At 50.1% G+C, this 56,624-nt stretch carries 58 protein-coding genes (2 of these 58 cut by a window edge); 48 read left to right on the top strand and 10 right to left on the bottom strand.

Features of this window, described 5'->3' with window-relative positions; all coding sequences use genetic code 11:
* From ACJAYR_RS02900 to ACJAYR_RS02840, 13 genes are all read left to right on the top strand, one after another.
* On the top strand, positions 1–1,132 hold the 3' portion of the coding sequence (locus tag ACJAYR_RS02900; protein ID WP_415235206.1) for a phenylacetate--CoA ligase family protein. 116 nt of this gene lie to the left of the window's left edge; 1,132 of the gene's 1,248 nt are visible here — the last part of the coding sequence; its start codon lies off the left edge, out of view; its stop codon occupies positions 1,130–1,132.
* 116 nt (positions 1,133–1,248) lie between these two features.
* The gene (ccmA, locus tag ACJAYR_RS02895; RefSeq protein ID WP_415235205.1) at positions 1,249–1,875 is read left to right on the top strand and encodes a heme ABC exporter ATP-binding protein CcmA; all 627 of its coding nucleotides are present in this window, start codon (positions 1,249–1,251) and stop codon (positions 1,873–1,875) included.
* Positions 1,872–2,537: a heme exporter protein CcmB gene (gene ccmB, locus ACJAYR_RS02890; protein WP_169544130.1), complete on the top strand. Its 666-nt coding sequence runs from the start codon at positions 1,872–1,874 to the stop codon at positions 2,535–2,537. The genes ccmA and ccmB overlap by 4 nt, the downstream gene beginning before the upstream one ends.
* A 41-nt stretch (positions 2,538–2,578) precedes the next feature.
* The gene (locus tag ACJAYR_RS02885; RefSeq protein WP_169544131.1) at positions 2,579–3,310 is read left to right on the top strand and encodes a heme ABC transporter permease; all 732 of its coding nucleotides are present in this window, start codon (positions 2,579–2,581) and stop codon (positions 3,308–3,310) included.
* 117 nt (positions 3,311–3,427) lie between these two features.
* Entirely contained in the window at positions 3,428–3,625 is a 198-nt protein-coding gene (gene ccmD, locus ACJAYR_RS02880; protein ID WP_415235204.1) for a heme exporter protein CcmD, read from the top strand.
* Complete coding sequence (gene ccmE / locus ACJAYR_RS02875) at positions 3,622–4,074, top strand: cytochrome c maturation protein CcmE (protein WP_415235203.1); 453 nt, start codon at positions 3,622–3,624, stop codon at positions 4,072–4,074. The genes ccmD and ccmE overlap by 4 nt, the downstream gene beginning before the upstream one ends.
* On the top strand, positions 4,074–6,068 hold the full coding sequence (locus ACJAYR_RS02870; RefSeq protein WP_415235202.1) for a heme lyase CcmF/NrfE family subunit: 1,995 nt from the start codon (positions 4,074–4,076) through the stop codon (positions 6,066–6,068). The genes ccmE and ACJAYR_RS02870 overlap by 1 nt, the downstream gene beginning before the upstream one ends.
* Before the next feature lies 1 nt (position 6,069).
* Complete coding sequence (locus tag ACJAYR_RS02865) at positions 6,070–6,606, top strand: DsbE family thiol:disulfide interchange protein (protein WP_415235201.1); 537 nt, start codon at positions 6,070–6,072, stop codon at positions 6,604–6,606.
* Positions 6,603–7,094 carry a cytochrome c-type biogenesis protein CcmH gene (locus ACJAYR_RS02860; protein ID WP_415235200.1) on the top strand — a complete coding sequence of 164 codons (492 nt, stop codon included), beginning with the start codon at positions 6,603–6,605 and terminating at the stop codon, positions 7,092–7,094. The genes ACJAYR_RS02865 and ACJAYR_RS02860 overlap by 4 nt, the downstream gene beginning before the upstream one ends.
* Positions 7,091–8,479: a c-type cytochrome biogenesis protein CcmI gene (gene ccmI / locus ACJAYR_RS02855; protein WP_415235199.1), complete on the top strand. Its 1,389-nt coding sequence runs from the start codon at positions 7,091–7,093 to the stop codon at positions 8,477–8,479. The genes ACJAYR_RS02860 and ccmI overlap by 4 nt, the downstream gene beginning before the upstream one ends.
* Before the next feature lie 55 nt (positions 8,480–8,534).
* Positions 8,535–8,723, top strand: a complete 189-nt coding sequence (locus ACJAYR_RS02850) for a hypothetical protein (RefSeq protein ID WP_169544138.1) — start codon at positions 8,535–8,537, stop codon at positions 8,721–8,723.
* A gap of 45 nt (positions 8,724–8,768) precedes the next feature.
* The gene (locus tag ACJAYR_RS02845; protein ID WP_415235198.1) at positions 8,769–9,332 is read left to right on the top strand and encodes an NUDIX domain-containing protein; all 564 of its coding nucleotides are present in this window, start codon (positions 8,769–8,771) and stop codon (positions 9,330–9,332) included.
* An 8-nt stretch (positions 9,333–9,340) separates the two neighbouring features.
* Complete coding sequence (locus tag ACJAYR_RS02840; protein ID WP_415235197.1) at positions 9,341–10,111, top strand: DUF4197 domain-containing protein; 771 nt, start codon at positions 9,341–9,343, stop codon at positions 10,109–10,111.
* A gap of 11 nt (positions 10,112–10,122) precedes the next feature.
* Here ACJAYR_RS02840 and ACJAYR_RS02835 read toward each other — a convergent pair whose 3' ends face one another.
* Genes ACJAYR_RS02835 through dapF form a run of 5 tightly spaced genes read right to left on the bottom strand, consistent with a single transcriptional unit; the run spans position 10,123 to position 14,624 of the window.
* Positions 10,123–10,965: a heme-dependent oxidative N-demethylase family protein gene (locus ACJAYR_RS02835; protein WP_415235196.1), complete on the bottom strand. Its 843-nt coding sequence runs from the start codon at positions 10,963–10,965 to the stop codon at positions 10,123–10,125.
* Positions 10,962–11,546: a septation protein A gene (locus ACJAYR_RS02830; RefSeq protein WP_415235195.1), complete on the bottom strand. Its 585-nt coding sequence runs from the start codon at positions 11,544–11,546 to the stop codon at positions 10,962–10,964. Before ACJAYR_RS02830 ends, ACJAYR_RS02835 begins: the two co-directional genes overlap by 4 nt.
* 20 nt (positions 11,547–11,566) lie before the next feature.
* The gene (ftsY, locus tag ACJAYR_RS02825; protein WP_415235194.1) at positions 11,567–12,514 is read right to left on the bottom strand and encodes a signal recognition particle-docking protein FtsY; all 948 of its coding nucleotides are present in this window, start codon (positions 12,512–12,514) and stop codon (positions 11,567–11,569) included.
* Positions 12,515–12,522: 8 nt separating this feature from the next.
* Complete coding sequence (gene mtaB, locus ACJAYR_RS02820; RefSeq protein WP_415235193.1) at positions 12,523–13,788, bottom strand: tRNA (N(6)-L-threonylcarbamoyladenosine(37)-C(2))-methylthiotransferase MtaB; 1,266 nt, start codon at positions 13,786–13,788, stop codon at positions 12,523–12,525.
* Positions 13,788–14,624 carry a diaminopimelate epimerase gene (gene dapF / locus ACJAYR_RS02815; protein WP_415235192.1) on the bottom strand — a complete coding sequence of 279 codons (837 nt, stop codon included), beginning with the start codon at positions 14,622–14,624 and terminating at the stop codon, positions 13,788–13,790. Before dapF ends, mtaB begins: the two co-directional genes overlap by 1 nt.
* 245 nt (positions 14,625–14,869) lie before the next feature.
* Here dapF and ffh point away from each other — a divergent pair, with 245 nt between their 5' ends.
* The 19 genes from ffh (at position 14,870) to ACJAYR_RS02720 (ending at position 31,669) form a co-directional block, all read left to right on the top strand.
* Positions 14,870–16,231, top strand: a complete 1,362-nt coding sequence (gene ffh, locus ACJAYR_RS02810; RefSeq protein ID WP_415235234.1) for a signal recognition particle protein — start codon at positions 14,870–14,872, stop codon at positions 16,229–16,231.
* Between the two features lie 35 nt (positions 16,232–16,266).
* Positions 16,267–16,668, top strand: coding sequence for a 30S ribosomal protein S16 (gene rpsP / locus ACJAYR_RS02805; RefSeq protein WP_169544146.1), 402 nt, complete (start codon positions 16,267–16,269; stop codon positions 16,666–16,668).
* 11 nt (positions 16,669–16,679) lie between these two features.
* Positions 16,680–17,249: a ribosome maturation factor RimM gene (gene rimM, locus ACJAYR_RS02800; RefSeq protein WP_415235191.1), complete on the top strand. Its 570-nt coding sequence runs from the start codon at positions 16,680–16,682 to the stop codon at positions 17,247–17,249.
* 23 nt (positions 17,250–17,272) lie between these two features.
* Positions 17,273–18,016: a tRNA (guanosine(37)-N1)-methyltransferase TrmD gene (trmD, locus tag ACJAYR_RS02795; RefSeq protein WP_415235233.1), complete on the top strand. Its 744-nt coding sequence runs from the start codon at positions 17,273–17,275 to the stop codon at positions 18,014–18,016.
* Between the two features lie 11 nt (positions 18,017–18,027).
* Positions 18,028–18,414 carry a 50S ribosomal protein L19 gene (gene rplS, locus ACJAYR_RS02790; protein ID WP_415235190.1) on the top strand — a complete coding sequence of 129 codons (387 nt, stop codon included), beginning with the start codon at positions 18,028–18,030 and terminating at the stop codon, positions 18,412–18,414.
* 103 nt (positions 18,415–18,517) lie between these two features.
* Positions 18,518–19,924: a 3-isopropylmalate dehydratase large subunit gene (gene leuC, locus ACJAYR_RS02785; protein WP_415235189.1), complete on the top strand. Its 1,407-nt coding sequence runs from the start codon at positions 18,518–18,520 to the stop codon at positions 19,922–19,924.
* A gap of 11 nt (positions 19,925–19,935) precedes the next feature.
* Positions 19,936–20,547, top strand: coding sequence for a 3-isopropylmalate dehydratase small subunit (leuD, locus tag ACJAYR_RS02780; RefSeq protein ID WP_169544150.1), 612 nt, complete (start codon positions 19,936–19,938; stop codon positions 20,545–20,547).
* 95 nt (positions 20,548–20,642) lie between these two features.
* Complete coding sequence (gene leuB / locus ACJAYR_RS02775) at positions 20,643–21,755, top strand: 3-isopropylmalate dehydrogenase (RefSeq protein WP_415235188.1); 1,113 nt, start codon at positions 20,643–20,645, stop codon at positions 21,753–21,755.
* Between the two features lie 83 nt (positions 21,756–21,838).
* On the top strand, positions 21,839–22,861 hold the full coding sequence (locus tag ACJAYR_RS02770; protein WP_169544152.1) for an aspartate-semialdehyde dehydrogenase: 1,023 nt from the start codon (positions 21,839–21,841) through the stop codon (positions 22,859–22,861).
* Between the two features lie 157 nt (positions 22,862–23,018).
* Complete coding sequence (locus tag ACJAYR_RS02765; RefSeq protein WP_415235187.1) at positions 23,019–23,894, top strand: HpcH/HpaI aldolase/citrate lyase family protein; 876 nt, start codon at positions 23,019–23,021, stop codon at positions 23,892–23,894.
* An 11-nt stretch (positions 23,895–23,905) separates the two neighbouring features.
* Positions 23,906–24,976: a MaoC family dehydratase gene (locus tag ACJAYR_RS02760; protein WP_415235186.1), complete on the top strand. Its 1,071-nt coding sequence runs from the start codon at positions 23,906–23,908 to the stop codon at positions 24,974–24,976.
* Between the two features lie 111 nt (positions 24,977–25,087).
* A complete protein-coding gene (gene sdhC, locus ACJAYR_RS02755; protein WP_415235185.1) occupies positions 25,088–25,477 on the top strand; it encodes a succinate dehydrogenase, cytochrome b556 subunit in 390 nt (129 codons plus the stop codon).
* Between the two features lie 2 nt (positions 25,478–25,479).
* A complete protein-coding gene (sdhD, locus tag ACJAYR_RS02750) occupies positions 25,480–25,860 on the top strand; it encodes a succinate dehydrogenase, hydrophobic membrane anchor protein (RefSeq protein WP_415235184.1) in 381 nt (126 codons plus the stop codon).
* A gap of 5 nt (positions 25,861–25,865) precedes the next feature.
* On the top strand, positions 25,866–27,659 hold the full coding sequence (gene sdhA, locus ACJAYR_RS02745) for a succinate dehydrogenase flavoprotein subunit (RefSeq protein ID WP_415235183.1): 1,794 nt from the start codon (positions 25,866–25,868) through the stop codon (positions 27,657–27,659).
* 18 nt (positions 27,660–27,677) lie between these two features.
* On the top strand, positions 27,678–28,460 hold the full coding sequence (locus tag ACJAYR_RS02740; protein ID WP_415235182.1) for a succinate dehydrogenase iron-sulfur subunit: 783 nt from the start codon (positions 27,678–27,680) through the stop codon (positions 28,458–28,460).
* 101 nt (positions 28,461–28,561) lie between these two features.
* Positions 28,562–29,338: a YdcF family protein gene (locus tag ACJAYR_RS02735; RefSeq protein ID WP_415235181.1), complete on the top strand. Its 777-nt coding sequence runs from the start codon at positions 28,562–28,564 to the stop codon at positions 29,336–29,338.
* A gap of 76 nt (positions 29,339–29,414) precedes the next feature.
* On the top strand, positions 29,415–29,987 hold the full coding sequence (locus ACJAYR_RS02730) for a TetR/AcrR family transcriptional regulator (protein WP_415235180.1): 573 nt from the start codon (positions 29,415–29,417) through the stop codon (positions 29,985–29,987).
* A 9-nt stretch (positions 29,988–29,996) separates the two neighbouring features.
* Positions 29,997–30,965 (top strand): MBL fold metallo-hydrolase, encoded by a 969-nt coding sequence (locus ACJAYR_RS02725; protein ID WP_415235179.1) that lies wholly within the window; start codon positions 29,997–29,999, stop codon positions 30,963–30,965.
* 98 nt (positions 30,966–31,063) lie between these two features.
* A complete protein-coding gene (locus ACJAYR_RS02720; RefSeq protein ID WP_415235178.1) occupies positions 31,064–31,669 on the top strand; it encodes an FMN-binding negative transcriptional regulator in 606 nt (201 codons plus the stop codon).
* Positions 31,670–31,716: 47 nt separating this feature from the next.
* On the opposite strand, the gene zapE is transcribed toward ACJAYR_RS02720, so the two are convergent.
* Together zapE and ACJAYR_RS02710 are read right to left on the bottom strand one after the other, a co-directional pair.
* Entirely contained in the window at positions 31,717–32,838 is a 1,122-nt protein-coding gene (zapE, locus tag ACJAYR_RS02715; protein ID WP_415235177.1) for a cell division protein ZapE, read from the bottom strand.
* A gap of 56 nt (positions 32,839–32,894) precedes the next feature.
* Positions 32,895–33,482 (bottom strand): hypothetical protein, encoded by a 588-nt coding sequence (locus ACJAYR_RS02710; protein ID WP_415235176.1) that lies wholly within the window; start codon positions 33,480–33,482, stop codon positions 32,895–32,897.
* 300 nt (positions 33,483–33,782) lie between these two features.
* On the opposite strand from ACJAYR_RS02710, the gene mdh reads away from it, so the two are divergent.
* The 8 genes from mdh (at position 33,783) to ACJAYR_RS02670 (ending at position 44,509) form a co-directional block, all read left to right on the top strand.
* Positions 33,783–34,745: a malate dehydrogenase gene (gene mdh, locus ACJAYR_RS02705; protein ID WP_169544165.1), complete on the top strand. Its 963-nt coding sequence runs from the start codon at positions 33,783–33,785 to the stop codon at positions 34,743–34,745.
* 121 nt (positions 34,746–34,866) lie between these two features.
* Entirely contained in the window at positions 34,867–36,036 is a 1,170-nt protein-coding gene (gene sucC / locus ACJAYR_RS02700) for an ADP-forming succinate--CoA ligase subunit beta (protein ID WP_415235175.1), read from the top strand.
* On the top strand, positions 36,036–36,911 hold the full coding sequence (gene sucD, locus ACJAYR_RS02695; RefSeq protein WP_415235174.1) for a succinate--CoA ligase subunit alpha: 876 nt from the start codon (positions 36,036–36,038) through the stop codon (positions 36,909–36,911). Before sucC ends, sucD begins: the two co-directional genes overlap by 1 nt.
* 76 nt (positions 36,912–36,987) lie before the next feature.
* Entirely contained in the window at positions 36,988–39,876 is a 2,889-nt protein-coding gene (locus tag ACJAYR_RS02690) for a 2-oxoglutarate dehydrogenase E1 component (RefSeq protein WP_415235173.1), read from the top strand.
* 12 nt (positions 39,877–39,888) lie between these two features.
* Positions 39,889–41,181: a 2-oxoglutarate dehydrogenase complex dihydrolipoyllysine-residue succinyltransferase gene (odhB, locus tag ACJAYR_RS02685; protein ID WP_415235172.1), complete on the top strand. Its 1,293-nt coding sequence runs from the start codon at positions 39,889–39,891 to the stop codon at positions 41,179–41,181.
* A 28-nt stretch (positions 41,182–41,209) separates the two neighbouring features.
* Positions 41,210–42,613 (top strand): dihydrolipoyl dehydrogenase, encoded by a 1,404-nt coding sequence (lpdA, locus tag ACJAYR_RS02680; RefSeq protein ID WP_415235171.1) that lies wholly within the window; start codon positions 41,210–41,212, stop codon positions 42,611–42,613.
* Positions 42,614–42,703: 90 nt separating this feature from the next.
* Entirely contained in the window at positions 42,704–43,312 is a 609-nt protein-coding gene (locus ACJAYR_RS02675) for a glutathione S-transferase N-terminal domain-containing protein (protein WP_415235170.1), read from the top strand.
* A 12-nt stretch (positions 43,313–43,324) separates the two neighbouring features.
* Positions 43,325–44,509, top strand: a complete 1,185-nt coding sequence (locus tag ACJAYR_RS02670; protein WP_415235169.1) for an MFS transporter — start codon at positions 43,325–43,327, stop codon at positions 44,507–44,509.
* On the opposite strand, the gene ACJAYR_RS02665 is transcribed toward ACJAYR_RS02670, so the two are convergent.
* Genes ACJAYR_RS02665 through fsa form a run of 3 tightly spaced genes read right to left on the bottom strand, consistent with a single transcriptional unit; the run spans position 44,506 to position 46,851 of the window.
* Positions 44,506–45,432: a tyrosine recombinase XerC gene (locus ACJAYR_RS02665; protein ID WP_415235168.1), complete on the bottom strand. Its 927-nt coding sequence runs from the start codon at positions 45,430–45,432 to the stop codon at positions 44,506–44,508. The genes ACJAYR_RS02670 and ACJAYR_RS02665 overlap by 4 nt on opposite strands.
* A gap of 5 nt (positions 45,433–45,437) precedes the next feature.
* Positions 45,438–46,160, bottom strand: coding sequence for a DUF484 family protein (locus tag ACJAYR_RS02660; RefSeq protein ID WP_415235167.1), 723 nt, complete (start codon positions 46,158–46,160; stop codon positions 45,438–45,440).
* Between the two features lie 31 nt (positions 46,161–46,191).
* On the bottom strand, positions 46,192–46,851 hold the full coding sequence (fsa, locus tag ACJAYR_RS02655; RefSeq protein WP_169544175.1) for a fructose-6-phosphate aldolase: 660 nt from the start codon (positions 46,849–46,851) through the stop codon (positions 46,192–46,194).
* A 185-nt stretch (positions 46,852–47,036) separates the two neighbouring features.
* Here fsa and ACJAYR_RS02650 point away from each other — a divergent pair, with 185 nt between their 5' ends.
* From ACJAYR_RS02650 to ACJAYR_RS02615, 8 genes are all read left to right on the top strand, one after another.
* On the top strand, positions 47,037–49,217 hold the full coding sequence (locus ACJAYR_RS02650; RefSeq protein WP_415235166.1) for a primosomal protein N': 2,181 nt from the start codon (positions 47,037–47,039) through the stop codon (positions 49,215–49,217).
* A gap of 205 nt (positions 49,218–49,422) precedes the next feature.
* A complete protein-coding gene (locus ACJAYR_RS02645; RefSeq protein ID WP_415235165.1) occupies positions 49,423–49,983 on the top strand; it encodes a F0F1 ATP synthase subunit delta in 561 nt (186 codons plus the stop codon).
* On the top strand, positions 49,983–51,512 hold the full coding sequence (atpA, locus tag ACJAYR_RS02640) for a F0F1 ATP synthase subunit alpha (protein ID WP_415235164.1): 1,530 nt from the start codon (positions 49,983–49,985) through the stop codon (positions 51,510–51,512). Before ACJAYR_RS02645 ends, atpA begins: the two co-directional genes overlap by 1 nt.
* A gap of 30 nt (positions 51,513–51,542) precedes the next feature.
* Positions 51,543–52,418, top strand: coding sequence for a F0F1 ATP synthase subunit gamma (locus ACJAYR_RS02635; RefSeq protein WP_415235163.1), 876 nt, complete (start codon positions 51,543–51,545; stop codon positions 52,416–52,418).
* Between the two features lie 54 nt (positions 52,419–52,472).
* Positions 52,473–53,897: a F0F1 ATP synthase subunit beta gene (atpD, locus tag ACJAYR_RS02630; RefSeq protein ID WP_415235162.1), complete on the top strand. Its 1,425-nt coding sequence runs from the start codon at positions 52,473–52,475 to the stop codon at positions 53,895–53,897.
* 25 nt (positions 53,898–53,922) lie between these two features.
* A complete protein-coding gene (locus ACJAYR_RS02625; protein WP_415235161.1) occupies positions 53,923–54,324 on the top strand; it encodes a F0F1 ATP synthase subunit epsilon in 402 nt (133 codons plus the stop codon).
* Positions 54,325–54,458: 134 nt separating this feature from the next.
* Positions 54,459–55,787, top strand: a complete 1,329-nt coding sequence (locus tag ACJAYR_RS02620) for an NAD(P)/FAD-dependent oxidoreductase (protein ID WP_415235160.1) — start codon at positions 54,459–54,461, stop codon at positions 55,785–55,787.
* Between the two features lie 152 nt (positions 55,788–55,939).
* Positions 55,940–56,624, top strand: the beginning of a protein-coding gene (locus ACJAYR_RS02615; RefSeq protein ID WP_415235159.1) for a sensor histidine kinase. The gene runs 752 nt beyond the window's last position; 685 of the gene's 1,437 nt are visible here — the first part of the coding sequence; it begins with the start codon at positions 55,940–55,942; its stop codon lies off the right edge, out of view.

Below are 56,624 nucleotides of genomic sequence, written 5' to 3'. Positions count from 1 at the left end.
TTATTTTGGTGAGATCCTGAAAGATGTCGACCCTTCGTCGATCACCTCTCGGGATGCGTTAGCCAAATTGCCAGTGACCCGGAAAGCGGACCTGATCGGATATCAGACATCCAATCCGCCTTTGGGTGGTTTGAACGCTGAGCCGATCCGAGAAGTGGCGAATGTGTTCATGTCGCCCGGCCCGATTTTTGAGCCTGGGCAGCGGACAAAGGATTACTTTCGGATGGGGCGTGCCATGTGGGCCGCCGGCTTCCGCCCGGGAGATCTGGTTTACAATACGTTTTCCTACCACATGACCCCAGCCGGTCACATGATGGAAAGCGGAGCCCATGCTGTTGGCTGCCCTGTTTTCCCCGCCGGAATTGGGAATACGGAGATGCAAATTCAGGCAGTGGCAACCCTGAAACCACGGGCCTATGTCGGGACACCGTCCTTCTTGAAGATCCTGCTTGAAAAAGGCAGGGAAGCTGGCGCCGACATGTCGTCCATCAAGGTTGCCAGTGTTGGTGGGGAGGCGTTACCACCTTCGTTACGAACGGCACTGCAGGATCTGGGGATTGACCTGGTGATCCAGTCATATGGGACAGCCGATCTTGGTCTGATTGCATATGAAACAGAAGCCATGGAAGGCATGACAATCGATGAAGGCGTTTTTGTCGAGATTGTCCGGCCCGGTACAGGCGATCCTGTTGATCCGGGTGAAGTTGGTGAGGTTGTTGTCACCAGCTTTAATAAAACTTATCCGCTGATCCGTTTTGGTACGGGCGATATGTCTGCGTTTTTGCCGGATGGCAGCGCCTGTGGCCGCACAGGTCCCCGGATCAAGGGGTGGATGGGACGCGCTGACCAGACCGCTAAGGTGAAGGGCATGTTTGTTCATCCCGGCCAAGTTGTTGATGTTCAGAAACGCCATAGCGAGATCAAAAAGGTTCGCCTGGTGATCACCAGCCATGACAATGTCGATGCGATGACCCTTCAATGCGAAGTTGAAAAAGGAAATGATCCGCTGAAATCGGCGATTGAGGAGTCCGTTCAAAGCCTGTGTAAAGTGCGGGGCGGAGTGGAATTCGTTGCGCCAGGATCGCTTCCAAATGATGGAAAAGTGATTGACGACGCGCGGAGCTATGAATAACACAGCTCTACGAGACTATTCGTCGCATCAGCAAAGGTTGCGAGAAGGGGAACATTCCTGTAGTCAGTGAATGGACCCCTTTTTATTTGTAATGATCTTGGATAGTCCGTTTTCTGATGACCCTGCATGTTAAAAACCTGAGTTGTATTCGTCAGGATCGCTTGATATTTCGGGAACTCGGCTTTTCGCTCTCCCCCGGATCGGTTATGTGGATCAAGGGAAAAAACGGTGCAGGCAAGTCTTCTTTGTTGCGGATGATTGCCGGTCTATTACGCCCTGTCGAAGGCGACATTTTCTGGAACGACCAGAATGTCCGCGAAGAACCTGATAGTTTTGTTGGCCAATTTCACTTTCTGGGTCATCAGGAACCTTTAAAACCGGTTTTTACCGTTTATGAAAATCTCGACTTCTGGTCGCGCTTTCACGCGGGTGGTCGCGCCGCAGTTGACGCTGCGATGGACGCCTTTGATCTACAAAGGCTTCGCGACACACCAGCCCGTATTTTATCGGCAGGCCAAAAAAAGCGGACGAACCTGGCACGCCTGATTGCCAGTCCCGCCCCCTTATGGCTTCTTGATGAGCCCTTAAGTTCCCTAGACGTTCACTATATCGAGCTTTTCACTCATGTCCTTGAGGCTCATGTCTCGGCGGGTGGAATGGCCTTATTGGCCACCCATCAGGAAATCGGGATCCCGTCCCTTGAAACGCTTAATCTGGATGCAGCCAAAGGTGCCGTGTCATGAATAGTTTCCTCTGCGTCTTTAAGCGGGATTTTAGTTTGGCGGCCCGGCAAGGCAGTGCCCTGACCATGACCTTGTCTTTTTTTGTAATCGCAGTGACGCTTTTCCCCTTGGGTGTCGGGCCTGAACTTTCTGTTCTGGCACGGATTGGACCCGGGGTTTTATGGGTTGGTGCCTTGCTCTCTTGCCTTTTGACATTGGACCGGATGTTTCAGGCTGACTATGAGGATGGGTCACTTGATCAACTAATGGTAGGAACGCTTCCCGTAGAAATGATGGTTCTGGCGAAGGTTTTGGCCCACTGGATTACCTCGGTGCTGCCATTGATTGTAATCACACCGGTTCTTGCCATATCCTTTAATATGCCGGCGGATAGCTTGCCTGTTATGGTTTTGGCATTATTTGTGGGATCACCCGTTCTCAGTCTGATAGGATCAGTTGGGGCGGCCCTTACGGTTGGGATGCGTCGCGGTGGGGTGCTTTTATCGTTGTTGGTATTGCCCCTGTATATACCGGTTTTAATCTTTGGTGTTGCGGCCGTAGAGGCGGCGGTTGCCTTGTTACCGGTCGCGCCTCATTTATTGTTGTTGTCCGGGCTCTCGCTTGGGGCTTTGGTGGTATGTCCCTTAGGGGCGGCGGCTGGCTTGAGGCTTGCTGTAGAATAGAAAGAACAGGATGAGAACGAAGTTAATACAAGGAGTTTGGAATGGCTGTTGACCTTCATCGGTTTGCCAATCCCACGCGTTTTCTAAAGTTGGCGTCTGTTATATTTCCCTGGGCAACCGGCCTGACGGTTCTGCTTTTAGGGATTGGTCTTTACTATTCTCTTTTTCTGTCTCCTGAAGATTATCAGCAGGGCGATACTGTCCGTATCATGTTTGTCCATGTCCCCGCGGCGTGGATGGCGATGAGTGTTTATACCATGATGGCCGTTTCATCTGCTGTTGGGTGGATCTGGAAACATCCGGTCGCCGATTTGTCGGCGAAAGCGGCGGCCCCTATTGGGGCGAGTTTTACGTTTCTGGCCCTTGTGACAGGCGCCCTGTGGGGGCAGCCAATGTGGGGAACCTATTGGGTTTGGGATGCGCGCCTGACCAGTATGCTCATTCTGTTTTTCCTGTATTTAGGCTATATGGCCATTTGGGAAAGTTTCGATGAGCCGGGCAAGGCCGCGAAAGCGGCTGCCATTCTTGTGCTGATTGGTGCCATCAATATTCCTATTATCAAATTCTCGGTTGATTGGTGGAACACCCTGCATCAGCCTGCCAGTGTCGCGACGATGGAAGGGCCGAAAATTCACAGTTCTATCCTGACGCCACTGCTTATTATGGCCGCGGCCTATACAACGTTGTTTGTGAGTTTGTTCATTATTCGGGTGAAGACAGAGATTTTAAGCCGACGGTTAAGAATTCTGCGGGTGAACGCCGCACAGGATTGACGGCACCGGTTCGCGTCATTGTGACGCATCGGGGTGGAGTTAGAGTGGAAAATTGCGGGAAATTGATTATATTTCTGGCACATGTAAGAACGCAGATTAGCAGGAGCGTTTGAGACTATGGAAGAGTTTTTGAATATGGGTGGGTATGCCGCTTTTATCTGGCCGTCATATGGTATTTCTGCAGCTGTTTTGGGGTTGCTTGCCTTCCAAAGTGTTCGTCGCCTTCGCAAGGTTGAAAACGAATTGGCGCCGTTTGACGCAGAGCGGCAAAAACGGCGCAACAAAATGGTGCGTAACGAAAGTATTCAGTCATGACAAGAAAACGCCGGCGCCTCTATTTCCTGACGGCCGGTCTTGCCGTTTTGGGTTTGGCCGCGACCCTCGTCCTAATGTCTTTTGAAGATAGTTTGGTGTTTTTCAGAAGCCCTTCTGATTTGGCTGAAGAGCCTGTCCCCGCGGGGCGTAACTTTCGGTTAGGAGGGTTGGTTGAAGAGGGCAGCGTTGTCAAAGAAGGCGTTGAAATTCGATTTGTTGTTACGGATATGGCCGAAACGGTGCCTGTAAGATTTCGGGGGCTTGTCCCTGACTTGTTCCGTGAAGGACAAGGCGTTGTCGCAGAAGGCCAGCTGGATGATGAAGGCGTCTTTATTGCATCGAACGTGCTGGCCAAGCATGACGAAAATTATATGCCGCCAGAAGTCGCTGAAAGCTTGAAGAAAGCTGGACAATGGCAGCCTGAAACTGATCCAAAGGCGACAGACTGATGACAGCAGAAATTGGACAATTCACTCTGATTTTGGCGCTTGTGGTTGCTATTTTGCAATCAACTGTACCTCTTATCGGTGCCGCGCGACAGAACGGCCCGATGATGGCCTTCGCTGACTCGGCGGCGCTTGTTCAATTCCTTGCCGCATCAGTTGCCTTCATCGCCCTGACAGTAGCGTATGTATCCAGTGATTTCTCTGTCCTGAATGTCGTGAAAAATTCTCATTCTCTGAAACCAATGTTGTATAAAATCAGTGGCGTTTGGGGAAATCATGAAGGATCGCTTCTTTTATGGGTCTGGATTTTGGCGCTGTTTGGTTTTGCCGTTTCGGCGTTTGGTAAAAACCTCCCCGGCAGCCTGAAGGCGCGTGTCTTGTCCATTCAGGGGCTTGTCGGTGTCGGGTTCCTGCTCTTTATTATCTTTACCTCCAACCCGTTCGAGAGAATTGACCCCGCGCCCTTCGACGGCCAAGGGCTGAACCCCTTGCTTCAGGATCCGGGCCTCGCTTTTCATCCGCCATTTCTGTATTTGGGATATGTTGGTCTGTCTGTGACATTTTCATTTGCCATAGCAGCTTTGATTGAGGGAAAAGTTGATCCGGCTTGGGCCCGTTGGGTTCGTCCGTGGACGCTGGCGGCATGGGCGTTTCTGACAATCGGTATCGCCTTGGGCTCCTGGTGGGCTTACTATGAACTGGGCTGGGGTGGCTGGTGGTTCTGGGACCCGGTCGAAAATGCGTCTTTCATGCCATGGCTTGCGGCTACGGCGCTTCTGCATTCTGCCATCGTTGTTGAAAAACGGGACACATTGCGGAACTGGACAATTCTGCTCGCCATTATTGCTTTCAGTCTTTCTCTTTTGGGAACCTTCCTGGTGCGTTCGGGTGTTTTGAATTCTGTTCATGCATTCGCCACGGACCCGGAACGTGGGATTTTCATCCTCTGCTTTTTGATTGTCATCATTGGCGGCTCTCTTCTTTTATACGGCGTTCGGGCACCTTCGATGAAAGGGGGCGGTCTATTCTCGCCTGTCAGTCGTGAAGGGGCGCTTGTGTTGAATAACCTTCTGCTATCAACAGCGGCTGCGACTGTGTTGCTGGGAACCCTGTATCCTATTTTTCTGGATGCGTTTAGTGGTGCAAAAGTGTCTGTTGGACCGCCGTATTTCAACGCAACCTTTTTACCACTGGCGATGCCATTGGTTGTCGCCGTTGCCATTGGACCTTTGCTCCCCTGGAAACGGGCGGATCTGGTAGGGGTCTTGTCCCGCCTGAAATTTGCACTTTTTGCGGTTGTAGCCATTGTCGGCATAAGTTGGTGGATAGCCGAAGATGGTCCCATTCTTGCCTTTGTCGGGATGGGTTTGTTCGGATGGTTGTTTGTCGGTACTCTTCTGGAATGGACAGACAGGTTCAAGTTGTTCAGAATCCCGCTGAGGAACAGTTGGAAGCGGATGGTCAATCTGCCTCGAAGTGCCCATGGCATGATGCTGGCGCATTTAGGTGTTTCTTTGGTTATCCTCGGGATAACCGCGTCAGAAGCCTGGCAAAGCGAGCGGCTGGAAGTGATGCGGCCGGGTGAAGTTGCCACCGTTGGTGGGTATGATTTCCGTTTTGACGGTGCATCCGATAAGACCGGACCTAACTATACCTATCTTGAAGGGACTTTCACCGTGTCAAAGAACGGGCGGGAAGTCGTGGTTCTCAATCCAGAGCAGCGCCAGTATACAAACCCGCCTATGGAGACAACAGAAGCGGCTATCTGGCCGATGCTAACGGCAGACCTGTATGCGGTTGTGGGCGAGTCTGATGGTAAGGGAGGGTATGCGACCCGTATTTATCATAAGCCGTTTATATCCTGGATCTGGATTGGTGCCATTGTCATGTTTATTGGTGGCGGCTTTAGCCTGAGCGATCGACGTTTTCGCATTGGTGCCGCCCGTAAGAAAACGAAGCAGGCTGCAACAGACCAGCCAGTAGCAGGGGTATCCTAGTATGCGGTTTGGTTTTTTGGCGCCTGTCGTGACGTTTGCTCTTATTGCAGCTGTAATGGCATATGCTTTGTTTTTTCTTGATCCAAAGGAAATCCCGTCCGAGCTTGTCAGTAAGCCGGCCCCTGAATTCAGTTTGACGCCCGTTCCCGGATATGGCTTGCCTTTGGAAACGGCCCATTTGAAAGAGGGAAAGATAACGTTGCTTAATGTTTTTGCCTCCTGGTGCGTGGCCTGTCTTGCAGAGCATCCAACCTTGATGGCCCTGAAAGAAAAAGGGGCCGTTGAAATTTTTGGGCTGAATTACAAGGATAAACCGGATGCCGCCCAAAAATGGCTTACAAAACACGGCAATCCTTATACGCGGACGGGAATGGATCTGAACGGCCGGGTTGGCATCAACTTTGGTGTGTATGGAGTGCCTGAAACCTTTATCATGAGCCCGGACGGAACCATCTTGGATAAGATAATTGGTCCGATCACTGAAGATGATTTGAACAATCGGATCCTTCCGCGACTAAAAGGGGCTAACGGGTCATGAGAACCGGACTAGTACGGCTATTGATCCTGATGACCCTGTTTTTCCCGGCCGTTGGTCAGGCAGTCTTTGTTGAAGAACGTTTGCCCGATTCTGCAGCTGAAAAACGCGCCCGCGATATTGCGGAAGATATTCGGTGTCTGGTCTGCCAGAACCAGTCCATTATGGACAGCAATGCCGACCTTGCCAAAGACCTTCGGGGTATTGTGCGAGAGAGAGTGGCCGCGGGTGATAGTGACGAGGATGTGCGTCAGTTTCTTGTGGATCGGTATGGTGATTGGGTGCTGCTAAATCCACCTTTTAAAATGACCACATTTATCCTTTGGGTGGGCCCTTTGTTTGTTTTTTTGATCGCGGGCATTGCGACCGTTCTTTTTCTCAGAAGAAGGTCTGTTTCCCCATCGACCAACGACAAAGCCGCGCCGCTTAGCCAAAGTGAGAAAGAAGCATTTGATAAGCTTCTGAAGGAAGAAGAAGGATCATCATCGTGACGTGGTTCATACTGTCGCTTATCTGTTTGCCTGCGATTTTTATTCTTGCGTATCCTCTTTTATTTCGCTCTGTCCGGACAATTGGCCGGAATGAAGGGGGCATGTCTGTTTATCGTCAGCAACTGAATGAGCTGGACGCGGACATTGAACGCGGCGTACTGAAAGAAGCCGAAGCAGAAGCGACTAAGATTGAAATCCAGCGGCGCATGTTAAAGCTTTCAGCCGATGGGTCCGCCGATGCGTCTAAATCCGGATCTCCTCTGATTGCAGGGATATTGTTACTTAGTACCCCCGTGGCGGCCTTTATCTTATATGGTCTGTTAGGTAACCCTGATCTGCCATCGAAGCCCCTCGCTGAGCGGGATATTGCGGCAGAAAAGCAGGATCTTGCGGGCAGCAATCTAAACACGTTGGTCCAGAAACTGGCAGAACGGCTACAGGAACAACCAGAAAATCTGGATGGCTGGATTTTGCTTGCCCGGACTCTTTCGCGGATGGAACGTTATCAAGAAGCGGCTGAAACCTTTTTGCAGGCAACGAAAATTGCGCCTGATGATGCTGATCTGTATGTCGGCGCCGGCGAAAATTTTTACTTTAAGGCCGATGGTGTGATTTCCGATGATGCAGCAAAAGCATTTGAAGCGGCCGCCAAAGTGGACCCTTCCCATGCCGGTGCCCGATATTATCTGGCGTTGAAGGATGCTCAGAACGGGCAGGAAAAAGCGGCATTGGATCGCTGGGCCGCCCTGTATGAGGAAAGCGATGCAACGGCTCCTTATATGAGAATTCTGCACGGCAGAATTACCGAGGTTGCTGAAAATCTGGGGCAGGATGTCAGTGCATTACTTGCCTCCAAAGACGTAATGGCGGCTGCCACTGCAGAGGAAATGCCAAGCCCGAGTGAGCAGGATATTCAGGCAGCTGCGGATATGTCTGCAGAAGACCGACAGGAGATGATACAAAATATGGTGGCTCGCCTAGCCGAACGGATGGACGAAGCGCCTGATTTTGCAGGTCTGATGCGGCTTGGCAATGTCTATGGAACATTAGGCCAGCATGAAAAATCAGCGGCCGCCTATGGTCGGGCTGCGACTTTGGCGCCAAATGATCCCAATCCTCTCAATCTTCAGGCGTTTGCTCTGACGCAGGCTGCCGGAAAAGGGGCGCCGCCGCCTCCTGCCGCCATTACCTTGTTTGAAAAGGTGCTAACGTTGGACAAAAATGCACCGGAGGCCCTTTGGTATCTCGGTATTGTCGAAGCGCAGAAGGGGAATAATGAGGCCGCACTGGATTATTGGAAACGCTTGAAATTGTTGGCGCCAGCCGATAGCCAGCTTTATCAAAATGTAACCAAAGCCATCAATGCTCTTCCCCAAAAGCAGTAGAATTGCTACCCTTAGATTACGGATAGAATATCCGCTTTATTAGGTCAGAAGGCACATGGTCAAAATCTCAGGGACACTTTCTAGTAATGTCAGCTTGTCAGGACGTGCAGCTGGGGGGCACACTCAACCGAATATGGACAGGGTTGAGGCTGTTAAAGAAGCAAGTAAACCGTCGCTTCAAAAAGAACAGCGCCCGGATATGACCTTTAACGGCATTGGCCGACAGATCGATATTCGAGTTTAGCTGACCACCAATCGGTCTGCCTTTTGTGCAACCAAAGAGGCCGCGATGACGTCAACAGATCCAACAGATTATGGTTTCAAGAAAGAAGTTCCTGACGGGGACAGCCTGGAACGCCATGTTTGCACGGATTGTGGTTGGGTCCATTATGAAAATCCGAAGGTTGTGGTGGGTTCTGTTGTTACCCATGAAGACCGCTTTCTGCTCTGCAAGCGGGCGATCCACCCACGCAAGGGATATTGGACGTTGCCCGCAGGGTATATGGAGCAGAAAGAAACCACAGAAGAGGGCGCCCGCCGAGAAGCCTATGAAGAGGCCAACGCGGATATCCGTATTCTGGATTTACTGGGTATTTATAACGTAACCCATATTAGTCAGGTGCAAATCATGTATCGGGCTGTTCTCGATAGGCCAGAATTTTCAGCGGGTGAAGAATCGCTGGAAGTCGCTCTGTTCAGCTGGGATGAAATTCCATGGGATGAACTTGCGTTCCCCACAGTTTATTGGGCTTTGCATCATTTCAGGGATGTGCGCGATCAGGACCGTTTTGTTCCCTTTGGAAACGCCGAGGGAGAATTGCTGAAAACCTCGTTTGAGATTATGAAAAGGTAAGGCTGAATATGAAAAAATGGGTTTGGGCAACAGGTTTTTGTACGGTAATGCTGATCGGATCTTTTCCGTTGATAAGTCAGGCCAGCTTCTTGGATGATATGAAAGGGGCCTTGAAAAAATCCGTTGAAGGAGCAGAGGGCAGTAGTGACAGCAGCAGCGGTTCTTCATTGAACGGTCTCAGCTCGTCCGAGATCATTAAGGGGCTAAAAGAAGCCCTTAAAGTCGGCACTGACACTGTTGTTGGACAAATCGGAGCGGAGGGTGGGTATAATCAGGATCCCGCTATTCACATCCCGCTTCCTGAAAAGATGCAGCAGGCACAAAAATATTTGCGTAAATTTGGATTGTCTGCCATGGCCGATGATGTGGAGGCGCGTTTGAATAAAGGCGCAGAAGCCGCGGCCCCTAAAACAAAAGAACTGATCGTCAAGGCGATCAACGACATGACCCTGAAGGATGCGGAAGAAATCTATAAAGGGGCAGATGACGCGGCGACACAATATTTTCGGAAGGTCGCAACAGCAGATTTGAAAGAGACCGTTCGTCCGGTGATCGAACAGTCTTTGCAGGATGTCGGCGCGCTAAAAGCCTATGATGCGCTGATCAGTGAGTATAAACAAATTCCTCTGGTCCCCAATATTCAGTCGGACTTAACGGAACATGCGACCGATCTTGCACTTGAAGGATTGTTCCATTATCTGGCGAAAGAAGAGGCGGCCATTCGGAATAATCCGGTAAAACGGACAACAGAAATATTGCAGTCTGTTTTTGGCCGCTAGGCCACTGAGTGTTAGCCTGCGTGCTTTCTAAGATAGGCCATCAGAAGTTCTTCATAGCGGGCAACGGCCTTATAGCGCCTTATGGGCGCGTCCATTGTCGTCAGCGCGTGTAGTAGCCGCGCTGTCCGGCCTTGATCGCTGACAACCTCAGATAAGGGCGTGTTGAAGATACGGATGCTGAACAGGGTGTCCCGGTTTTCAGGGAGGCGCTGCAAAGTTTGTTTTTCAACCCTGAAAAACAGGGCATCGCCGATGGTTTGTTCAGTGACCTTATCGTGTCCTATCTGACGGTTTTCATGAGATCCGGGCTGAAAAAGGGCGTCGTCATCAAACAGGCCCCAATTGAACCGCTGAACTTTTTTTCGGGGATTGAGGTGAGAAAAAAATCGATCGATAGAGGGGCCAATCCTGTTATTCAGGTCCGGAACCGGAATGTGGATGTCGGAAATGGCGTGACCGACTTTTTCGGTCAAATCCCAGCCAGAGGGAAAACAGACACAGGCAGCGGTTAGTTTAAAAACACCACCGACCTCCTGCATCAGGACAAGGTCTTCCTGAACAAGGCTTGCCGCTTCGGCGAGCGGGCCGGCTAGTTTATAGGCGGGTGGCTGAACCACAGTCGGATGGTTGATATCCAGTTCTTTCCGAACAAGATCGAGAATACGGCTCTGGCCGTTTTCGCTGCCGGGCAGGGTCGCTAGAACATGAGATCGTTGGTTGGTTAAAAGATCACGCTTCTGCGCCGTTTGGGATAGATAATTCTCGTCGACTTCCAGCCAGCTTTCTTTCAGGGCTGACAACCCCATGGAGTGCTGAAAATCAGCGTTCTCTATGGGAAAGTATGGCAAACTCATTCGGGATCACGGGGGTCCGTTTCTTCATCCGGTGCCTTACCGTGACGGGTAATCAGCGGAACCTGAGACATAAAGAAAACGAAGGTTGCAATTGTAAACCCGAATACTTTGGCATTTACCCAGAGTTCTGTAGAGAAATTGCGCCAGATAAACTCGTTGGCTAGGGCCATGCCGATAAAGAACAGCATCAACCGAACGGTCAGTTTCTTCCAGCCTTCATCTGTCAAATCCCAGAAATTCGAGAACAGAATTTTTACAAAAGACTTGCCAAGCACCAGTCCGGCACCCAGAGTGACGGCGAATAATGCATAGATAATTGTCGGTTTAAGTTTGATGAAGGTTTCATCATTCAGATATAGGGTCAGTCCGCCAAAAACCATCACGACAATGGCCGTGATCAACGGCATGGCCGGTAATTTCCGTTCATAATAATAGGAAACAGCCAGGGCGACGATCGTTGTCACCATAATGGCGGCGGTGGCTGTGATCAGGTCATAAAGATAATAAAAGCCAAAAAAGACCAGAATAGGTCCCATTTCGGTTGCGGTCTTAACGCCTTGATGCATTTTTCGTGTCGACATGCTGTACCCTGTTAAAACTGTTAGTCTGTGGTTGCACCGGACAACGCCCGGGCAAAGTCCTTCGCCGCAAAAGGCTGTAGGTCGTCGATCCCTTCGCCTACCCCAATAGCATGGACGGGCAAAGAAAATTTATCAGCAATTGCAACCAGAACGCCGCCACGGGCTGTACCGTCCAGCTTGGTCATGACAAGACCAGTGACATCGCAAACCTTGCCAAAAATCTCAGTCTGATTAAGGGCGTTTTGTCCGGTTGTCGCATCAAGAACCAGCAGGCATGAATGCGGTGCATCCGGGTTCAGCTTTTTGATAACCCGCAGAATTTTCTCGAGTTCGGCCATCAAATCAGATTTATTCTGGAGCCGACCGGCGGTATCAATCAGGAGTAAATCCACATTTTCGGCTTTCGCCTGTTCAAGTGCGGAATAGGCAAGTCCGGCGGCATCGCCACCGACTTTGGTCGTAATGACCTTGGCGCCAGTGCGCTCTCCCCAGATGGTGAGTTGTTCCACGGCAGCCGCCCGGAAAGTGTCGCCCGCAGCCATCATGACTTTTTTGCCTTGATCGGCATATTGTTTGGCAAATTTACCAATTGTCGTGGTTTTTCCTGATCCGTTCACGCCCACCACAAGTACGACATGCGGAGTCAGGCTTTCGTTTAATTCAAACGGTTTGGCAACAGGTTCAAGAATGGCGGTGACTTCATCAGAAAGTGCTTCGCGGATTTCTTCTGGCGAGATTTCCTTGTCGTACCGGCTTTTCCCGATATTAGCGGCAATCCGGGCGGCTGTGGTTACGCCTAGATCGGATGTAATCAGCAATTCTTCAAGTTCTTCAAGAACATCATCATCCAGTTTACGTTTGGTAAAAATGTCCGAAATACCGGTTGAAATGGCATTGGATGATTTTTTAAGCCCATCTTTCAGGCGGCTAAACCACCCTTTTTTTTCTTTTTGTTCCGGATCACTCATAAATTCACTCAGGCTCCAAGGCTTGCGTAGAGTTTTTTATCGTCAGTTCTGGTAATGTGAACCTGTATTATCGTACCGGGTTCAGCAGTGAAATCCAGAGTCACCGGCGCGTAGTGTTCTGTGCGGCCGGTTGTTTCGTTTTCGACCAAGACCGACAGGGTCTTGCCAACCTGGCTTTGCAGGAAACGCCGAAGATTGTCATCCCCGATCTGGCGTAACCGTGCGGCGCGCTCTTTTCTAATATTTCCGGGAACTTGCGGCATTTTCGCCGCCGGTGTTCCCGGACGTTCAGAATAAGGGAAGACATGCATATAGGTAATGTCGCATTCAACGGCAAGGCGCTCGCTGTTTTCAGCCATCTCATCGGTTTCGGTAGGAAAGCCGGCGATAATATCAGCGCCGAAAACGGCATCAGGACGCAAACGTCTTGCTTTCTCAACAAAGTCATACACGTCAGCCCGTAAATGCCGGCGTTTCATCCGCTTGAGCACCATGTCATCCCCAGCCTGCAGGCTGATATGCAAGTGAGGCATCAGGCGGGATTCCCCTTCAATCAAGCGCCACAAATCGTTGTCGACCTCAACCGGATCAAGGGATGAAAGTCGCAAGCGCTCGATTTCCGGTACTGCCGCCAGCAGCCGGCGACACATTTGACCCAGCGTCGGCGTACCTGGTAAATCTTCGCCATAGGCAGTAATGTCGACGCCTGTCAGGACAAATTCTTTATAGCCGTTTTTCGTCAGTGATTTGGCCTGATCCACAATCGCCCCCAGCGGCACCGATCGACTATTCCCGCGACCATAGGGAATGATGCAGAATGTGCAACGGTGATCGCACCCGTTTTGAATTTGCAGAAACGCCCGGGCCCGTCCTTCAAATCCTTCGATAAGGTGGCTGGCAGTTTCTTCCGCAGCCATAATATCATTGACCTGCACGCGCTCGTCATTTTCCAGACCGAAGGAGCTGGCTTCCAGCTTTTCGAGGTTTCCCAGAATTTGGTCAACCTCTTCCATTTCTTTGAACTGATCTGGATTGGTTTGCGCAGCGCAACCTGTTACCACGATTTTGGCGTTGGGATTGTCCCGGCGAGCCTTGCGAATGGCTTGCCGGGCCTGGCGTTCGGCTTCATTGGTTACCGCGCAGGTATTAATGATAATCGCATTGTCCATGCCAGCGGCCATGGCATGCCCACGCATGACTTCGGACTCGTAGGTATTCAGGCGGCAGCCAAAAGTAATGACTTCCGGTGCGTTTACAGGTTTTTGATTTCCCATCAGACCGCCTCTTTAAAGATGTCGGTATGCAGGAACCCAATGAACGAATAGGCAATCGCGCCGCCCATAAAGACCGGTCCATCTTTTTCCCACGACATTTGCAGCGGACCGCCGTTCAGGTGCAGAACGGCTCTTCCGTCAACAAGGCCTCGCAGGGTGGCTGCGACAATGGTTGCGCAGGCGGCAGATCCGCAGGCCAGCGTAATGCCGACACCCCGTTCCCAAACCCGCAAGCGCAGGCTGCCATCGTCGTTCGCACTGGCAACACTGATGTTGGCTTTTTCAGGCAGCAACGCATGATGTTCAAGAACGGGGCCCCATTTTTCAAGATCAATGGCTTCAGCGTCGTCAACGAAGAAAACAATATGAGGATTGCCCATGTTGACACCTACGGGATCTTTCAACGGGCCTGCCTGCATATCTATATGCAATGTGTCCTGTTGGCTGGCCAGCGGAATAGATTGCCAGTCCAGACGGGGCGCTCCCATATTGATCATGATATTGCCGTTGGGCATTTCTTCCCCGTGCAGCAGTCCGGCGACAGTTTCAATAACAGTCGTGTCGGTTTTCTGTTCTTTCATCATCAAATAGGCCACGCAGCGCGTTGCGTTTCCGCAGGCCTCTGCTTCGGTGCCGTCGGAATTGTAGATCCGCATGAAAATGTCGGCGTCCTGAGAGGGTTCCAGAACGATCAGTTGGTCATATCCCACGCCGCGATGCCGATCACCGATCGCTCGCAATTTGGCTGGTGTCAGATCGGGATTCTCATCGCGACCATCAATAATGACAAAATCGTTGCCCAAACCGTGCATTTTAATAAATGAAAGCTGTTCCATATGCCGCGATATAGGGGTTAAATGGTCTTCGGTCCAGAAATATGTGCGCGGGGATACTGAAATCCTTGACAGAATAGGCGCTCTATGGCTATTTCAAGCCACTCCAGAAATGTGAGCCATATATAAAAGTACCTTTTGATGGTATCCGCCAGCCCGCGAGTTTCGCGCACTGGCGTTTTTTGCGTTGTATGATTCGGGTTCTGGGAATTGAAATTTTAAGCAGTTTTGAACGGGCTTCAGACCATATGTTCGAAAATTTGACAGGCAGATTAGGCGACGTCCTTGGTAAATTGACCAAGCGAGGGGCGCTAACAGAATCAGACGTCAGTGACGTGATGCGCGAAGTGCGTGTAGCGTTGCTTGAGGCGGATGTGGCACTGCCTGTCGTAAAAAGCTTTGTTAAGAAAGCTAAAGCAAAAGCGATCGGAACGGATGTTCTGAAATCGATTAATCCCGGTCAGATGGTTATCAAGGTGGTCCATGACCAGCTTGTCGAGACATTGGGATCAGACAGTCAGGAATTGAACCTGGTCGCTGTGCCGCCAGTCGTTTACATGATGGTCGGTCTTCAGGGCTCTGGTAAGACAACCTCGACTGCAAAAATAGCGAAGCTCCTGACAGAAAAACATGGCAAGAAAGTCATGATGGCGTCTTTGGACGTTCGTCGGCCTGCAGCTCAGGAACAGTTGCGTGTGTTGGGTGAGCAAACCGGCGTTGCGACATTGCCGATCGTTGAAGGTCAGCAGCCTGTAGATATTGCGACCCGTGCCTTGCAGTCGGCTAAGCTTCAGGGTGTAGATGTTATCATGCTGGATACAGCTGGTCGTCTGCATGTCGATGAGCAGTTGATGGCCGAGATGAAGGCGGTTCATCAGATCTCTGCGCCGACAGAAACCTTGTTGGTTGTCGATAGTCTTACTGGTCAGGACGCGGTTAATGTCGCGGAGCAGTTTAAAGAACGGGTCGATGTTACCGGTATTGTCATGACCCGTATTGATGGTGATGGTCGCGGCGGTGCTGCGCTCTCCATGCGGGAAGTCACCGGATGTCCGATCAAGCTGCTGGGTACCGGTGAAAAGCTTGACGAACTGGAACTGTTTCATCCAGACCGGATTGCAAATCGCATCCTGGGTATGGGTGATATTGTGTCGCTGGTTGAAAAGGCCGCGGCAACGATTGAAAAAGATGAAGCCGAAAAACTGGCGCTTAAAGTTCAAAAGGGCATTTTTGACCTGGATGATCTGGCCGGTCAGCTTCGACAGATGATTAAAATGGGTGGTATGAGCGGCCTTGTCGGCATGCTGCCTGGTGTTGGCAAAATGAAAAAGCAGCTTGAGGGCGCTAACCTCGACGACAAGCTGTTAAAACGTCAGATTGCCATTATCGAATCCATGACGCCTAAAGAGCGTCGGAACCCACAGATCATAGCCGCTTCCCGCAAACGTCGGATTGCTGCGGGTGCTGGTCTGTCCGTACAGGAAGTCAATCGCCTGCTGAAACAGCATAAGCAAATGGCTTCCATGATGAAGAAGGTGAAGAAGATGGGCAATAAGGGCGTCATGCGTGGCGGCCTGCAAGGTCTTCTTCCACCAGGTATGAAATTTTAAGTTATTGATTTTACTGAAAAGAAAGAACGTACGTTATGGCATTGAAAATTCGCCTTACCCGTCAGGGTGCTAAGAAACGTCCCTTCTACCGTATCGTAGTTGCTGATGTTCGTAGCCCTCGTGATGGCCGTTATATTGAGATTTTGGGCACTTATAACCCAATGCTCGCAAAAGATGACGAAAACCGCGTGAGCTTGAAAGAAGATCGCGTGAAGCATTGGATCGAAGTGGGTGCGCAGCCTACAGACCGTGTCGCCAAATTCCTGGCAGCGGCTGAACTTGGTGATAAAGTTGAGCGCAACAACCCGCAGAAAGCCAAGCCTAAAGCGAAAGCACAGGAACGCCTCCGCGAAGCTGAAGAAGCCGCTGCCGCTGCTGCAGAAGCTGCCGCAGAAGCTGCTGCTGCCCCTGCTGAGGAAGAAGCGGCTGAAGCCTAAGGATAGGTTGCATGCCTGATGATAAAGATCGGCTGCTGCTAGGTGTTATTGCCGGACCAAGAGGCATTCGGGGCGAGATGAAGGTGAAGACCTTTACTGAAAACCCTGAAGATATTGCCGCTTACGGTCAATTGGAAAGTAAAGACGGTAAGGTCAAGTACAAGCTGTCCTTGCAAGGTTTTTCAAAGGCAATTCCAGTTGTTCGGATTAAAGGCGTTACAACGCGAAATGAAGCAGAGGCTCTGAAAGGAACCGAGCTTTATGTTACGCGGGACAAGCTGCCAAAAACCGATGGAGACGACGAATTTTACCACGCTGACCTGATCGGGTTGGATGCGGTACTTGAAGACGGATCAAAATTCGGTTCCATTTTTCGTGTATTCGAATTTGGGGCCGGGGATATGCTGGAAATTATACCTGAAGGCAAAAGCGCAAAAGCTGCCATTCTGGTTCCTTTCACCCTTGAAATGGTACCAGCGGTGGATCTTGAAAAGGGTCATGTGGTTTTGAGTTTGTCGGATGATTTTTTTGATGTTCCTGAAAAGGAAGTTTCATCAGAGAAAAAAGAAGACACAGAATGAACGGGAGTGCTGACCAGAGTGGAATGCCCCTGACCGGCAAGGACGGAACAACAGACAGTAATAACTGGTCTGCTCATGTTCTGACCCTGTACCCGGATATGTTTCCAGGCCCCCTTGGCCAGTCATTGGCTGGACGGGGATTGGAAAAAGGAGCCTGGGATTTGCAGGTTTCCAATATTCGGGATTATGCGGTTGGTAAGCATAATACTGTGGACGACAGTCCTTTTGGCGGTGGCGCCGGCATGGTCATGCGACCAGATGTGCTGGGGAATGCCGTTGATGCAGCGAAGGCTGCCTCTGGTGACGACAAGAGAGTGATATACTTCAGTCCGCGCGGCCGGGTTCTTGATCAGGCTTATGTGCGGGAAATATCGGAAGGACCAGGTGTTATACTGGTGTGTGGCCGATTTGAAGGAATTGATCAGCGGGTTATCGAAGCCCGGCAAATGGAAGAAGTCTGTTTAGGTGATTTCATTTTGTCCGGGGGAGAGATTGCAGCTCTTGCCATGCTGGATGCGGTTGTCAGATTGTTACCCGGGGTCACCGGCAATCAGGCGTCGCTAACGGAAGAAAGTTTTGAGACCGGGTTGTTGGAATATCCACATTATACCCGCCCACCGGTTTGGGAAGATCGGGGTGTTCCGGATGTTCTTTTATCTGGGCACCATGAGAAGATTAAAGAATGGCGGCAGCGCTGTTCAGAAGAATTGACGAAACAACGGCGAGCAGACCTTTGGGAACGCTGGTCAGATGAAAATTTGAAATAGAGGTGAAAGCGATGAATGTTATTCAGCAGCTAGAGCAAGAGCAGATTGAAAAGCTTACGTCAGAGCGTCCGGTTCCACAGTTCCGCGCAGGGGACACCCTTCGCGTGCACGTGAAAGTGGTTGAAGGTACGCGTGAACGTATTCAGGTTTTTGAAGGCGTGTGTATCGCTCGTAATTCAGGCGGAATCAACGCAAACTTTACAGTACGTAAGATCTCTTACGGCGAAGGTGTGGAACGTGTGTTCCCACTTTACTCACCACGTGTCGACAAAATCGAAGTGGTTCGCCAGAGTGACGTGCGTCGTGCGAAACTTTATTACCTCCGCGAATTGCGTGGTAAGAAAGCACGTCTTCGCGAACGTCGCGACGATCGTTACGCGAAAACGACAAACAGCTAAACGCGTTCTGCCTTTTTGGGGCGGAACTGCCCGGCATGGGGTCGCCTGTGCCGGGGTTTGCTGTATAATGAGAAAACAAATCCAGGCTTGAGAGGACACGAAAATGGGCGAAGCAAAGACCCTTTATGACAAGATATGGGACAGCCATCTGGTCGATGTACAAGAAGATGGTGCCAGTCTGCTTTATATTGACAGACATCTGGTTCATGAGGTGACAAGCCCGCAGGCCTTTGAAGGGCTTCGTATCACCGGACGGAAAGTTCACCGCCCGGAGGCGACCTTTGCGGTTGCAGACCATAACGTGCCGACTAAAGACCTGGATAAAGGTATCACAAACCCTGAAAGCAAGTTGCAGGTGGAAACACTTGAAGCCAATGTGAAAGAGTTTGGTGTGCCTTACTTCTCTATGACCGATGAACGTCGGGGCATTGTTCATATTATTGGTCCTGAGCAGGGCCTGACCCTGCCGGGTATGACCATTGTTTGTGGCGATAGTCATACGTCAACTCATGGTGCATTTGGCTCGCTTGCCCACGGTATCGGCACGTCTGAGGTCGAGCATGTGATGGCAACCCAGACACTGATCCAGAAAAAAGCAAAAAACATGCTTGTTCAGGTCGATGGCAAGTTGCCTGTTGGCGTGACCGCCAAAGATCTTGCCTTGGCGATCATTGGTAAAATCGGGACGGCAGGCGGAACAGGCTGTGTCATCGAATATGCTGGTGAAGCCGTGCGTTCCCTGTCAATGGAAGGGCGCATGACACTTTGTAACCTGACCATTGAAGCCGGTGCTCGTGCTGGGCTTATCGCTCCGGATGAGACAACTTTCGAATATGTCAAAGGCCGCCCTTACGCGCCAAAAGCCGGTGCCTATGAGCAAGCCGTCGCATATTGGAAAACTCTGGTAACAGACGAAGGCGCCCATTTTGACGAAGTGGTCACAATGGATGCCGCTGACATTGTTCCTTACGTAACTTGGGGAACAAGTCCGGAAGATGCCCTGCCGATTACGGGCAACGTTCCAGCACCGTCTGACTTTGCCGATAGCGGTAAACAGATTGCAGCTGAACGGGCCCTGAAATATATGGGTCTGGAAGCCGGCATGAAGCTGACTGATATTGTCGTCGATCATGTGTTTGTCGGTTCCTGTACAAACGGGCGTATCGAAGACTTACGGGCGGTTGCCGCGATTGTTGAAGGCAAACAGGTTAAAGACACTGTAAACGCGATTATCGTTCCGGGCTCTGGTCTGGTCAAAATTCAGGCCGAAGAAGAAGGTCTGGACAAGATCTTTACGGCCGCCGGTTTTGAATGGCGCGAGCCCGGCTGTTCCATGTGCCTTGCCATGAACGCCGATCGTCTTGACGAGGGGGATCGCTGCGCGTCGACGTCTAACCGTAACTTTGAAGGCCGTCAGGGCCGTGGAGGCCGGACGCATCTGGTGAGCCCGGCAATGGCAGCCGCAGCGGCCATTACAGGTCATCTGACTGATGTGCGCGATTTGGGTTAAGGGGACGAAGAATGGATAAATTTACGAAACTCACAGGCGTTGCCGCCGCAATGCCATTGGTCAATATCGACACCGATATGATCATTCCAAAGCAGTATCTGAAAACTATTCAGCGCGCCGGCCTTGGCCAGCATCTATTTGCCGAAATGCGCTACGAAAATGACGGCAGCGAAAAGGAAGAGTTTGTTCTGAACAAGCCTGCCTATCGCGGTGCGGAAATTCTGGTGGCAGGTGATAACTTTGGCTGCGGTTCAAGCCGCGAGCATGCGCCTTGGGCGTTGCTGGATTTTGGTATTCGCTGTGTGATTTCAACGAGCTTTGCCGACATCTTTTATAACAACTGTTTCAAAAACGGTATCCTGCCAATCCGTGTCACAGCGGAAGAGCTGGACAAATTGATGGATGATGCGGATCGGGGTGCAAACGCAACTCTAACCGTTGATCTGGCCGCTCAGGAAATCAAAGGCCCGGACGGCGGAACGATTTCGTTCGAAATTGATGAATTCCGCAAGCATTGTCTTCTCAATGGTCTGGACGATATCGGTCTGACGATGCAGAAAAAAGATAAGGTGAGCAGCTTCGAAGAAAAACAGAAGCTGTCTCAACCCTGGTTGCAGGCGTAAAGTCTGGTGGCCGGGACACTGGCCAACCCAAAAATCATTTCGGGGCGGCTGTTCTGGCCGCCACCAACCAAGCACTGAAAAGGAAGCAAGAAACAATGGCGTCAAATAAATCTCTTCTTATTCTGCCGGGCGATGGTATCGGTCCCGAAGCCATGACAGAAGTCCGCCGTGTTGTTGACTGGATGGAAAACAAGCGCGCTGTCAAATTTGATGTGGATGAAGATCTGGTCGGTGGTGCCTCGATTGATGCGCACGGTATTCCGATTACTGACGCTGTTGTCGATAAAGCACAGAATGTTGATGCGGTTCTCTTAGGCGCTGTGGGCGGTCCGAAATGGGATAATCTGGATTTCTCGATCAAGCCGGAGCGGGGCTTGCTGCGCCTTCGCAAGGATTTGGAGCTATATGCCAACCTGCGTCCTGCAATTTGTTTTGATGCCCTTGTTGATGCGTCCAGCCTGAAACCGGAACTGGTTGCTGGTCTGGATATCATGATCGTTCGCGAATTGACCGGCGGTGTCTATTTTGGCGAACCTCGCGGTATTGAAGATCTGGGCAATGGTGTTCGAAAAGGTGTGAATACTCAGGTCTATACAACACCTGAAATCCACCGGGTTGCGCGGGTTGCATTTGAACTGGCACAAAAACGGGATGGTCGTGTTGTTTCCAGTGAAAAAGCAAATGTAATGGAATCCGGTGTTCTTTGGCGCGAAGAAGTCATCAAAATTCACGAGAGTGAATTCCCGGATGTGGAGCTTTCACACATGTATGCGGATAATGCCGCCATGCAGCTGGTGCGGGCGCCAAAACAGTTTGACGTGATTGTCACAGATAATCTGTTTGGTGACATTCTTTCTGATTGTGCCGCGATGCTGACAGGCTCTTTGGGCATGCTACCCTCGGCCTCTCTTGGTGATGTGGATGAGCATGGTCGCCGGAAAGCGCTTTACGAGCCAGTACATGGTTCTGCGCCAGATATCGCGGGCCAGAATATCGCGAACCCAATCGCCACCATCCTTTCTTACGCTATGGCTCTGCGCTATAGCTTTGATATGCCTGGTGAGGCAGATCTGGTCGAACAAGCTGTCCAGAACGTCCTTGCAGGTGGCATGCGGACTGCCGATATTATGGCAGAAGGCATGGCTAAGGTATCGACCACAACAATGGGCGATGCCATTTTACGTGAGCTTGATAAACTGAACGGGTAACCCTAAGTTTAGCTCATTAATTGAGTAACCCAGTTCTGGCGATGCAATGGTGCTTCGCCAGAATCAAATGAGAGATCAAAATCATGGGATATAGAGTTGCTGTAGTAGGCGCCACAGGTAATGTGGGCCGCGAAATGCTGAACATTCTGGACGAACGTCAATTTCCTGTCTCAGAAGTAACCGCATTGGCCTCTAAACGGTCAGTCGGGAGACAGGTTTCCTTCGGTGACAAGACCCTTACGGTGAAGGCACTGGAAGATTTTGATTTCACGGGAACCGATTTTGCTCTGTTTTCTGCAGGCGGATCCATTTCTGAAAAATTTGCGCCGATAGCCGCGTCACAGGGCTGTATTGTTATCGACAATTCATCTCATTACCGGATGGATCCGGATGTGCCGTTGATCGTGCCTGAAGTGAACCCGCAGGATGTTGCTGGCTATACAAAGAAAAACATTATCGCCAATCCGAACTGTTCAACAGCGCAGTTGGTTGTGGCGCTAAAGCCTTTGCATGATAAAGCGACAATCAAACGGGTTGTTGTTTCGACTTACCAGTCTACATCGGGCGGTGGTAATGAAGCAATGGACGAGCTTTTCAGTCAGACGAAAGGTATTTTCGTCAATGATGAGCCTACACCGTCCGCTTTTACCAAACAGATTGCGTTCAACGTGATTCCGCATATTGATGTATTTCTGGATGACAGATACACCAAAGAAGAATGGAAAATGACGGTCGAAACCAAAAAAATCATCGACCCGAAAATCAAGCTTACAGCAACTTGTGTGCGCGTCCCGACTTTTGTCGGGCATGCGGAAAGCGTGAATATCGAATTTGAAAACGAGCTCTCTGCGGATGAAGCCCGTGATATTCTGCGGGAATCTCCGGGGATTATGGTTGTCGATAATCCGGAAGAAAACGGATATGTAACACCGGTTGAATGTGTTGGTGATTACGCGACCTTTATTTCCCGGATCCGCGATGATTCGACTGTGGAAAATGGTATCAACCTTTGGTGCGTCTCTGACAATTTGCGCAAAGGGGCCGCCCTCAACACAGTACAGATTGCTGAACTTGTTGGTCGCGAATATCTGAAAAAAGCTGCCTGATCCGCAACTTAGTGATTAAAATTAAAAGCCGCCTCCCGTATGGAGCGGCTTTTTTTGTTGTGGTAATTGAACTTTCCTCGCAACAATGTTGCGTTGCAGCAAAATCCGGGTATGATGCAGCAAAAAAGAAATAACGCTGTTTGCACCGGAGAAAAAAATGTCAAAAACCCTGCGCCCTCGCCGTTCCGTATTGTATATGCCCGGCTCCAATGCCCGAGCTCAGGAAAAAGCCAAGGGGCTGATGGCTGACGGACTGATCCTTGACCTTGAAGATGCCGTTGCCCCTGACGCCAAGGCAGAGGCCCGTGAGATCGTGTGCGGTAATGCCGCCGCCGGTGGTTATGGCAATCGTGAGATCATTATTCGCGTGAACGGTCTGGATACACCCTGGGGAGAGGCTGACGTGATCGCGGCCGCAAAAGCCGGGCCGGATGCTATTTTGTTGCCTAAGGTTGAAAGTGCGGCTCACGTGCGGGCTTTAGAAAAACTGATGGATGAAAGTGGAGCACCCGAAAGCACTAAAATCTGGTGCATGATGGAAACGCCGCTGGGAATTCTGAAAGCCGAAGAAATTGCCTCTTCCAGCGATCGGGTTGATTGTTTCGTCATGGGAACGTCTGATCTTGTGAAGGATTTGCAGGCACAGCATACCCCCATGCGGCTGCCTGTTATTACATCATTGGGATTATGTTTGCTGGCTGGACGGGCCTATGGCTTGACGGTTCTGGATGGTGTTTATCTGGACTTGGCAGATGAAGAAGGTTTCAAAGGATCTTGTGTTCAGGGCTTGGAGCTTGGCTTTGATGGTAAAACATTGATCCATCCGAAACAGTTAGGCCCGACCAATGAGGTTTTTGCCCCCTCTGAAGCGGAAGTCGCCCATGCCCGTAAAGTGATCGTCGCGTTTGAAGAGGCGGAAAAAGAAGGTAAGGGTGTTGTTCTCGTGGACGGCAAGCTGATTGAAAATCTGCATGTGGAAATTGCCAAAGCCAAAGTGGCCCTGTCCGATGCAATTGCGGCTATGGCAGAATAAGGATACGAAAAATGCCCTCCAATAAAACAAACCCCGGCAATTATTTTGAAGATTTCAAGCTGGGTCAGATTCTGACACATGCGACCCCCAGAACAATCACGGAAGGGGATGTCTCTCTGTATACGGCGCTGTACGGTAGCCGTTTTGCGCTTCAGTCAGCGGATAGCTTTGCCATCGATTGCGGACTTCAGGCGGCGCCGGTCGATGATCTTCTTGTCTTTCATATTGTGTTCGGCAAGACGGTTCCGGATGTTTCTCTGAATGCCGTGGCTAATCTTGGATATGCTGATGTGCGCTTTTTGGCACCGGTTTATCCCGGGGACAGTGTCCAGACAGTTTCCGAAGTTATCGGCCTGAAGGAAAATTCCAACGGTAAAACGGGTGTCGTTTACGTACGCTCCACTGGAACCAATCAGGTAGGGGAAGTGGTTCTGGATTATGTTCGTTGGGTAATGGTCCGTAAAAATAATGTAGAGGCCCCGGCCCCCGATCCGGTAGTGCCGGACCTGCCTGATGTGGTGGATCCGTCGCAGTTATTATTGCCTGTTGATTTGGATATGCGGGACTTCAATCCTGTTCTTTCTGGTTCAGCGCATTTTTATGAAGATTATGAGATTGGCGAGAAAATTGATCATGTGGATGGCATGACCATTGAAGAAGCCGAACATATGATGGCCACTCGCTTGTATCAGAATACGGCGAAAGTTCATTTTAACCAGCATGTCCAGCAGCATGATCGTTTTGGCCAGCGGTTAATTTACGGTGGTCATATTATCAGTCTGGCCCGCGCCCTGACTTTTAATGGTTTGGGAAATGCCGTCCTGATCAGTGCGATTAACGGGGGATCCCATACAGCGCCTACTTTTGCCGGGGATACGATATACGCCTGGAGTGAAATTCTCGACAAGGCTGATATCCTGGGACATATGGATGCGGGTGCTTTGCGGGTTCGAACCCGCGCGGTCAAAGATCTGTCTTGCGCGGAATTTCCTGAAATGGATGCAGATGGGAAAAGAAATCCAGCCATTGTTCTTGATTTAGACTATTGGGTGATATTGCCAAAAGCCACACTTGCAGTATAAAACAAAGAAACATACATAAGGTTCGGTTGACTTCAAGGTTTCCAAGTCTACAATCCGAGCGAAAAAGAAAGCCTTAGTTCCTGCAATGTATACCCTGCTAGAGAGATATCCATGGCGAATGTAGAAAGACCGATATCGCCGCATCTGGGGATTTATAAACCTCAGATCACGATGGTGACATCCATTACCCACCGCATCACAGGCGTCGCCTTAGGCGTGGGTACCCTTCTGTTGACCTGGTGGCTGATTGCAGCTGCCGCTGGCCCCGACTCTTTTGAAACCGTAAACGGATTTATTTCCTCGTGGTTCGGGCGTCTCGTTTTGTTCGGCTTTAGCTGGGCTCTGTTCTACCACCTCTGCAATGGCATTCGCCATTTGTTCTGGGATGCCGGTAAGGGCTTTGAGCTTCCGACAATGCGGAAAACGGGCATGGCCGCAATTGTGATGTCTGTTGTTTTGACTGTCCTGACCTGGGTCATTGCCTACGGAATAGGAGGGTAACCATGAGTATGAGAACACCTCTTAAAAATGTCCGTCATCTTGGCTCTGCCAAGGAAGGAACCGTTCATTGGTGGCATCAGAAGGTCACCGCGGTTGCGCTGATCCCACTCTTTGTTATCGCGCTGGCTTACGTTATCTCTTTGGTTGGTGCTGATTACGAACGGGTTCGTTATATTCTCAGTCTGCCATTTACCTCTATTATTCTTCTCCTTCTTATTGGCGCAACCTTCTATCATTTGAAGCTTGGCCTGCAGGTTGTCATTGAAGATTATGTCCATGGTGAATTCAGAAAAGTTGTCTGCCTGATGCTGAACAATTTCTTCTGTGCTGTTGTTGGTCTTGCCGCTGCGCTGGCCGTTTTAAAGCTGGCGTTTGGGGGATAAAGTATATGTCTGAAGCCTATCCGATTATTGAACATAAATATGACGTGGTCGTCGTCGGCGCTGGTGGCGCCGGTCTTCGTGCGACTATGGGCATGGCCCAGGCTGGCCTGAAAACAGCCGCGATTACCAAAGTTTTCCCGACCCGGTCTCACACTGTTGCAGCGCAGGGCGGTATCTCAGCTTCCTTGGGAAATATGGGTGAAGATAACTGGCAGTGGCATATGTATGACACTGTAAAGGGATCTGACTGGCTGGGTGATCAGGATGCTATTGAATATATGTGCCGTGAGGCCCCGGCGGCCGTTCTGGAACTGGAACAGTTCGGAATGCCGTTCAGCCGGACGGAAGAAGGTAAAATCTACCAGCGTGCCTTTGGCGGTATGACAACCCAGTTTGGTGAAGGCCCTGCCGCACAGCGGACTTGCGCGGCGGCTGACCGGACAGGTCACGCCATGTTGCATACGCTGTATAGCCAGTCTTTGAAATATGACACCGATTTTTATATCGAATATTTCGCGCTGGACCTCATCATGGACAAAGATGGCGCCTGTAAAGGGGTTCTTTGCCTTTGCCTTGAGGACGGAACCTTGCATCTTTTCCGGTCCCATATGGTTGTCTTGGCAACTGGTGGTTTTGGGCGTGCCTATTTCTCCTGTACGTCAGCACACACCTGCACAGGTGACGGTGGCGGCATGGTTCTGCGGGCAGGTCTGCCGTTGCAGGATATGGAATTCACACAATTCCATCCGACCGGTATTTATGGCGCGGGTTGTCTGATTACAGAGGGTGTGCGCGGTGAAGGCGGATACCTTGTCAATGGTGAGGGCGAACGTTTCATGGAACGATATGCCCCAAGTGCCAAGGATCTGGCCAGCCGGGATGTTGTTTCGCGGTCAATGACCATGGAAATCCGGGAAGGCCGCGGTGTTGGCGGACGTAAAGATCATATTTATCTGCATCTGGATCATCTGGACAAAGCGATGATCGAAGAGCGCCTGCCGGGTATTTCTGAAAGTGCCCGCATTTTTGCTGGTGTTGATGTGAATAAAGAGCCAATTCCTGTTATTCCAACGGTTCACTATAATATGGGTGGTATTCCAACCAATTATCATGGTGAAGTTGTTGATTTGAAGGATGGCAACCCGGATGCGGTTGTTCCAGGCCTGATGGCTGTGGGCGAGGCTGCGTGCGTGTCTGTTCACGGTGCAAACCGACTGGGTTCAAATTCCCTGATTGACCTTGTAGTCTTCGGTCGGGCAGCGGCGCTTCGAGCAAAAGATGTTGTGAAGTCTGGTGAAGCCCATTCACCGTTAGCGGCCGATGCCTGTGATGAGGCTTTGGGTCGGTTGGATAAATTCCGCAACGCAAAAGGCGGACAGTCTACAGCACAGATCCGCGATAAAATGCAGCGGGTAATGCAAGATGACTGTGCTGTCTTCCGGACAGGAGAGACCTTGAAGGCCGGCGTAACAAAAATCAATGATGTTGAAAAACAGATGGCCGATATTGCGACAACAGATCGCTCGCTCGTCTGGAATTCCGACCTTGTTGAAACGTTGGAACTGGATAACTTGATCCGTCAGGCTGTGGTTTCCATGACAGCGGCTGAGAACAGAAAAGAAAGCCGCGGCGCTCATGCTCGTGAAGATTTCCCGGATCGGGATGATAAAAACTGGATGAAGCATACGCTCACCTATCATACCGATGCAGAGGGTGTGAAACTGGATTACCGTCCGGTTCATGACTACACGCTCACCGAAGAAATCGACTATATCAAACCCAAAGCCCGGGTCTACTAAGAGGATTAGGGACGTAAAATGGTTGAATTGACATTACCTAAAAATTCACGCGTAGGCACCGGTAAGACCCATCCGAAACCGGATGGGGCTAAAAATACCAAAGCCTTTAACGTGTATCGCTGGTCACCAGATGACACAGAAAACCCACGCATCGATACCTATCATGTCGATCTGGATGAATGTGGTCCAATGATTTTGGATGGTCTGATCAAGATCAAAAACGAAATTGACCCGACGCTAACTTTCCGGCGCTCTTGCCGTGAGGGTATTTGTGGTTCCTGTGCCATGAATATCAATGGTACGAATACGCTGGCCTGTACAAAAGGCATGGATGAGGTGGATGGTGATATTAATATCTACCCGCTACCGCATCAGCCTGTGGTGAAAGACCTTGTGCCGGATCTGACCAATTTCTATGCGCAATATGCGTCTATTAAACCGTGGATGCAGACACAGACACCACCGCCCCCTGATCAGGAGCGTTTGCAGTCAAAAGAAGACCGGGAAAAGCTGGATGGTCTTTACGAGTGTATTCTGTGCGCGTGTTGTTCGACTTCCTGCCCAAGTTACTGGTGGAATTCAGATCGGTTCCTCGGCCCCGCCATTCTTTTGCAGGCTTATCGCTGGCTAGCGGATAGCCGGGATGAGTTTACCGGCGAGCGTCTGGATAATCTGGAAGATCCGTTCCGTCTGTATCGCTGTCATACAATTATGAACTGCGCGAATACGTGCCCTAAAGGATTGAACCCTGCAAAAGCCATTGCAGAGATCAAGAAAATGATGGTTGAGCGCCGCGGTTAGTGGTCTCGGGCAATCGTTACAGGAAGGTCGCCTCTGGCGGCCTTTTTTGTTGCCTGTTCCTGCGCAGTCTTCCACTATGAGGAAAAGAGGGGGACGGCAGTATGATGGATTATGTTTTGACATTCCTGGTGGATGGCTTGTCTTTACCGGGGCTTGTTCTGATCGCGCTGCCATTTGCGTTTTTTGACTGGCTTAGTCTGGGGCGCAGAAAGTTTTTATTCTACACGCTGGCCTGTTTTATTTTCATGAGTTTGCCGGTAACGGGAAAAGCATTGTTGTGGCCACTGGAAATCGGCGTTTTATATTCTGAACTACCAGATGGCAAGGCATCGGCTGAAATACAGGCCATCGCTGTTGTTTCCAACGGGACCGAAACAGATCGACAAATCGGGGCAGAGGCGATTGCCCCAACATCATATTTCCGTTTTCTGAAAGCAGCGTCTCTGGCCCGTCAATCTGGCCTTCCTTTGTTAGTGTCGGGGACGGCGCGAAATGGGGACGGGCAAACAACAGATATTCATTATTTCCAAACAGCCGCACAGCAGCAGTTTCAGGATGTTGAGATAAAATATCAGGGGGGTGCAAGGTCAACCACCGACCATGTGTCGCATCTGGTGAAGATGAGCGGCGAGGTTGGTGCGTCCAAAATTCTTCTTCTTACAATAGGCCATCATGCTTTAAGAAGTCGGGCCTTGTTTCGGGCTCAAAAAATTACTTCGGATCCGGTTGTCGTTGGTGTCCGTCACGCCGCCTTCCTGCCCACCGACCTGCTTCCTTCGTTTGAAGGCTTTTACTTCTGGAAATTGGCGCTTAAAGAATATGTGGGCCTTATGAAATACTGGCTCGACGGCGCCCTCTCGATTTCCGATCTTAAATAGCAGGCGCCCGGAACAGGTATTGACAAAAACCAATCCATAAAATAAATAGACCATTCTATATATTTTGGAAAGTGCCATGTCTAAAGGAATGCAAACAAAAGCCCGTATTGTTGATGTCGCGGCGGATCTTATTCAGACCAGCGGATATCACGCGATGGGGATTAATCAAATTACCGCTCAAGGGAAAATTCCTAAGGGGTCGCTGTATTTCCATTTTCCCGGCGGGAAAGAAGAGATCGCGTTAGCGGCTATTGAGCAGGGCGGTCAGACGGTGCAGTCGATCCTATATGAGGCGCGGCAAAATGCAGAGACGACCGAAGCCTTTATATCTTCTGTCACTGAAGCCTTTTGCCACTTGTTGATCAGTACCGGTTTTCAAAAAGGTTGCCCGGTCAGTTCAATCACATTGGAAATGACACCTGGCTCTGATCCGATTACGGCGGCCTGCAAAGACGTTTTTGACAGGTGGCACCATGAAATTGAAGAAGCCCTGGTTCAGCTGAAATGTTCCCATCCTAATAAACCGGCCTTCGCAACACTTCTACTGAGTGCGATCGAAGGGTCCCTCATTATCTGCCGGGCGCATAAAAACACCCGGTCCCTAGAGGAAACGAAAGACCTGCTTCTTCCTCTTTGCGCAACGAATTAAGGACTAACAATGGTAAAAAAGATTTTGCTCGCACTGGCAGTGGTGCTGATTGCCTTCATCTGTCTTCTGACCTGGCATTTCTGGCCACGACAAATTGATGTTTCAGCCTATCCGGCGCCAACATTTGCAAAAACAACCGTCAATATTGACCCGCAGCAGATGGGAGAGGTGCGCCTTGGATATTTTAGTACGGGGCACAACTTGTCTCCCGAAGCATTTGTCTTTAGCGGGGGGGATCTGACCAAAACTCACAAATCCCTGTATTCCGGAATGGTGGTCAAGCATCCGAAAGGGACTTTTTTGTTTGAAGGGGGCATTGGTTTGGATGTTGCAGAGCAGTCCGAAAAGCATTTTTCAGGCTTCCAAAAGCTGCTTTTTTCGTTCATTCCAGAGCCAACAGCACGGCAGCATATCGAAAAATCGCCGGTTAAGATGGACGAGATCGATTTCGTCTTGCTCACCCATCTACACTGGGATCATACGGGGGTTATTTCAGAAATCCCGGACGCGCAGCTGCAGGTCACACAGGATGAGCTGAACTGGGCGAAAGAACATGGTACTGGGGCCGCCGGTTTTTTTCCTGATCAGTATAACCGAACGGACCTCAACTGGAAGTTTGTCACGTTCGAACCTGTCCCTTACGAAAACTTTGAACGCTCTCACGATCTGTATGGCGATGGTTCCATTGTTCTGGTTCCGCTGAACGGCCACACCGCGGGAAGCCTAGGCATGTTCGTAACGTTGCGGGATGGTACGCGTTATTTCTTTATCGGGGATATTTCCTGGTCGGCAAAGGCAGTTGAGATACCTGCGATGCGTCCGCCCTTAGGACAACATCTTGCAGATCAGTATACGGATGCTTTAACAGAAAGCGTTGTTGGTCTATATCATCTCAAAAAACGATATCCCGATTTAAAAATTGTTCCAACGCATGATGCAACAGCGTTCCAGTCGGTGGAAAAACTCTCTGACTGGTAAGGAAAGTGGCTCTATCCATTTTCGATTTTTGGAACTGTTAATGATCGCGGCTTCTGCTAAATCTGATCGTCATTATTCATGATTTGGAAGCCCGTAAGATGTATGTTCCCCAACATTTCAATAGTCCGGCAATAGAGACCCTTGTTTCTTTGTTGCCGGACGCCAGTTTTGCCACCCTTGTAACCGTTGACGATCAGGGAGATCCATTTGCCAGCCATATTCCAGTGAGCTTTGACCCCAATGCTGGCGAATATGGCACCATTACCGGACATCTGGCAAAAGCAAACCCACATTCAGGGTTCATCGCCACTCGTCCATCACTCGTCATTTTTTCTGGACCGCATCAGTATATCTCCCCCCGGGATTATGAAACAAAGCTGAATGTTCCAACCTGGAACTATGTGGCGGTCCATGCACGCGGACAGGCCATCATCGAGACGGACCGTGAAAGGGTAAGAGCTGTTCTCGAAGGGCTGACCCTGGAAAATGAGCGGGATCGCCGCGACCCGTGGGACGTCGGGATGTTCGACGAAAAACGCCTTAACGCGATGATGAACGCAATTGTTGCTTTCAATATTCCGGTGGCGCAGTTGCAGGCGAAGGCCAAGCTGGGGCAGAATAAATCTGAGGCCGACAGAAAAGCGCTAGCAGATGCGACGATCGGGACAGAACTGGAAGCATGGCAGCGATCCTCTGTGTCATGACTGTATCTGCAACATAAAACGAGATGGTTCCCTGATCGTCGGGCGTATCAGGTGATTGCGCCTTTAAGATAGTCTTCTGAACGCATTTCCATAAGACGGGACACGGTTCGGGCAAATTCAAAATGCCCATCACCCTGTTCATAGAGAGTGTCGGCTTCCACTTCGGCTGACAGGACAAGGTTTGCGCCAGCTTCATACAGAACGTCGACTAAAGTAACGAACCGCTTTGCCTCATTGCGATTATGGGGCCCTAGTTTGGGAACATTATCGAGGATCAGGGAATGAAAATTTTCCGCAAGAAGCAGGAAGTCAGAGGCGCCCAAAGGCCGGGCACAAAGCTCCTCAAAGGAAAAGCGTGCGACACCACGGGCGGTCGTATGGGCATGGAGCTCCCGTCCTTGTGTTTTTAATGTAAGAGGCGCTGGTTTCGTGCCTTCTGTTAACATGTTGAACACCCGGTCAAGATTTTCGTCAGCCTCAGACCCAAGAGGCGAGAAATAAACCGGGCTTTTCGATAGCCGGTCCAGACGATAATCGGTCCCGCCTGATAAATGCAGGATATCCAGTTCTTCTTTGATCAGGTCAATAAAAGGTAAAAACAGATCGCGGTTCAGGCCATCTTTATACAGATCTTCGGGCACCCTGTTTGATGTCGCAATGACAACGACACCATGGGAGAAAAGGAGTTCGAACAACCGTCCAAGGAGCATGGCGTCGGCAACGTCACTGACTTGAAATTCATCAAAGCAAAGGAGCCATGCGTCATCTGCTATTTTTTTGGCAAGGGGCTCTATCGGATCGTCCCCTTTGCGATTTGGATCTTTTCGCCACTGATGAATAAAGGCATGTACTTCCAGCATAAAGGCGTGAAAATGCACACGTCTTTTTTGGGTGACCGGAGCGGTGTCAAAGAATAGATCCATCAACATTGACTTACCCCGTCCCACATCGCCATACATGTAAATGCCCTGCGGGGGTTCCACTCTCGGTTTGCGGGCGCCAAGGCGAAACACGTCAGTCCAATGTGGGCTGGTGATCGGATTGTAGGATTGCAGGCGACGATGCAGGGTTTGGAGTTTTTCAACTGCCAATTCCTGGATAGGGTCGTGCTGGATCGCATTCTCGGCGCGCAAAGCCCGATATGCTTCAAGGGGGCCGTGTGAAGTCATGATGGCGTTAAAGCAAGCTTCTGCGAGGATGTAAAGAGGAATGCCGCAAAGGGGTGTTAAAAAACACCGCCATTTGTCAGTCGCTTGCGCAAATCATTGGACCCCACGTCCGCAATGCTGGTGTGTTTGAGCTGCTTGAAATCAAAAGACGCCGTTGCCGCTGTCAATGCGGGCATCGGCTTAGGTTTATAAGCGACCGTTCGGTCGGTGAGCGTAACAGACTTTCTGGTCAGGGCAGCAAGAACCCTGTCGGCGCTTTTAACGGCTGTGGGGTTAATTGCTGGGAACTGATTTTCCTTGTATGGAATTTCGGCGAGTTGGATATCCTGCCCTGCAGGCGTGTCGAGTAAGGCGACCAGTCCTTTAAAGTCCCCTTGGGTGGCAACGGAGTCTTTAGGTTCGCAAACCGCTCGATCCTCGCGGAATACAGCTTCTAGAATACGGCAATCCTGACCGGTCACAAGATCAAGGGCATGTTCCCCCAGTCCTTTACCCGTGATCAGGGCAGAACCAATAGAGCCGGCGGTTAGTAATTCGCTTAACGTCAGGCCGGCAATAATCGTTTCCGCACACCCGGTCAGGGAAATGCAGACCACGCTGCAAAGAGCAGCTTTTTTGACGATTCGAGAAGACTTGGCGTTCATGTGTATCCGGTTAGTCGTTTTCTATTACAGATCCAACTATACCCGGCATGTATTACTAACAGCTTACCAGTAACCCTAAAATTTTATCTTCTTGTTGGTCTTTTCTTATAAAATTCCGAACCTACATCTGTTTGAACGCCCGTCTGAGTGTGATTTTATCCTCTTGTGAAGAAAAAAATGTGAGAATTTTCCTCCGTGACCTTGCTCTTGGTTAAGAAACGGGGTAGACCGACCCAAGAATTAATTAAAGAGGACTTTGTGTCTTCGCACAGAGCCCTCTCAACATATCCGGAGAATAGAATGGCTCGCAAAAAAATAGCGCTGATTGGCGGCGGAAACATTGGTGGAACCTTGGCACACTTGGCTGGTCTCAAGGAGCTGGGCGATGTTGTCCTTTTTGACATCGTTGATGGTCTGCCTCAAGGCAAAAGCCTGGACATCGCGTCTTCTTCTCCTGTTGATCGTTTCAATGCAACAATGACCGGTGCAAATGACTATAGCGCGATCGAAGGTGCTGACGTCTGTATCGTGACAGCAGGTATTGCCCGCAAGCCTGGCATGAGCCGTGATGATCTTCTGGGAACAAATATCAAGGTTATGCAGTCGGTTGGTGAAGGTATCAAGAAATACGCACCAAACGCTTTTGTTATCTGTATTACCAATCCTCTTGACGCCATGGTTTGGGTGTTGCGCGAAAAATGTGGATTGCCACATAACAAAGTTGTCGGCATGGCCGGCGTTTTGGACAGCGCGCGTTTCCGTCTTTTCCTTGCTGAAGAATTTAATGTTTCAGTCGAAGACGTAACAGCCTTTGTTCTGGGTGGCCACGGTGACACCATGGTTCCATTGACACGTTATTCAACAGTCGCCGGTATTCCTGTTCCTGATCTGATTAAAATGGGTTGGACAACGCAGGAAAAAATCGACGCGATTGTTGACCGGACACGGAATGGCGGCGCAGAAGTTGTTGCCCTGTTGAAAACCGGTTCCGCTTTTTATGCGCCAGCTTCCAGTGCAATCACAATGGCGGAAGCCTACTTGAAAGACAAAAAACGCGTTCTGCCTTGTGCTGCCTATGTCGATGGTCAATATGGCCTGGACGGAATGTATGTCGGTGTTCCAACCGTCATCGGCGCCGAAGGAATTGAACGTGTCGTAGAGATTGAAATGAACGCGGATGAAAAGGCCATGTTTGATAATTCAGTCGATGCGGTGAAAGGACTTGTCGAAGCCTGCATTGGCATCGACCCAAGCCTCGGCTAACGGAAAATAAAAGGGGCGCAGCCAAATTGGTTGTGCCCCTTTTTTTCAGTGTTATAGTCGAATTTCGATCATATATCCGACCAGCATAGTGCTGATCCAAACAGGCGAATAGCGGTAGAATATGAATATTCATGAATATCAGGCCAAAGGCCTTCTAGCAAAATACGGTGTGACCGTGCCAAAAGGTGGGGTTGCTTACACAGCTGAAGAAGCAAAAACAGTAGCTCAGGGACTTGGCGGTCCTGTCTGGGTTGTTAAATCTCAGATCCACGCTGGCGGTCGCGGACTTGGCGGCGGTGTCAAGGTTGTCAAATCTCTTGAGGAAGTTGTTGAAACAGCAAAATCCATGATTGGTATGCAGCTGGTGACCCATCAGACTGGCCCTGAAGGAAAAGAAGTTAAACGTGTCTATGTTGAAGATGGCTGCGATATTGCGCGCGAACTTTACCTGGGTGCGATTATTGATCGTGCAAAAGATTGTGTGACTTTCATGGCGTCTACTGAAGGCGGCATGGAAATTGAGGAAGTTGCAGCAGCAACACCTGAAAAAATCAAAATGGTCAGCATCGATCCTGCAACTGGCATTCAGGCGTTCCACGCCCGTCAGATTGCTTTCTCCCTCGGGTTGGAAGGCAAGCAGGTTGGCGCAGCCGTTAAATTCATTATGGCCCTGTATAATGCGATTATGGACACTGACGCCAGCCTTGTGGAAATCAATCCACTGGTTGTCACTGGTGCCGGCGAGGTCATCGCCCTTGACGCAAAAATGAATTTTGATGACAACGCTCTGTTCCGTCAGAAAGAAATTTCTGAATTGCGCGATCCTGACGAAGAAGATCCGTCAGAACTTGAAGCTGCCCAGTATGACCTGAACTACATCAAGCTTGATGGCAACATCGGTTGCATGGTGAACGGTGCGGGTCTTGCGATGGCGACTATGGATATCATCAAGCTCAATGGTGGCGATCCGGCCAACTTCCTTGACGTTGGTGGCGGCGCAACAAAAGAAAAAGTAACCGAAGCGTTCAAGATTATTCTGAAAGACGAAAATGTTGAAGGCATTCTGGTCAACATCTTCGGCGGTATCATGCGCTGTGATGTGATTGCAGAGGGTGTTGTTGCTGCGGCGAAAGAAGTTGCGCTGAGCGTTCCACTGGTTGTTCGCCTTGAAGGCACGAATGTCGACCTTGGAAAGAAAATCCTGGCCGAATCTGGTCTGCCGATTACCTCTGCAGATGATCTGGGTGACGCTGCTGAGAAAATTGTTAAAGAAGTGAAGGAGGCAGCATAATGGCCGTACTCGTCAATAAAGAGACAAAGGTCATTTGTCAGGGCTTCACAGGCTCTCAAGGGACTTTCCATTCTGAGCAGGCAATTGCTTACGGAACCAAAATGGTCGGTGGTGTTACGCCGGGCAAGGGCGGCGAAAGCCATCTTGATCTACCAATTTTCAATACTGTTGAGGAGGCTGTTCACACAACGGGTGCCAATGCCAGTGTGATTTATGTGCCGCCTCCGTTTGCGGCAGATGCTATTCTGGAAGCTGTCGATGCAAAAGTCGAACTGGTTGTCTGTATTACAGAAGGTATCCCTGTTCTGGATATGGTTCGGGTAAAACGCGCTTTGAAAAATAGCGGCACTCGTTTGATCGGTCCAAACTGCCCGGGCGTCATTACGCCGGATGAATGTAAAATCGGTATTATGCCGGGTCATATTCACCGTCGTGGTAATGTGGGTATCGTTTCGCGGTCAGGTACACTGACCTACGAAGCTGTTGCACAGACAACTGCCGCAGGTCTCGGTCAGTCAACCTGTATCGGTATCGGTGGCGATCCGGTTAATGGAACTAACTTCATTGATTGTCTGGATATGTTCCTACAGGACGATGAAACTGAATCCATTATCATGATCGGTGAAATCGGCGGTTCAGCAGAAGAAGAAGCTGCTGACTTCCTGAAACAGTCTAAAATCAAGAAGCCTGTTGTTGGCTTTATCGCGGGTGTTACTGCACCTCCTGGCCGTCGCATGGGCCATGCGGGTGCTATTATTTCCGGCGGTAAAGGCGGTGCAGACGATAAAATGGATGCCATGCGCAGCGCAGGAATTACTGTCTCTGACAGCCCTTCTGCACTTGGTTCTACTTTGGTAAGAGTTTTGAAAGGGTAGTATAGTAATACTACTCGTTCATTTTAACTCGACTTTTACTTTGGGGGTGGGCAATTGCCCACCCATATGACCGGAAATGGCACAACAAGTGGACAATTCTTCCTTCCTCTCTGGCGCAAATGCCGGATTTATTGAAGATCTTTATCTTCGCTACCAGAATGACCCAACTTCAGTTGACAGCAGCTGGCAGCAGTATTTTCAGACCCTGGGCGATGACGCAGAAACTGTCGTAGCAGAAAATCGCGGCGCCCCCTGGACCCCAAGTAACGGAATTTCCCCTGAAGACGAATACGGCATCCTTGGAGATGCGGCCTATCGCGCCATTGAAAAGGCGGAGAAAAAAGGTCTTCCTCAACAGGACATCAGAGCGGCAGCGATTGATACCATTCGCGCCCTCATGTTGATCAGAAGCTATCGCGTTCGCGGGCATCTGAAAGCCAACCTGGATCCCTTGGGTCTGGAAGCGCCAAAAGAACACCCGGAACTGGATCCCCGAACCTATGGATTTGATGAAAGTGACTGGGATCGCGAAATCTTTCTGGATAATGTTCTAGGGCTGGAAACGTCAACAATCCGCGAGATACTTGAGATCGTGACCCGCACTTATTGCGGATCGATCGGTGTCGAGTTTATGCATATTCAGGAACCAGATCAGAAAGCCTGGATCCAGGAGCGTATTGAAGGACGTCATAAAGACGTTACTTTCACGTCAGAAGGCAAGGTTGCGATTTTGCGCAAACTGATCGAAACAGAAGGTTTCGAACATTTTCTGAACGTAAAATATACCGGTACAAAACGGTTCGGTCTGGATGGCGGTGAATCGCTGGTGCCGGCTATGGAAGGCGTTATTAAACGCGGTGGCCAGCTTGGCGTTAAAGAAATTGTTTTGGGTATGCCGCATCGGGGCCGCCTGAATATTCTGACAAATGTGATGGCGAAGCCGTTCCGGGCCGTGTTTTCTGAATTTCAGGGGAACCCAGCCAATCCAGAAGATGTGGAAGGTTCTGGTGATGTGAAGTATCACTTGGGGACGTCTTCTGATCGTGAATTCGACGGCAATAATGTGCATCTATCCTTGACTGCGAACCCGTCTCATCTGGAAGCAGTCAATCCTGTTGTTCTTGGTAAAGCACGGGCGAAGCAATCTCAGATTGGCCATAATGTCGGCGAGCAGGTGATGCCGCTTCTGCTTCATGGTGACGCTGCTTTTGCCGGGCAGGGTGTTGTTGCTGAATGTTTCGGGCTCTCTGAACTTAAAGGGTACCGCACATCTGGAACCATTCACTTTGTGGTCAATAACCAGATCGGCTTTACCACAAGTCCTAAATATTCACGGTCCAGCCCGTATCCTTCTGATGTGGGTAAAATGGTTCAGGCGCCGATTTTCCATGTCAATGGTGATGATCCTGAGGCCGTTTGCCATGTGGCAAAAATTGCGACTGAATTCCGTCAGCAGTTCCAGATTGATGTTGTCATCGACATGTTCTGTTATCGCCGTCATGGTCATAACGAAGGGGACGAGCCGGCCTTTACACAACCATTGATGTATCGGACAATTTCCCAGCATCCTACAACGATGCAGATCTACGCTAAAAAACTGATTGAAGAAGGCGTTGTTCAGGAAAGTCAGGTTGAAGGATGGATCGCTGAATTTAAAGACTATCTGGAAAAACAGTTTGAGACAGCCAACAGCTTTAAGCCAAATAAAGCGGACTGGTTCGAAGGTCGCTGGCAGGGGTTTGAGCGAGCCGATCAAGGAGCTCGCCGTGGTACAACCGCTGTTGAGTTGGATATATTGCGGGAGATCGGTAAAAAACTGACTGAAATTCCGGAAAATCATAATGTGCACAGAACCCTGCAACGGGTCCTGAAAGCCAAGAAGAAAATGATCGATACCGGTGAAAATATCGACTGGGCGACCGCAGAAGCGTTGGCTTTTGGCTCTTTGCTCAAAGAAGATTACCCGGTTCGCCTATCCGGACAGGATTGTGGCCGCGGAACATTTTCACAGCGCCATTCCGTTATCGTTGATCAGATGACAGAAGAACGTTATGTCCCGCTTAATAATTTGAGCGGGGAACAGGCACAGTATGAAGTCATAGACAGTATGTTGTCTGAAATGGCGGTGCTGGGTTACGAATATGGCTATAGTCTTGCAGAGCCAAAGACACTGGTTCTTTGGGAAGCCCAGTTTGGTGATTTTGCCAATGGTGCTCAGGTGATCATTGATCAGTTTATTTCTAGTGGTGAAGCAAAATGGCTGCGGATGAGCGGACTGGTTATGCTTCTGCCGCATGGTTATGAAGGTCAAGGGCCCGAACATTCCTCGGCCCGTCTTGAACGGTATTTGCAATCATCTGCGGAAGATAACTGGCAAATCGTGAACTGTACGACACCAGCCAACTATTTCCATGTGCTGCGCCGTCAGATCCATCGCAAGTTCCGCAAGCCTCTTGTTGTTATGACGCCTAAATCCTTGTTGCGCCATAAAATGGCGGTTTCCACACTAGAGGAAATGGGACCGGGATCTACCTTCCACAGGGTTCTGTATGATAATGAAAAATTATGTGCAGATAAGGACGTCAAACGCATCGTTCTGTGTTCGGGTAAGGTTTATTATGACCTGAAAGCCCGCCGGGATGAAGTGGGTCTGAAAGATACTTATTTCCTTCGTCTGGAGCAGCTGTATCCGTTCCCGGAACAGGCACTGGCAGATGAACTGAAAGCGTTCACCCATATCGAGGATATCGTTTGGTGTCAGGAAGAGCCGAAAAATATGGGCGCCTGGTCATTTGTAGAGCCTCGTATTGAAGAAGTTCTGGCGTCTGTTGGCATGAAAAATGTGTCCCGGGCCCGTTATGCAGGGCGGAATGAATCAGCGGCAACCGCCACTGGTTTGCTGAAGCAGCATAATAAACAACAAGCAGCACTAGTAGATGATGCACTTGGCATCAAATCCGAATAGGAAAGTAAGAACATGACTGTTGAAATTCGTGTGCCCGTTCTTGGGGAATCCGTAACGGAAGCCACTGTGGGTCAGTGGTTCAAGCAAGTCGGTGATTCAATTGCCAAGGATGAACCTATCGTTGAGCTTGAAACAGACAAAGTAACGCTGGAAGTCAATGCGACGGAAAGCGGGCGTCTGGAAGAAATCATCGCTGCAGAAGGTGAAGATGTCGAAGTTGGCGCCCTTTTGGGTCAGATCGTTGCTGGGGCTTCAGGGAATGCCTCTGCCAAGCCCAAGGCAGAAGCGCCAAAGGAAGAGGCACCTAAACAAGCTGAAAAGCCAGCGCAGCCAGCTGAAGTCAAATCAGAACCTGCTGCGGCTCCAGCGTCTTCTGGCTCGGTAGAAACATTGCCTGCCGCGCAAAAGCTGATCGACGAAAATAATCTGAATGCGTCCGACATTCGTGGGACCGGCAAAGATGGTCGGATTACCAAAGGTGATGTGCTAGAAGCGCTTGAAAATGGCGGCAAGTCGCCTGCGGCAGCACCGTCTGCTCCGTCTGCGGCTCCTGCCGCTGCGCCTGCACCTGCATCTGCGGCCCCTTCTGGACCGCGGAGCGAAGAAGCGCGTGAAGAGCGCGTTAAGATGACTCGCCTGCGTAAGAGTATCGCGTCGAAACTTAAAGAAGCGCAGAATACTGCCGCGATGCTGACCACTTATAACGAAGTGGATCTGACTAATTTGATGGCGTTGCGCGCGGAATATAAAGATCTGTTTTTGAAAAAGCATGAAGTCAAACTTGGTTTCATGTCTTTCTTTACAAAAGCCTGTATCGCCGGTCTGCAGGAACTGCCTGCGGTGAATGCTGAAATTGATGGCGATCAGATTATCTATAAAAACTACTATCACATGGGTGTTGCTGTCGGCACGCCAAATGGTCTTGTGGTTCCTGTTTTGCGGGATGCCGATCAGATGAGCTTTGCCGAAGTTGAAAAAGGTATTGCAGAATTGGGCCGGAAGGCTCGCGACGGCAAACTGAGCATGGCGGATATGCAAGGCGGTACTTTCACGATTTCAAACGGTGGTGTTTACGGCTCTCTGATGTCTTCTCCGATTTTGAACGCGCCTCAATCAGGTGTGTTGGGGATGCATAAAATTCAGGAGCGGCCGATGGTTGTCGATGGTGAAATTAAAATTCGCCCGATGATGTATCTGGCCCTGTCTTATGATCATCGGATCATTGATGGTAAAGAGGCGGTGACATTCCTTGTCCGTGTGAAAGACGCGCTGGAAGACCCACAACGCCTGTTGCTGGACCTGTAATTCTAACATTTCCCTAGAGGGGATTATCATGAGTGACGATAGCTTTGACTTGATTGTGGTCGGTGGCGGCCCGGGCGGATATACTGCGGCCATTCGCGCGGCACAACTGGGCATGAAAACGGCCTGTGTTGAAAAACGTGGCGCGTTAGGCGGAACATGCCTGAATGTTGGGTGTATCCCATCGAAAGCCCTGCTGAAATCTTCCGAACTATTTGAAGAAGCACAGCACGATTTTGCTGATCGCGGTATTAACGTGGGCTCGGTTAAACTGGACCTGTCCAAGATGCTGGGTCAAAAAGAAACAACGGTTGAAGGCTTGACGCAAGGCATCGAGTTTTTGTTCAAGAAGAACAAGGTGACTTACATCAAGGGCGCCGGCGAGCTTCAGGGCGGCGGCCGCGTTGAAGTGACCGGCGAGGAAAACAAAGTCATCAAGGGAAAAAATATTCTGATTTGTACTGGATCAGAAGTGACACCTTTGCCAAATGTGGACATCGACGAAAAACAAATCGTCTCGTCCACAGGGGCCCTTGAACTTAAAAAAGTGCCGAAAAGCATGATCGTTATCGGCGGTGGTGTGATCGGTCTTGAGCTGGGTACCGTTTGGCGCCGTTTGGGTGCCGAAGTCACGGTCGTTGAGTTCCTTGACCGAATTTTGCCCGGCACGGATAACGAGGTTGCGAAAACAACGCAACGGGTGCTGAAAAAGCAGGGCATGAAGTTCATGCTTGGCAAGAAAGTCACCGGGGCCAAAAAAGCCAAATCGGGCGTGACATTGACCGTGGAGCCTGCAAAAGGTGGTGACGCAGAAGAATTGAAGGCTGAGGTTGTTCTGGTTGCAATCGGTCGTCGTCCTTATACTGAAGGTTTGGGCTTGGATGATCTGGGTGTAGAGCGGGATAAAGCTGGCCGGATTATCGTTGATAAAACTTTTAAATCCAGTGTTGATGGTGTTTATGCCATTGGTGATGTAATCGATGGCCCTATGCTTGCTCATAAAGCAGAAGACGAAGGCGTTGTCTGCGTTGAAATGCTGGCAGGTCAGAAGCCTCATATCAATTATGATACCATTCCCGGTGTCATCTATACTTGGCCAGAAGTTGCAACGGTTGGTAAGACCGAAGAACAGCTTAAGGACGCAGGTATTGAATATAATGTTGGCAAGGTGCCCTTTATGGCGAATAGCCGGGCACGGGCCAATGGGTTCACGGAAGGATTTGCAAAAATTCTGGCCGACAAGAAAACGGATAAAGTTTTGGGTGTTCATATTATTGGACCGGATGCAGGCACCATTATTCATGAATGTGTTCTGGCGATGGAGTTTGGTGCTTCTGCTGAAGATATTGCGAGAACCTGCCATGCCCATCCGACATTGAACGAAGCTGTGAAAGAAGCCGCGCTTGCGGTTGCCGGTCGTACTTTGAATAGTTGACCTTTCGGTTTAAATTCTTGAAAATGCAGGGCCGGATTTCAGGATCCGGCCCTTTCTTTTTGCTCGCCCCCAACTCGTTCAGGAGCCGTTATGAAGCTTTGTTACAGCCCTACCTCGCCGTTTGTTCGTAAAGTCGTTGTGACCGCCATGGAGGCGGGCCTATTCGACACAATAGAAACCTATCGCGGAGATGTGTCTGACATTTTCAAAGGGATCAATCCTACCAACCCTTTAGGCAAGGTTCCAAGCCTAACTTTGGACAGTGATGACACCCTTTTTGATTCTGTGGTTATCTGTGAATATCTGAACGAGCTTTCAGACAAAGTGGATTTATTCCCAGCAAAGGGTGTTGAGCGCGCGCGCGTTATGACCCTGCACGCGTTGGCGGACGGCATGACGGATGCGGCGTACCAGCGGCGTATGGATAGCGCCGCGATGCCAGAAGGCGAAGGCTCTCCAACCTGGAACGCCCGGTTGAGGGTTGCGATGGAAAACGGTTTGGATCACCTGGAAAAAACGGTTGATACATTCAAGGATGACTTGAATATCGGAACCATTGCGGTGGCCTGTGCCCTTGGATATTTTGATTTCCGATTTTCCCATGAAAACTGGAGAGAAGGGCGCCCTCAGCTTGCCGCTTGGTATGAGACTTTTTCAAACCGTCCTTCCCTGCAAGAAACAGTGCCACCCGAAGCGTAAGGTCCATCACGTATGTCTGCTGCCAGACTGACTTTTTTACTCTGTTTGGCAGAAGTCCTGTCGATGACTTCTTTCGCGGCTTTTCCTGCATTGACCCCATTTTTCTTTAAAAGCTGGGGTCTTTCGGGGACGCAGGCGGGATGGATCAATGGGGCTTATTTTTGCGGATTTACTATTGTCGGCTTTGTTGCGGCGACTTTGACGGACAGGATTGATGCACGAAAAGTCGTGCTGGCCGGTAATCTGGTTGCAATCGCCGGTGCATACGGATTTGCCGTTTTTGCTGATGGTTTTCTTTCGTCCCTGCCGTGGCGGTTTTTATCCGGGGCCGCTTTGGCCGCCTCTTACATGCCAGGCCTTAAACTTTTGACGGATCGGTTGCCGGAGGGAAACCATTCTCGGTCAATTGCTTTCTATACAGCCTGCTTTTCAAGCGGCTCAGCGCTTTCCTTCTTGCTGGTCGGGCAAATACATAAATGGATGGGAGCGGAAACTGCATTATATGCGGTCATTGCCGGACCGCCTTGTGCATTGCTGATTATCTTGTTGGCAACCGGATCAAAACCAAATCATCACCCACGCCCCTGGCGGCAACTTTTCAATTTCACCCCAGTCCTTACGAACCGGAAGACTATGGGCTATGTTTTGGCCTATTTCTGCCATTCATGGGAATTAATGGCGATGCGGTCATTTGTCGTCGCGTTTTTGACCTTTGCGCAAACCCGGACGGAAGCCCCCGCCTGGATGGATATTAGTATTATTGCGTCAATCATCATCTTTCTGGGCCTTCCTGCCAGTGTCTCGGGAAATGAGCTTGCCTTGAAGCTTGGCCGGCAAAAAGCGATTGCCCTAATCATGTTCATATCCTTCTGTTTGTCTCTTGTTCTGGGTTTTTCTGCAGATTTGCCGTTTGCCGTCGTTGTATTGCTGGCGGCTGCATTTGGCTTTTTTGTCACGGCTGATTCATCCTCCATCACTTCAGGAGCGGTCGAGACTTCCCCTCCGGAGCTGAAAGGTTCAACAATGGCAGTGCACAGTTTCCTTGGTTTCACCGGGGCCATGGCCGGGCCCGTTGTTGCAGGGGTTGTTCTTGATCTGGGCGGTGGACCCGAAGAGCTGGTTGCGTGGGGATTTGCTTATCTTTCTATGGGAGCAATCGCAGTTTTCGCCCCAATCGCTTTGAAGCTGTCGCGCTAGGTTCCAGAAGATTTGGGATGGGTGCGTTCATACACTTTCAGAAGTGTGTCGATTTCCAAATCCGTATAAACTTGCGTGCTGGAGAGGGAGGCGTGACCAAGAAGCTCCTGAATGGTGCGAAGGTCACCACCGTTTTTCAGAAGGTGGGTTGCGAAACTGTGGCGCAACGCATGGGGCGTCGCTGTTTCAGGTAAACCCAGACGGCGCCGTAATTCCTGAACTCGATGCTGAATAGTTCGGGCATTGAGCCGCTTGCCCTGCTTGCCAAAGAACAGGGGGCCATCCTCCTGAAACCGAAATGGGCATTCCTTTAAATAGATCTCTATTGCTTTACGGACTGCGGGCAAAACAGGGACAAGCCGTTCTTTATTGCCCTTTCCCAAAATCCGCAGGATATCCCCGTGAGGGCGGTCCTGATAATTGAGGGAAAGCGCCTCATTGATACGAAGGCCACAGCCGTATAAAAGACTAAGCACAGCTGTATCCCGGTCTTGCAGCCAGCGTTGGCCTGTTCCCGGGCTGTGACGGCTACTGTTGAGAAGTAATTTTGCCGCTTGCGGGCTGACAGGTCTGGGCAGGGTTTTTGGTTTCTTGGGGGAGCGCACAATCTTAATATAGGGGTTATGCAAAACGCCGTCTTTTTCCTGCTTGCGAAAAAAACTGCGGACTGAAGAAAGAACCCGATTTAAGGATGTCGCTGATAAACCGTCTCGCTGACGAGAGGCGAGAAACGCGCGAAAATCGGCGGCACGCAAAGTCTCAAGATCCTTGAAAGTCGGTGTTTTCCCCAAATGAGGCCCTAAAAAATCCAGAAAATCAGAAACATCTCGATCATAGGCATTCAAAGTGTGCGGACTGACTTTCTTCTCGTGCGCCAGCCAGTTTTTCCAGATTTTCAACCGATCTGATAGGATGTCCGTCATGGGCGTTACGGTGTTGTGTTTTCCAACCACATCTGCAAACAGGATTGCGTGCAGGTCGCCAGAAAAGCCAATAGCTCGGTACCTTGATCGGGATGAAAATGTCCCTCTTCCCGACTGCCGATTGCCAACATTGCTTGGGCATGCAGTGACGGCACTTCAAGTTTGATCAAAGAATCAGAATAAACGAGATCCATCGCCGGTCCGAAGATAGCCCGGGATTTGGTTGCAACAGGACGCATCAGGATATGTCCCATATGCCAGTTGGCGCGATCAATGCTTCCCGCTTTTAATCTCTGTAATCCTGTCATTTCCGGAAGTGGGATAGGACCGTCTTCAATACAAAGCGTAATGACATCTACTTCCAGAATTTCCGGAAGGTCTTGTGTCAGGATATGGACAAAATGCGCAAAGCCTGTTGCGGACAAAATGAGTTGAACGGACGCATGGATCATTTTCTGGGTATGCTGGTTGATCCTTGCTGCGGCGACAAACGTGTTTTGGGTGTCTGTCAGACGCCGTACTTCCGATTGCAGTCTTTCAACAAGAAAAGACTGCATATCAACAACCCCTTCACCAGAGGGGCGGGAAGGCGGGGCGGCCTCCATCAGAAGGTCAGCATTCTCTTTCAGGAATTCCGGGTGGCGATTAAGCCAGTTCCGCACATCTGCTGCATCGAGATCCGGAAGGCTCCCTTTATCAGATGGTTTGCTTTCTTTGCTTTTTGCCACGCCGTTACCCTTTGTCTGTTTCAGCTTTCGTTTAGCCGATGATTTTTTGCCCGGTTTTTTCCCAGTCTGACAAAAAGGCGGCGAGGCCCTTATCAGTCAATGGATGAGACACCAGTTGTTTCAGAACCTGCGGCGGAATTGTGCAGACATCCGCACCCATCAGCGCAGAATTGACAATATGGGCCGGGTTGCGAATAGAGGCGACCAGAACTTCTGTATGAAGATTTGGGTAGTTGCCGTAAATCTGGACGATATCGCCGATCAGGTTCATGCCGTCCTGGCCAATATCGTCAAGACGACCAACAAATGGCGAAATATAGGTTGCCCCCGCTTTTGCCGCGAGGATCGCCTGTGCTGCAGAAAAACACAGCGTTACATTTACCTGAGTGCCTGCTTTTGAAAGTTGTGAGCAGGTTTTAAGGCCAGCCATCGTCAGGGGTACTTTTACGGCGACATTTTCAGCAATGCCCGCCAGTTTCTTGCCTTCTTCGATCATTGTTTCATAGTCTGTTGCGGCGACCTCTGCGCTAACAGGGCCATCGACAATGGCGCAGATTTCTTTAATGACATCAAAAAAATCGCGGCCGCTTTTGGCAATCAAAGAAGGGTTTGTTGTCACTCCGTCCAAAAGACCGGTGTCTGCAAGTTCCCGAATTTCTTCAGTGTCGGCTGTATCTACAAAAAATTTCATGACGTTGTCTGCATCCTCAATCAATGCCAAATAAGAATTCCTGTGCCTTCTATAGCCGGTTTGGCCGCGCTGGACAATTCTTCTGACGCCAGGCACGACCTTTTGGGTGTCTGTTCCTGTTTCTATCTGGTATCACTTTAGATCAATGAACCGATATTGACCAGAGCAGGCCCAAATCAAATCTTATGACAGACCTTTTGGATGAAAGATGCGTACAAGTCCTTCTGCCGATGAGCGCGGGGGCGCTTTATGATTATCGGGTCCCACCGGAAATGGATTTGCATCTGGGGCAATTTGTCGAAGTGCCGCTTGGCCCCAGACAGGTTGTTGGTGTTGTCTGGAAAGAAAATGTGACACCATCGGTCGCGCAGGACCGGCTGAAGAGCGTTCTGAATATCCTGCCATGCCCAGCCCTTCCGTCTGCCAGCCTTCGTTTTGTTGACTGGGTCGCAAATTACACGGTGCAACGTCCCGGCCGGGTTTTGCGCATGTGCATGAGCATTCCGGATGCCCTGTATCCGAAAGCGCCGAAAAAAGGATTTCGCCATACAGGAAAAATGCCTGAAAAACTGACCGCTGCGAGGAGTCGGGTTCTGGCGGTTCTGGAAGGGGGGGTGGCAAGAACGGCGGCAGAGATTTCAGAGCTTGCCGGGACAAGCAGTTCCGTCTTGAAAGGGCTGGAGAGCCAACAGGTTCTTGAGAGCGTTGCATTGCCTGCGGATGCGCCTATTCCAGAGCCAGACCCCAATGCCGGGGGATTTGATTTGTCCGAATTGCAGCAGGAAGCGGCAGTAACGCTCTGCGCTCCCGTTTCACAACAGATATTTTCTGTTTCTTTGCTGGATGGTGTGACCGGTTCCGGTAAAACGGAAGTGTATTTTGAAGCGATTGCGGAATGCCTGTCGCAAGGTCGGCAAGCCTTGGTGCTGCTCCCGGAAATTGCGCTCTCCTCTCAATGGTTATCCCGTTTTGAACAAAGATTTGGCGTGAAACCCGTGGAATGGCACTCGGATCTGGGTCAGGGAACCCGCCGCAAAAACTGGCGGGCGGTTATCGAGGGAAAGGCCAAAGTCGTTGTTGGGGCGCGTTCAGCCCTTTTTCTGCCGTTTAAAAATCTGGGACTGGTTGTTGTCGACGAGGAGCATGAAGCCTCTTTTAAGCAGGATGAAGGCGTTCCGTATAACGCCCGGGATATGGCTGTTGTCAGAGGGTCGCTTGGAAAATTTCCGGTTATTCTGGCCTCTGCCACCCCATCGCTAGAGACGTTGGTCAATGCGCATTCCGGTAAATACACCCATGTGAAATTACCCTCTCGTTTTGGCGGGGCGGTTCTGCCTGATGTTGAAATTGTTGATCTGAAGCTGCACCGGCCGGGAAGCCAGCGTTGGATATCGGAGCCGCTTCAAAAGGCGGTGGACGACGTGCTTGTTAAGAAACAGCAGGCCATGTTGTTTCTGAACCGTCGTGGATATGCTCCACTGACATTATGTGACGCCTGTGGCCACCGATTGCAATGTCCGCATTGCAGTGCCTGGCTGGTAGAGCATCGTCTGCTTCGAAAACTCCAGTGTCATCATTGCGGATTTTCGACAGGTACTCCGAAGGCCTGTCCCGATTGTGAAGAAACGGGTAGTTTTAAGGCCTGCGGACCGGGAATAGAACGGCTAACGGAAGAAGCGGGGCTTCTTTTTCCGGATGCCAAAATTGCAATGATTGCCAGTGACACCCTGACAAGCCCGAGTGCTGCCGCAGAGTTTGTCCGTGCGATGACCAGTGGGGAAATCGATATTTTGATCGGAACACAGATTGTTGCGAAAGGTTATCACTTCCCTAACCTTACATTGGTTGGGGTAGTCGATGCTGATTTGGGTTTGGCGGGCGGCGACCTACGTGCGTCGGAGCGCACATTTCAATTGTTGTCGCAGGTTGCCGGGCGTGCGGGCCGTGCCGAGCAACGCGGCAAGGTCTTGTTGCAGTCCCATATGCCGGAGCATCCGGTCATTGAAGCGTTGGCCAAACAGGATACCGCAGCCTTCATGGAAAGTGAACGACTGGCCCGCGAAGAAGCATTAATGCCCCCTTACGGACGGCTTGCATCTCTGATTCTCTCCAGTACAGATGCCGAATCGGTGCTTTCCTGTTGCAAGGAGCTTTCTCGAGGGGCGCCATATGGTGATAATTTCATGATAATGGGCCCGGCCCCGGCACCGCTGTCCATGATACGAGGGCGCCATCGGTACCGATTTTTGTTAAAGACGGCAAAAGATGTAAATTTACAATCAGTCATCCGAGCGTGGCTGAAGGGCAAGAAAATTCCTTCAAACACAAGGCTGCAAGTCGATGTTGATCCCTATAATTTTCTCTAATATTCGGTTTTGCGCTGCGGAAATGTGAAAATTTGGTGAATTTTGGTGAATAAACTACCTTTGGGGATATTGCTTCATAGAAATCACTGTGCTAATAACCCGTTGCCTAGCTGAAAAGGGCCGCTATTGTGGCTTATCGGTGGGGGCATTCAAATTTTCGTTCGACGCATTTCGCGTCGTTTTTTTCAGGCTTGGGGATCTTTCCTTGTCAGCTGAGAACACAATAGTTTCGGGTATCGCTGGTCGCTATGCGACAGCATTGTTTGATCTTGCTTTGGAAGCAAAGCAGATTGACGTTGTTGCTGCGGATATGGCCACGATCAAAACGTCATTGGAAGAGTGTGCGGATCTCGCACGGCTCGTCCTTAGTCCACTTGTTAGCCGAGATGATCAGGCGCGTGCCATGGCGGCCGTTCTTGAAAAACTGGGCGTAAGTGATCTGGTTCGTCGTTTCGTTGGGACAGTGGCACTAAACCGCCGCTTGTTTGCCCTGTCGGACATGATCGATGTCTTTGGCAAGTTACTCGCCGCAGAGCGCGGTGAAGTGGTTGCTAAAGTTACGTCAGCCAAAAAGCTGACTGTCAAGCAGATGGAGGCTCTTACGAAAGAGCTTAAATCCTCTACTGGCAGTGATGTTATTATCGACGCACATGTTGATGATGATATTATCGGCGGTCTGGTTGTAAAAGTCGGTTCGCGTATGGTCGATAGTTCGATCCGAACCAAGCTTCAAAATCTTAAGTTTGCGATGAAAGGGGTTGGGTGATGGACATCCGCGCCGCAGAAATTTCCGAAATTCTAAAACAACAGATTGCTGGTTTTGATACGCAAGCTGAGGTTTCAGAAGTTGGTCAGGTGCTGTCTGTTGGAGACGGTGTTGCTCGTATTTACGGTCTGGATAATATCCAGGCGGGTGAAATGGTGGAATTCCCAGGTGGTATTAAGGGTCTGGCCCTAAACCTGGAATCAGACAATGTTGGTGCCGTGATTTTCGGTTCTGACCGTGACATTAAAGAAGGCGACACCGTTAAGCGGACTGGCGCTATCGTTGAGACACAAGTGGGTAAAGGCCTGCTTGGTCGTGTTGTCGATGGTCTTGGTAACCCGATTGACGGCAAAGGTCCTATTGAAGGCGGTGAAGCCCGTCGTGTGGACGTGAAGGCGCCTGGCATTATGCCACGTAAGTCTGTTCACGAGCCAATGATGACCGGCCTGAAATCTGTTGACAGTCTTGTTCCTATTGGACGTGGTCAGCGTGAATTGATCATTGGTGACCGTCAGACAGGTAAAACTGCGGTTGCTGTTGATGCGATCCTGAACCAGAAATCTGTCAATGCAACAGGCGACGAAAGTAAAAAACTTTACTGCGTCTATGTTGTGATCGGCCAGAAGCGTTCAACTGTTGCTCAGGTTGTTAAGACACTTGAGGAAAACGGTGCGATGGAATATTCAATCGTTGTTGCTGCAACAGCGTCTGATCCGGCTCCGCTTCAGTATCTTGCACCGTTCACAGGGTGTGCGATGGCTGAGTATTTCCGTGATAACGGAATGCACTCTTTGATCATTTATGATGATTTGTCTAAACAGGCTGTTGCCTATCGTCAGATGTCCCTGCTTCTTCGTCGTCCTCCAGGACGTGAAGCATATCCAGGTGACGTTTTCTATCTGCACTCTCGTCTTTTGGAACGTTCTGCGAAATTGAACGAAGACAATGGTTTGGGTTCAATGACGGCGCTTCCGGTGATTGAAACACAGGCCGGTGACGTGTCTGCCTATATTCCGACAAACGTTATCTCTATTACAGACGGTCAGATCTTCCTGGAAACTGAATTGTTCTATCAGGGTATCCGTCCGGCCATTAACGTTGGTTTGTCCGTGTCTCGTGTGGGTTCTTCTGCTCAGACAAAAGCGATGAAACAGGTTGCTGGTACCATTAAACTTGAACTGGCTCAGTATCGTGAAATGGCCGCGTTTGCTCAGTTTGGTTCTGACTTGGATGCCTCTACTCAGCGTTTGCTGGCTCGTGGTGCCCGTCTGACAGAACTGCTGAAACAGCCTCAGTATTCTCCATTGACCATGGAAGAACAGGTTGTGGCAATTTTCTCCGGTGTGCGTGGTTTCCTCGATCGCATCGAAGTAAGCCAGATCGGTGATTTTGAAAAACAACTGCTAACAGAAATGCATGCCAAGCATCAGGATCTGATGGACACTATTCGTGATGAAGGTGCCCTTTCCAAGGAAACTGAAGCCAAGCTGACAGAAATTCTGGAAAGCTTTACAACTACTTTTGCGTAACCTTTGAGCTGAAAAAGGGGGTAGCCGCATATGGCGAACCTTAAAGAACTCAAAAATCGGATCACCAGCGTCACCTCGACGCAGAAAATCACCAAGGCCATGAAAATGGTGGCTGCGGCGAAACTGCGTCATGCTGAGGAAGCTGCTAATGCGTCCCGCCCTTACGCGGAACGTATGGAAGCAATGATGGTTTCCCTCGCTGCCGGTCTTGAAGGCCGGGAGGGACCCCGTCTTCTTCAGGGGAACGGATCCGATCAAAAGCACTTGCTTATTGTTGCTACAGGCGAGCGGGGATTGTGCGGTGGCTTTAACAGCTCTATCGCTAAAGCCGCTGCTCGGAAAGCCGATAGCCTGATGGCCGAAGGCAAAGATGTTCAGATTCTTTGTGTTGGGAAAAAAGGCAATGACGCGTTGAAGCGTAAATATGGTAAGCTGATTATTGATCTTGTTGATCTGTCAGGTTCCAAGAAAATTGGTTTTGGGGATGCCCAGCCGATCGCTCAGCGGGCTTTGTCGATGTTCGACGAAGATGCTTTCGATGTTTGTACAATTTTCTACTCGACCTTCGTTTCGGTTCTGACACAGGAAGTGACAGAACAGCAGTTGATCCCAGCGTCCATTCCAGAACGCAGCGATGATACTGAGAACGAAATCGATTATGATTATGAGCCTGAAGAAGAAGAAATCCTGGCAGACCTTCTGCCTCGGAATATCTCCGTTCAGGTTTATCGCGCGCTTCTTGAAAATTCTGCTTCCGAGCAGGGCGCAAGAATGTCCGCTATGGACAATGCGACGCGAAATGCGGGTGAGATGATTGATAAATTGACCTTGCAGTATAACCGTGAACGTCAGGCCGCAATTACGAGCGAACTGATTGAAATTATTTCTGGTGCGGAAGCCGTCTAACGGTTTCCCTGCTGGGATTTGGAAGAATTAAGTGACCCTTTAGGGAGCATTAAAATGGCGAAGAAGTCTGTCGGCAAAATTACCCAGGTGATGGGTGCCGTCGTGGACGTTCAGTTTGATGGCGATCTGCCAAACATTCTGAATGCCCTACATTGTGAAAACAACGGCCAGCGTTTGGTTCTGGAAGTTGCGCAGCATCTTGGTGAAAATACGGTTCGTACAATTGCCATGGACGCAACTGAAGGTCTGGTTCGGGGTCAGGAAGTTTCTGATACTGGCGACGCCATTCAGATGCCTGTTGGTCCTGAAACTTTGGGTCGTATCCTGAACGTTGTGGGTGAACCTGTTGATGAACGCGGACCAGTGAATGCGAAATCCACTGCTCCAATTCATGCAGACGCTCCTGACTTTGCGGATCAGTCAACTGAATCAGAAATTCTGGTAACCGGTATTAAGGTTGTTGACCTGCTGGCACCATACGCGAAGGGTGGTAAAATTGGCCTCTTCGGTGGTGCGGGTGTTGGTAAGACAGTTCTGATTATGGAACTGATCAACAACGTTGCAATGGGTCACGGTGGTTACTCCGTGTTCGCTGGTGTAGGCGAGCGTACTCGTGAGGGTAACGACCTTTACTACGAAATGATCGAAGGCGGTATTATCGACCTTGAAGGCGATAAATCCAAAGTGGCCCTCGTATACGGTCAGATGAACGAACCTCCAGGAGCGCGTGCGCGTGTTGCTTTGTCTGGTTTGACAATCGCGGAATATTTCCGTGATCAGGAAGGTCAGGACGTGTTGTTCTTCGTGGATAACATCTTCCGCTTCACACAGGCCGGTTCTGAAGTGTCCGCCCTTTTGGGTCGTATTCCTTCTGCTGTGGGCTACCAGCCTACATTGGCAACGGATATGGGTGCTTTGCAGGAACGTATTACATCAACAAACAAAGGTTCTATTACCTCTGTTCAGGCGATTTATGTTCCAGCCGATGACTTGACTGACCCGGCTCCTGCAACATCATTTGCTCACCTTGATGCGACAACAGTTCTGTCTCGTCAGATTGCAGAATTGGGTATTTACCCTGCTGTGGATCCACTTGACTCAACTTCTCGTATGCTTGACCCAGCTGTTGTTGGCGATCGCCATTACAATGTTGCCCGTCGTGTGCAGGAAACTCTTCAGACATATAAATCTTTGCAGGATATTATTGCGATCCTTGGTATGGATGAACTGTCAGAGGACGATAAACTGGTTGTGGCCCGTGCCCGTAAGATCCAGCGTTTCCTTTCACAGCCATTCCACGTAGCGGAGATCTTCACAGGCTCTCCTGGTAAATTCGTGAAACTCGAAGACACCATTGATGCTTTCGAAGCGATTGTTGCTGGTGAATATGATGATCTTCCTGAAGCCGCCTTCTACATGTGCGGTGGAATTGAAGAAGTGAAAGAAAAAGCTGCCGCTCTTGCTGCGGAAGCTGCGTAACGAGCCTGTATAGGGAGAGCGAATTATGGCTGATATGGTAACCATGGACCTAGTCTCGCCTGAGAAGCTATTGCTCTCGGATGAGTATGAAATGGTTGTTGTGCCGGGTTCTGAAGGCGATTTCGCCGTTATGGCCGGACATACAGCTGTGACCTCTTCCCTGCGCCCTGGCGTGATCTCCATCTTTGAAGGGGATACGGAAAAGGATCGGATTTTTGTTAATGGTGGTTTTGCTCAGATATCTGATGACAAACTGACTGTATTGGCAGAAGAAGCCATTCATGTGGCTGACCTGGATCGCGCAGATCTAGAGCAGCGTATTCAGGATGCTTCAGAAGATATTGCAGATGCCAAAGACGACGAAATTCGGCGTAAAGCGCAGGAAAGCAAAGAACAGCTTGAACAGCTTTTGGAAGCCCTCGTCTAGTAGGGTGACCAGACCGAACAAGAAAAAGGGGCCTTTTGCGGCCCCTTTTTTTATTGCCTTTTTTCTGGCTGTGATCGGGCATCTGTGCGAGAATCACACTTTATTGACCGACCAACATAAAAGGGATTATCTCAATGGGAGATAGGGCTGTTGTTCTGGGCAGCGGCATCGCGGGCTTACTGGCCGCGCGGGTGCTTTCTGACTTTTTCACTGATGTAACCCTGATTGAGCGGGATTCCAAACCGATTGCGCCCATCCCACGCAAAGGCGTACCGCAGGGGCACCATATTCATGTTCTACTGAATAAGGGAGAGGAGATCATTGAAACTCTCCTGCCCGGCTTTAAAGAGGCGCTGTTCAAAGGAGGTTCGGTTCAGGCGACACTTGGAAAAGAAGTGAAGTGGTATCTGGCCGGCAAATGGATGCCGACATTCGAAGGGGGCATGGTCACTTTTTTCCAATCGCGCCCTCTGCTGGAACAGGTTCTGCGCGATTTGGTCCTGAAAATTCGAAACGTCAATATACACTATGACACTGTATTTAAAGACTATGTTTATGATCTGCAGGGGGACCGGGTTACGGCCGTTACGGTTCACGAAAAAGGGGTCGAAGAAAGTGTGTCCTTGCCCGCAGATTTTATTTTGGATGCGTCGGGTCGGGGATCCAGCCTTGTTAGCCAACTGGAAAAGATGGAAAAAGAGGTGCCGCGTGAAAGTCGGGTGGGAGTCGATTTTGCGTATTCCAGTGGCCTTTTCGAATTAACTGCACCGCTCCCTGACGCTTGTAAGGCGATCTTGGTGTATCCAAAGGCCCCAAAAGAAACCCGCGCGGCGGCAATTGTTCCAGTTGAAGGGAATAAATGGCTGGTAACGGCCGCAGGTTACAATGGGGACCATCCGCCGTTGGATAAGAACGGTTTTCTTGAATTTACCAAAAGCCTGTCACAGCCCGAGATCCATGATGCGCTTCAATCGGCAACCCTCGTGGATGAATTGAAACCTTTTAAATTCAAGGCAGGCATCCGCCGATATTTCCATAAATCGGACCCGCTTCCAAAAAATCTGTTGGCAATCGGAGATGTGATTTGTAGCGCCAATCCCTTTTTCGGGCAGGGAATTGCAGTTGCCGCTCAAGAAGTGAAAGTATTGCAGGATTGTTTGAAAGAGAACGGTGTGGCGGGGCTTTGCCGGGATTCATTTTCGCGGCAGGATTATTTTGAAAGGATTTCAAAGATCCTGGACATCTCTTGGGGCCTGGCCATTGGGGAGGATCTTAAATATCCGACCACAACTGGAGAGAGGCCTTTCGGGTTTACTCTTAGCCGTTGGTTCAAAGACCGCATTATGTCATCGGATAATCCGGCTGTCGCCAGGCAGTTTTACAAAGTAATGCATTTTGCCGCGCCGCCCCGGTCACTGGTAAACTATCAGGTTTTAAAATCAGTTTTCACGTCGCGTAGTTAATATTACTAATTAATCAATAAAGCGAAATAAACAGACAGTAATCAATACAAAAAAGGCAAAGAAATTAAGTCTATATTTACCTTTCGCTACTAGCGTGCATGTGGGGTATTGCATTTATGGTCGTCCGCGACTTAATAAGCGATTGAATTAATATGTTTACAGGTAAGCTTGCTGACTACTACGGTAGCGGCAAAACTCGGATGAATTTCTTCACGTTACGTTTTTCGGACGTACAGGAAGAAAAAAACCACCACGAGGTGGAGCTCGTCAAGGCTCTGCCAATAATGCGTCTCGCATTATTCGGGGCGGTTTTTATCTATGCTGCTTTCAGTTTCCTTGACGCTTATGCCATCCCAGAAATCTTCTTTGAAGCTCTAATTATCCGCTTTGGTATTGTGGTGCCGATCTTTTTGGCCGCCGCGTTTGCCACTTTTATTCCGCGCTTGTGGCCATTTTCACAAATTATTGCGGCTGCGTGCATGCTCGCCTCAGGCTCCGGGGTGATCGCTATGATTGCCCTTGCCGACCCAATGGGGGGTGCGATCTATTTCGCAGGTCTGGTTCCAGTGATGATTTATTGTTGCTGTGTGCCGCCGGTGCGGTTTCTGTATGCTTTATCTGTCACACTGTTTTTGTTGGCTCTGTATAACCTGACCGTTCTGGTTCTTAATCCGGCACCGATTGATGTGGTGTTGGAAAACAACTTCTTTTTGGTTGTTGCTGCACTGATGAATATTTTCGCGAGTTATATTCAGGAACTGGCCCGTCGGCGGGACTACATCAATATGATCTTACTGGATCATGAACGGGCAAAGTCTATGACGTTGGCCGATAAGG

The sequence above is a fragment of the Sneathiella sp. genome (genome assembly GCF_047631475.1).
Classification (GTDB): Bacteria; Pseudomonadota; Alphaproteobacteria; order Sneathiellales; family Sneathiellaceae; genus Sneathiella.
Note: the sequence above shows the minus strand (reverse complement) of the source record. Positions and strands in the feature narration are given on the sequence as shown.

Bases quoted from the DNA above. Each gene is read 5' to 3' on its own strand.
- ccmA (WP_415235205.1), top strand. From the start codon at position 1,249: ATGACCCTGCATGTTAAAAACCTGAGTTGTATTCGTCAGGATCGCTTG.
- ccmB (WP_169544130.1), top strand. From the start codon at position 1,872: ATGAATAGTTTCCTCTGCGTCTTTAAGCGGGATTTTAGTTTGGCGGCC.
- ACJAYR_RS02885 (WP_169544131.1), top strand. From the start codon at position 2,579: ATGGCTGTTGACCTTCATCGGTTTGCCAATCCCACGCGTTTTCTAAAG.
- ccmD (WP_415235204.1), top strand. From the start codon at position 3,428: ATGGAAGAGTTTTTGAATATGGGTGGGTATGCCGCTTTTATCTGGCCG.
- ccmE (WP_415235203.1), top strand. From the start codon at position 3,622: ATGACAAGAAAACGCCGGCGCCTCTATTTCCTGACGGCCGGTCTTGCC.
- ACJAYR_RS02870 (WP_415235202.1), top strand. From the start codon at position 4,074: ATGACAGCAGAAATTGGACAATTCACTCTGATTTTGGCGCTTGTGGTT.
- ACJAYR_RS02865 (WP_415235201.1), top strand. From the start codon at position 6,070: ATGCGGTTTGGTTTTTTGGCGCCTGTCGTGACGTTTGCTCTTATTGCA.
- ACJAYR_RS02860 (WP_415235200.1), top strand. From the start codon at position 6,603: ATGAGAACCGGACTAGTACGGCTATTGATCCTGATGACCCTGTTTTTC.
- ACJAYR_RS02850 (WP_169544138.1), top strand. From the start codon at position 8,535: ATGGTCAAAATCTCAGGGACACTTTCTAGTAATGTCAGCTTGTCAGGA.
- ACJAYR_RS02845 (WP_415235198.1), top strand. From the start codon at position 8,769: ATGACGTCAACAGATCCAACAGATTATGGTTTCAAGAAAGAAGTTCCT.
- ACJAYR_RS02840 (WP_415235197.1), top strand. From the start codon at position 9,341: ATGAAAAAATGGGTTTGGGCAACAGGTTTTTGTACGGTAATGCTGATC.
- ACJAYR_RS02835 (WP_415235196.1), bottom strand. From the start codon at position 10,965: ATGAGTTTGCCATACTTTCCCATAGAGAACGCTGATTTTCAGCACTCC.
- ACJAYR_RS02830 (WP_415235195.1), bottom strand. From the start codon at position 11,546: ATGTCGACACGAAAAATGCATCAAGGCGTTAAGACCGCAACCGAAATG.
- ftsY (WP_415235194.1), bottom strand. From the start codon at position 12,514: ATGAGTGATCCGGAACAAAAAGAAAAAAAAGGGTGGTTTAGCCGCCTG.
- mtaB (WP_415235193.1), bottom strand. From the start codon at position 13,788: ATGGGAAATCAAAAACCTGTAAACGCACCGGAAGTCATTACTTTTGGC.
- dapF (WP_415235192.1), bottom strand. From the start codon at position 14,624: ATGGAACAGCTTTCATTTATTAAAATGCACGGTTTGGGCAACGATTTT.
- ffh (WP_415235234.1), top strand. From the start codon at position 14,870: ATGTTCGAAAATTTGACAGGCAGATTAGGCGACGTCCTTGGTAAATTG.
- rpsP (WP_169544146.1), top strand. From the start codon at position 16,267: ATGGCATTGAAAATTCGCCTTACCCGTCAGGGTGCTAAGAAACGTCCC.
- rimM (WP_415235191.1), top strand. From the start codon at position 16,680: ATGCCTGATGATAAAGATCGGCTGCTGCTAGGTGTTATTGCCGGACCA.
- trmD (WP_415235233.1), top strand. From the start codon at position 17,273: ATGCCCCTGACCGGCAAGGACGGAACAACAGACAGTAATAACTGGTCT.
- rplS (WP_415235190.1), top strand. From the start codon at position 18,028: ATGAATGTTATTCAGCAGCTAGAGCAAGAGCAGATTGAAAAGCTTACG.
- leuC (WP_415235189.1), top strand. From the start codon at position 18,518: ATGGGCGAAGCAAAGACCCTTTATGACAAGATATGGGACAGCCATCTG.
- leuD (WP_169544150.1), top strand. From the start codon at position 19,936: ATGGATAAATTTACGAAACTCACAGGCGTTGCCGCCGCAATGCCATTG.
- leuB (WP_415235188.1), top strand. From the start codon at position 20,643: ATGGCGTCAAATAAATCTCTTCTTATTCTGCCGGGCGATGGTATCGGT.
- ACJAYR_RS02770 (WP_169544152.1), top strand. From the start codon at position 21,839: ATGGGATATAGAGTTGCTGTAGTAGGCGCCACAGGTAATGTGGGCCGC.
- ACJAYR_RS02765 (WP_415235187.1), top strand. From the start codon at position 23,019: ATGTCAAAAACCCTGCGCCCTCGCCGTTCCGTATTGTATATGCCCGGC.
- ACJAYR_RS02760 (WP_415235186.1), top strand. From the start codon at position 23,906: ATGCCCTCCAATAAAACAAACCCCGGCAATTATTTTGAAGATTTCAAG.
- sdhC (WP_415235185.1), top strand. From the start codon at position 25,088: ATGGCGAATGTAGAAAGACCGATATCGCCGCATCTGGGGATTTATAAA.
- sdhD (WP_415235184.1), top strand. From the start codon at position 25,480: ATGAGTATGAGAACACCTCTTAAAAATGTCCGTCATCTTGGCTCTGCC.
- sdhA (WP_415235183.1), top strand. From the start codon at position 25,866: ATGTCTGAAGCCTATCCGATTATTGAACATAAATATGACGTGGTCGTC.
- ACJAYR_RS02740 (WP_415235182.1), top strand. From the start codon at position 27,678: ATGGTTGAATTGACATTACCTAAAAATTCACGCGTAGGCACCGGTAAG.
- ACJAYR_RS02735 (WP_415235181.1), top strand. From the start codon at position 28,562: ATGATGGATTATGTTTTGACATTCCTGGTGGATGGCTTGTCTTTACCG.
- ACJAYR_RS02730 (WP_415235180.1), top strand. From the start codon at position 29,415: ATGTCTAAAGGAATGCAAACAAAAGCCCGTATTGTTGATGTCGCGGCG.
- ACJAYR_RS02725 (WP_415235179.1), top strand. From the start codon at position 29,997: ATGGTAAAAAAGATTTTGCTCGCACTGGCAGTGGTGCTGATTGCCTTC.
- ACJAYR_RS02720 (WP_415235178.1), top strand. From the start codon at position 31,064: ATGTATGTTCCCCAACATTTCAATAGTCCGGCAATAGAGACCCTTGTT.
- zapE (WP_415235177.1), bottom strand. From the start codon at position 32,838: ATGACTTCACACGGCCCCCTTGAAGCATATCGGGCTTTGCGCGCCGAG.
- ACJAYR_RS02710 (WP_415235176.1), bottom strand. From the start codon at position 33,482: ATGAACGCCAAGTCTTCTCGAATCGTCAAAAAAGCTGCTCTTTGCAGC.
- mdh (WP_169544165.1), top strand. From the start codon at position 33,783: ATGGCTCGCAAAAAAATAGCGCTGATTGGCGGCGGAAACATTGGTGGA.
- sucC (WP_415235175.1), top strand. From the start codon at position 34,867: ATGAATATTCATGAATATCAGGCCAAAGGCCTTCTAGCAAAATACGGT.
- sucD (WP_415235174.1), top strand. From the start codon at position 36,036: ATGGCCGTACTCGTCAATAAAGAGACAAAGGTCATTTGTCAGGGCTTC.
- ACJAYR_RS02690 (WP_415235173.1), top strand. From the start codon at position 36,988: ATGGCACAACAAGTGGACAATTCTTCCTTCCTCTCTGGCGCAAATGCC.
- odhB (WP_415235172.1), top strand. From the start codon at position 39,889: ATGACTGTTGAAATTCGTGTGCCCGTTCTTGGGGAATCCGTAACGGAA.
- lpdA (WP_415235171.1), top strand. From the start codon at position 41,210: ATGAGTGACGATAGCTTTGACTTGATTGTGGTCGGTGGCGGCCCGGGC.
- ACJAYR_RS02675 (WP_415235170.1), top strand. From the start codon at position 42,704: ATGAAGCTTTGTTACAGCCCTACCTCGCCGTTTGTTCGTAAAGTCGTT.
- ACJAYR_RS02670 (WP_415235169.1), top strand. From the start codon at position 43,325: ATGTCTGCTGCCAGACTGACTTTTTTACTCTGTTTGGCAGAAGTCCTG.
- ACJAYR_RS02665 (WP_415235168.1), bottom strand. From the start codon at position 45,432: ATGACGGACATCCTATCAGATCGGTTGAAAATCTGGAAAAACTGGCTG.
- fsa (WP_169544175.1), bottom strand. From the start codon at position 46,851: ATGAAATTTTTTGTAGATACAGCCGACACTGAAGAAATTCGGGAACTT.
- ACJAYR_RS02650 (WP_415235166.1), top strand. From the start codon at position 47,037: ATGACAGACCTTTTGGATGAAAGATGCGTACAAGTCCTTCTGCCGATG.
- atpA (WP_415235164.1), top strand. From the start codon at position 49,983: ATGGACATCCGCGCCGCAGAAATTTCCGAAATTCTAAAACAACAGATT.
- ACJAYR_RS02635 (WP_415235163.1), top strand. From the start codon at position 51,543: ATGGCGAACCTTAAAGAACTCAAAAATCGGATCACCAGCGTCACCTCG.
- atpD (WP_415235162.1), top strand. From the start codon at position 52,473: ATGGCGAAGAAGTCTGTCGGCAAAATTACCCAGGTGATGGGTGCCGTC.
- ACJAYR_RS02625 (WP_415235161.1), top strand. From the start codon at position 53,923: ATGGCTGATATGGTAACCATGGACCTAGTCTCGCCTGAGAAGCTATTG.
- ACJAYR_RS02620 (WP_415235160.1), top strand. From the start codon at position 54,459: ATGGGAGATAGGGCTGTTGTTCTGGGCAGCGGCATCGCGGGCTTACTG.